Source organism: Fusobacteriaceae bacterium, from assembly GCA_031272775.1.
Lineage (GTDB): Bacteria > Fusobacteriota > Fusobacteriia > Fusobacteriales > Fusobacteriaceae > JAISST01.
In genome coordinates this window covers 1-42,158 of sequence record JAISTB010000003.1, presented here as the reverse complement: position 1 = coordinate 42,158, position 42,158 = coordinate 1, and the positions used below count along the sequence as shown (strand labels likewise).

Annotated in this window: 36 protein-coding genes and 5 tRNA genes; 12 read left to right on the top strand and 29 right to left on the bottom strand. The window is 55.6% G+C overall.

Annotated features, from left to right (window positions below; all coding sequences use genetic code 11):
* Both LBQ97_00590 and LBQ97_00585 read left to right on the top strand, forming a co-directional pair.
* Positions 1 to 339, top strand: a 339-nt coding sequence (locus LBQ97_00590; GenBank protein MDR1831215.1) for a hypothetical protein, incomplete at its 5' end; no start/stop codon positions are given.
* Between the two features lie 85 nt (positions 340 to 424).
* Positions 425 to 946 (top strand): hypothetical protein, encoded by a 522-nt coding sequence (locus tag LBQ97_00585; protein ID MDR1831214.1) that lies wholly within the window; start codon positions 425 to 427, stop codon positions 944 to 946.
* 11 nt (positions 947 to 957) lie between these two features.
* On the opposite strand, the gene LBQ97_00580 is transcribed toward LBQ97_00585, so the two are convergent.
* From LBQ97_00580 to LBQ97_00455, 26 genes are all read right to left on the bottom strand, one after another.
* Entirely contained in the window at positions 958 to 1,926 is a 969-nt protein-coding gene (locus LBQ97_00580) for a protein phosphatase 2C domain-containing protein (GenBank protein MDR1831213.1), read from the bottom strand.
* Positions 1,927 to 1,944: 18 nt separating this feature from the next.
* Positions 1,945 to 3,072, bottom strand: a complete 1,128-nt coding sequence (locus tag LBQ97_00575) for a hypothetical protein (GenBank protein MDR1831212.1) — start codon at positions 3,070 to 3,072, stop codon at positions 1,945 to 1,947.
* Positions 3,069 to 3,737, bottom strand: coding sequence for a VWA domain-containing protein (locus tag LBQ97_00570; protein MDR1831211.1), 669 nt, complete (start codon positions 3,735 to 3,737; stop codon positions 3,069 to 3,071). Before LBQ97_00570 ends, LBQ97_00575 begins: the two co-directional genes overlap by 4 nt.
* 198 nt (positions 3,738 to 3,935) lie before the next feature.
* Positions 3,936 to 4,021, bottom strand: a tRNA-Leu gene (locus LBQ97_00565).
* Positions 4,022 to 4,055: 34 nt separating this feature from the next.
* A tRNA-Thr gene (locus tag LBQ97_00560) sits at positions 4,056 to 4,131 on the bottom strand.
* Positions 4,132 to 4,137: 6 nt separating this feature from the next.
* Positions 4,138 to 4,215: transfer RNA gene (locus LBQ97_00555), tRNA-Asp, on the bottom strand.
* Between the two features lie 41 nt (positions 4,216 to 4,256).
* Positions 4,257 to 4,332, bottom strand: a tRNA-Val gene (locus tag LBQ97_00550).
* Positions 4,333 to 4,336: 4 nt separating this feature from the next.
* Positions 4,337 to 4,412, bottom strand: a tRNA-Lys gene (locus LBQ97_00545).
* Positions 4,413 to 4,515: 103 nt separating this feature from the next.
* Entirely contained in the window at positions 4,516 to 5,928 is a 1,413-nt protein-coding gene (locus tag LBQ97_00540; protein MDR1831210.1) for an FAD-binding protein, read from the bottom strand.
* Between the two features lie 8 nt (positions 5,929 to 5,936).
* On the bottom strand, positions 5,937 to 6,431 hold the full coding sequence (locus LBQ97_00535) for a hypothetical protein (protein MDR1831209.1): 495 nt from the start codon (positions 6,429 to 6,431) through the stop codon (positions 5,937 to 5,939).
* 16 nt (positions 6,432 to 6,447) lie between these two features.
* Complete coding sequence (locus LBQ97_00530; protein ID MDR1831208.1) at positions 6,448 to 7,563, bottom strand: 50S ribosome-binding GTPase; 1,116 nt, start codon at positions 7,561 to 7,563, stop codon at positions 6,448 to 6,450.
* Complete coding sequence (gene hslV, locus LBQ97_00525) at positions 7,564 to 8,112, bottom strand: ATP-dependent protease subunit HslV (protein ID MDR1831207.1); 549 nt, start codon at positions 8,110 to 8,112, stop codon at positions 7,564 to 7,566.
* A complete protein-coding gene (locus tag LBQ97_00520) occupies positions 8,109 to 8,984 on the bottom strand; it encodes a tyrosine-type recombinase/integrase (protein MDR1831206.1) in 876 nt (291 codons plus the stop codon). The genes hslV and LBQ97_00520 overlap by 4 nt, the downstream gene beginning before the upstream one ends.
* A 60-nt stretch (positions 8,985 to 9,044) precedes the next feature.
* The gene (locus tag LBQ97_00515) at positions 9,045 to 9,410 is read right to left on the bottom strand and encodes a hypothetical protein (GenBank protein MDR1831205.1); all 366 of its coding nucleotides are present in this window, start codon (positions 9,408 to 9,410) and stop codon (positions 9,045 to 9,047) included.
* Positions 9,411 to 9,492: 82 nt separating this feature from the next.
* Positions 9,493 to 10,746 carry a phosphoribosylamine--glycine ligase gene (purD, locus tag LBQ97_00510; GenBank protein MDR1831204.1) on the bottom strand — a complete coding sequence of 418 codons (1,254 nt, stop codon included), beginning with the start codon at positions 10,744 to 10,746 and terminating at the stop codon, positions 9,493 to 9,495.
* Between the two features lie 65 nt (positions 10,747 to 10,811).
* On the bottom strand, positions 10,812 to 12,314 hold the full coding sequence (purH, locus tag LBQ97_00505) for a bifunctional phosphoribosylaminoimidazolecarboxamide formyltransferase/IMP cyclohydrolase (GenBank protein ID MDR1831203.1): 1,503 nt from the start codon (positions 12,312 to 12,314) through the stop codon (positions 10,812 to 10,814).
* Positions 12,308 to 12,889, bottom strand: coding sequence for a phosphoribosylglycinamide formyltransferase (gene purN / locus LBQ97_00500; GenBank protein MDR1831202.1), 582 nt, complete (start codon positions 12,887 to 12,889; stop codon positions 12,308 to 12,310). The genes purH and purN overlap by 7 nt, the downstream gene beginning before the upstream one ends.
* On the bottom strand, positions 12,877 to 13,878 hold the full coding sequence (gene purM / locus LBQ97_00495) for a phosphoribosylformylglycinamidine cyclo-ligase (protein ID MDR1831201.1): 1,002 nt from the start codon (positions 13,876 to 13,878) through the stop codon (positions 12,877 to 12,879). Before purM ends, purN begins: the two co-directional genes overlap by 13 nt.
* 17 nt (positions 13,879 to 13,895) lie before the next feature.
* Positions 13,896 to 15,272: an amidophosphoribosyltransferase gene (gene purF / locus LBQ97_00490; protein ID MDR1831200.1), complete on the bottom strand. Its 1,377-nt coding sequence runs from the start codon at positions 15,270 to 15,272 to the stop codon at positions 13,896 to 13,898.
* Positions 15,273 to 15,989: a phosphoribosylaminoimidazolesuccinocarboxamide synthase gene (locus LBQ97_00485; GenBank protein ID MDR1831199.1), complete on the bottom strand. Its 717-nt coding sequence runs from the start codon at positions 15,987 to 15,989 to the stop codon at positions 15,273 to 15,275.
* A gap of 30 nt (positions 15,990 to 16,019) precedes the next feature.
* Positions 16,020 to 16,499: a 5-(carboxyamino)imidazole ribonucleotide mutase gene (purE, locus tag LBQ97_00480; GenBank protein ID MDR1831198.1), complete on the bottom strand. Its 480-nt coding sequence runs from the start codon at positions 16,497 to 16,499 to the stop codon at positions 16,020 to 16,022.
* Positions 16,500 to 16,529: 30 nt separating this feature from the next.
* Complete coding sequence (locus LBQ97_00475) at positions 16,530 to 20,261, bottom strand: phosphoribosylformylglycinamidine synthase (GenBank protein MDR1831197.1); 3,732 nt, start codon at positions 20,259 to 20,261, stop codon at positions 16,530 to 16,532.
* A 24-nt stretch (positions 20,262 to 20,285) separates the two neighbouring features.
* A complete protein-coding gene (locus LBQ97_00470) occupies positions 20,286 to 21,950 on the bottom strand; it encodes a formate--tetrahydrofolate ligase (protein ID MDR1831196.1) in 1,665 nt (554 codons plus the stop codon).
* A gap of 361 nt (positions 21,951 to 22,311) precedes the next feature.
* Positions 22,312 to 25,089: an SIR2 family protein gene (locus LBQ97_00465; protein ID MDR1831195.1), complete on the bottom strand. Its 2,778-nt coding sequence runs from the start codon at positions 25,087 to 25,089 to the stop codon at positions 22,312 to 22,314.
* A gap of 244 nt (positions 25,090 to 25,333) precedes the next feature.
* Complete coding sequence (locus LBQ97_00460; protein MDR1831194.1) at positions 25,334 to 26,602, bottom strand: DUF4143 domain-containing protein; 1,269 nt, start codon at positions 26,600 to 26,602, stop codon at positions 25,334 to 25,336.
* A gap of 121 nt (positions 26,603 to 26,723) precedes the next feature.
* Complete coding sequence (locus LBQ97_00455) at positions 26,724 to 26,906, bottom strand: hypothetical protein (protein ID MDR1831193.1); 183 nt, start codon at positions 26,904 to 26,906, stop codon at positions 26,724 to 26,726.
* Positions 26,907 to 27,194: 288 nt separating this feature from the next.
* Between LBQ97_00455 and LBQ97_00450 the strand changes: the two genes are divergently transcribed.
* The gene (locus LBQ97_00450) at positions 27,195 to 29,480 is read left to right on the top strand and encodes a hydratase (protein MDR1831192.1); all 2,286 of its coding nucleotides are present in this window, start codon (positions 27,195 to 27,197) and stop codon (positions 29,478 to 29,480) included.
* A gap of 65 nt (positions 29,481 to 29,545) precedes the next feature.
* Here LBQ97_00450 and LBQ97_00445 read toward each other — a convergent pair whose 3' ends face one another.
* Positions 29,546 to 30,253, bottom strand: coding sequence for a hypothetical protein (locus LBQ97_00445; GenBank protein ID MDR1831191.1), 708 nt, complete (start codon positions 30,251 to 30,253; stop codon positions 29,546 to 29,548).
* Positions 30,254 to 30,557: 304 nt separating this feature from the next.
* Between LBQ97_00445 and accD the strand changes: the two genes are divergently transcribed.
* The 4 genes from accD to recR all read left to right on the top strand — a co-directional run bounded on the left by accD (position 30,558) and on the right by recR (position 34,113).
* The gene (gene accD, locus LBQ97_00440; GenBank protein MDR1831190.1) at positions 30,558 to 31,487 is read left to right on the top strand and encodes an acetyl-CoA carboxylase, carboxyltransferase subunit beta; all 930 of its coding nucleotides are present in this window, start codon (positions 30,558 to 30,560) and stop codon (positions 31,485 to 31,487) included.
* Positions 31,477 to 32,439, top strand: coding sequence for an acetyl-CoA carboxylase carboxyltransferase subunit alpha (locus tag LBQ97_00435; protein MDR1831189.1), 963 nt, complete (start codon positions 31,477 to 31,479; stop codon positions 32,437 to 32,439). The genes accD and LBQ97_00435 overlap by 11 nt, the downstream gene beginning before the upstream one ends.
* Positions 32,440 to 32,532: 93 nt before the next feature.
* The gene (gene pfkA, locus LBQ97_00430; GenBank protein MDR1831188.1) at positions 32,533 to 33,498 is read left to right on the top strand and encodes a 6-phosphofructokinase; all 966 of its coding nucleotides are present in this window, start codon (positions 32,533 to 32,535) and stop codon (positions 33,496 to 33,498) included.
* 21 nt (positions 33,499 to 33,519) lie between these two features.
* Positions 33,520 to 34,113 carry a recombination mediator RecR gene (recR, locus tag LBQ97_00425; GenBank protein MDR1831187.1) on the top strand — a complete coding sequence of 198 codons (594 nt, stop codon included), beginning with the start codon at positions 33,520 to 33,522 and terminating at the stop codon, positions 34,111 to 34,113.
* Here the strand turns inward: recR and glpK are convergent.
* Positions 34,073 to 35,593: a glycerol kinase GlpK gene (gene glpK / locus LBQ97_00420; protein ID MDR1831186.1), complete on the bottom strand. Its 1,521-nt coding sequence runs from the start codon at positions 35,591 to 35,593 to the stop codon at positions 34,073 to 34,075. The genes recR and glpK overlap by 41 nt on opposite strands.
* A 58-nt stretch (positions 35,594 to 35,651) precedes the next feature.
* Complete coding sequence (locus LBQ97_00415) at positions 35,652 to 36,710, bottom strand: LacI family transcriptional regulator (protein MDR1831185.1); 1,059 nt, start codon at positions 36,708 to 36,710, stop codon at positions 35,652 to 35,654.
* A gap of 268 nt (positions 36,711 to 36,978) precedes the next feature.
* Here LBQ97_00415 and LBQ97_00410 point away from each other — a divergent pair, with 268 nt between their 5' ends.
* The 5 genes from LBQ97_00410 to LBQ97_00390 form a co-directional block, all read left to right on the top strand.
* On the top strand, positions 36,979 to 37,998 hold the full coding sequence (locus tag LBQ97_00410; protein MDR1831184.1) for a C4-dicarboxylate TRAP transporter substrate-binding protein: 1,020 nt from the start codon (positions 36,979 to 36,981) through the stop codon (positions 37,996 to 37,998).
* A 63-nt stretch (positions 37,999 to 38,061) separates the two neighbouring features.
* On the top strand, positions 38,062 to 38,568 hold the full coding sequence (locus LBQ97_00405; GenBank protein MDR1831183.1) for a TRAP transporter small permease: 507 nt from the start codon (positions 38,062 to 38,064) through the stop codon (positions 38,566 to 38,568).
* Entirely contained in the window at positions 38,565 to 39,851 is a 1,287-nt protein-coding gene (locus LBQ97_00400) for a TRAP transporter large permease (GenBank protein MDR1831182.1), read from the top strand. The genes LBQ97_00405 and LBQ97_00400 overlap by 4 nt, the downstream gene beginning before the upstream one ends.
* 27 nt (positions 39,852 to 39,878) lie before the next feature.
* On the top strand, positions 39,879 to 40,622 hold the full coding sequence (locus LBQ97_00395; protein MDR1831181.1) for a glycerophosphodiester phosphodiesterase: 744 nt from the start codon (positions 39,879 to 39,881) through the stop codon (positions 40,620 to 40,622).
* Positions 40,623 to 40,759: 137 nt separating this feature from the next.
* Positions 40,760 to 42,158: hypothetical protein (locus LBQ97_00390; GenBank protein ID MDR1831180.1), on the top strand; the 1,399-nt coding region annotated here is incomplete at its 3' end.

Here is a 42,158-nt window from a genome sequence, read left to right as displayed (position 1 = left end):
ATCGACCGTGAGCGCTGGCGCGAAAGATCCATTTTTTTCCAAATGGGGAATATCGGCTCTGAAGTCGAACGCGCCTTCAACGCGAAACGCAAGGGGGACAAAGCGAGAGAGGAAGCGGCTATGATCCGAGCGCTCGACCTGTTTGACGCGACCGCCGAAGCCTGGACAGGAAAAAAATCCCTGCGCCTCAAAGAAATTCTGCGCGCCAGGGAGAATTTTTTGGAGATTTTGCTGAACAATTTTTCCGAAGAAGAGGCAAACGGGCTGGAACAGTATTTTATGAATTTTGCCCTGGCGGAAAGACGAATGCACTACAGAAAAGCGGAAGAAAAGAACTGAAAATTCCCTATTTACTTTTTCCCCGTTTTCTGCTATCTTATAAAAGAAGCAAAAATACGAAAAACGAAAGGAAAACGATACCTCCATGACAAAAAAAACCTACATTCTCCCGAAAATGATGACGGTCTCCCTGACGCACTGGTTCCTCGTGAGCTTTGTGCTGTCGACGTCCGTATACGTCGCGATCATGATCATGGCCAAGGACAAGTTTGAGAAACCCTTTATTCCCCTCGTCTGCGCCTTCGCCCTGATTCTGACGGGTCTGCTGACGCTGCGAAACGCCTACCAGAAGGACGTCCGCATCGAAGTCCTCAACAACGAGACCCTGGCCGTCTATTTCGGCGATAAACTGAAGCTGAAGGAACCCATCGCGGAAATGACCCGCATCCTGACCATGGCCCGGGATTCCGTCAGAAACGACGTCCGTGCGGAGATCAATTTCCCCAAAAAAAAGATCAACATCTACGACAACCATATTTCGGAAAATAAAAAAGCCTTTGACGACTTTCTGCTTTATCTTGAAAAAAAACAGAAATTTGCCTTCGTCAAGGCCCCTTTTCTGAAAATGCTGTCAAAACAGGCCGTGATCTACTACCGGAAGGCTTAACTCCGGAAAACTCACGCCCTCGCGCCCAAGACGAGCGTCTTGTCGTCCTGGGTCGAGCCGGTCCAAATTTCGAGATCCGTAAAAAATTTGTACAGGTCTTCCCTCGGGAGCCTGTCTTTTTTTAATTCGGCAAAGTACGTCGAAAGACGCCCGGCGATCCGCTTGCCGTCATAGGAAACAAGGCGTTCCGCCGCGCCGTCCGTCATGAGCGCAATACCGCTCAGATCTTCCGTCTGAATAAGGCCATAGCGCGCCTTGGAAAAATCATATTTTTCATCGACAAAGACCGTCTCGTTGGAATATTCCCCCTTGACGGGCGCGCCGATCCGGAAAAGCCTGCCTTTTCTCTCGCCGACGATCTCGCCGTCCCCGACCCGGAACCAAAAACCGTAGCGAGTTCCGGTGGCAAACAGAAGAAGCGTTGTCTTGAAATCGGTCCCCGGGCGTTTCAGTTCCGCAGCCAGATCCCGGATCTGTCCGACGGCGTGCCGGTAGAGCGTCTCCGCCAGCAGAGCTTCGGGAAGCGTTTTTACCCCGAGGTCCAATAAAACCGACGCAAGAGGCTCCAGGGAACTCAGAAAACGCACGGCGGCGGCGCTGACCGTTTTCGCGCCGATCTCTGAAAGAGCGGCGCTCCCGGCCCCGTCGCAAACGGCCATAATCAGTCTCTTTTTGTGGATGACCGCGTGAGCGTCCTGACAGGGGACCGGCGTAACCCCGCGCCTGTGAGCAAGGCCCACCGCCGATTCCCCCACGGTCTTCCAGTTTGTATCCGGCGCGTTTTGAGCAGGTTTTGCGGTTTTGCGCGGGCCGCTTGTGGTCGCGAGGGCCTTCAGGATCGCGTCCAGCTTTTTTTCGGCGAGCCGCAGGCGCTTTTCTTCGCCGTCCGCCTCCGCTTTTGCCGCTTTTTTTCGGCCGCCGTCGGCCTTCAGGCCCAATCTTTTTTCAAGGCGCGTGATCCGCGCCAGCAATTTTTCCATACCTGACATCGTTCCCCCTCAATCCACGTAATTTTCCGTTTCGTCCTCTTCAATGCCTTTCGGTTCCGCCTTCGGCGTCACTTTTACAAGCTTTTTCAACGGGTTGATGTTTTTGTCGTATTTTCCGGCCCGCATATCGGCGTGGTAGATCTTGAGCTCGGCGAGCCAGGTCTCGGCGGAGACTCTTTTTTCCGGATCATTGACGCCTTCCGTAAACGTCTCGATAAACAGTTTGCGGATCCTGAGCGGCATATGGGTCCAGATGTTCCGCCACGGGCCTTTGGGGACCCCTGTATTGCCGCGCTTGTAGGGAAAATTGGCCCTGCGCAGATTCGTGACGGGATCGTCTCCGCCCACGACGTCGTAGGGATGCCTGCCCAGCATCAGGCACTCAAAGATAATGATCGCCAGGGAAAAGGCCTCGCTCTGCTTCGTGTGCGCCACCGTCCTAAAATCCTTGTCGTGGTGCTCAACCGGGGTCAGATCAGGACTCCCCACGGGGCAGGGGTAGCGTTTTCCTTCGATTTCGATCTGATAGCTGTCGCAATCGATCATGGTCACCTTGTCGCTTCGGGTGTCGCAGAGAAAATTCAGCATATTGTAATCGCCGATAAAAACTCCTTTTTCCTGCAAAAAAAGGATGTTTCGGACGAAGCTCACGAGATATTCCAGAAGCAGCGTCCTGTCCAAATAGGGAAAATGCTTGCGGTAAGCGACCGCGTGGGCCAGATAGCGCATGGGCGCGCCTATTCCTCGCTGCATGGCGTAGCCAATCCAGTTTTTTTCCTGGTCAAACACGGAAAGCAGCGGCCAGCATACCGGAAAATCCCGGAATTCGTCCTTGATTCCGATCATGGCCTCGATTTTTTCCCGGTATTCGGCCCTATGCCCTTCCAATTTGCGCGGATGGTAAATCTTGACGAGAATATCGGGCTTGTCTTTCAGGAAATAGACGCAGCCTTCCCCGCCCGGCTTCGCGATGGGGTCTCCGAGGATCTTCGGCTGCCCGAGCCGGTCAAAGACCTCGGTGACGCGCTTGAATCCGGCGGGATAAGCAGCCGCGGGCTTCCGTTCTTTTCTCGCGGTCTTTCCGATGAAAAAGGGATTGACCATCCGGGCGATGGTCTGGGAGAGCGTCGGTCTCATATGCTGTCCCAACCGTCCGTGGGCGGCAGATTGATCTGGGCCGTCGTCGAGGCGGAGCTGGACACCCGGGCCATGCTGGCCGAGAGCCATTCAAAGAATTCCCGGAATTTGAGTCCCGACAATCTTTTGGCGGGTCTGCTCGAAAAGCGGGACAATACGTCAAGGTCAGCCGAACTGACTCCGACGGGGAGCGAAACGAGCTTACGGGCGGCCGACATGTTCCGGGCCCGGGCGGCGGTCTCCTCCCAGTTGTCGTTGGGCTCGCCGTCGCTGATCAGCACAAGCCAGGGCTGGTAATAGGGAACCCCTGTGCGTTTGTATTCGGTCTTCCGGCGTTCAAGCATGTTGAGGGCCGTTTCCACCGCTTCGCCCAGGGGCGTATCGCCGCCGGCCTCAAAATAATTCACGGCCTCGATCAAGTGGATCGGCGTCAGGGGAAGCGCCTCCCGCACGCCGCCGCCTGCGGCGACAATGCCCAATTCCACCGAGTATTGGGCCAATTCGTCCTCCCGGACCTCCGACAGAAAGTTCATGAGCCCGTTGTTCAACTCCTCGATGGGGTCTCCCGCCATGGAGCCCGATGTGTCGAGGACCAGTATACAGGCGCATCTCGGCGTCGGATTCACGATGAGGTCGTCTTTTCGCTTTTTTTCCAGATAATCCATGTTTCCTCCAATTTTCAGGGTTTCACAATATATGTCAAGCAAGATTATACGCCGCGGTTTTGTGCAAAAGTCGGTATTTCACTCCAACTGCCCTACCTATATTATAATGCAGATCCGAAAGCTTTGTCAAAAAATCTTTCGGAAAAGGGCGGGGAAAATAAAAATCCCGACGGAAACGCCGGGCTTTCATGATCATTTTGGTGCCTGAGAAGAGACTCGAACTCTTATGCCGCAATCGGCACTAGTACCTGAAACTAGCGTGTATACCATTTCACCACTCAGGCGTATATTTCGAACTTTGCTTTTGGTTAATTGCTCTGGTGCCGCTCGTCGGACTCGAACCAACCACCTACTGATTACAAATCAGTTGCTCTACCGCATGAGCTAGAACGGCGTTTAATGGCGGGAGTGACGAGGCTCGAACTCGCGACCTCTTGCGTGACAGGCAAGCGCTCTCACCAAACTGAGCTACACCCCCATTATTTTTTTGCTATCCAAATCAACCGGTAAGATACTGAGTGGTGGTCGCTATAGGACTCGAACCTATGACCCTCTGCTTGTAAGGCAGACGCTCTCCCAACTGAGCTAAGCGACCACTTTGGTGCGTCATACAGGATTCGAACCTGTGACCACCTGATTAAGAGTCAGATGCTCTACCAGCTGAGCTAATGACGCAAATGCGTTTTTTGTACCTTCAAACTCACGTAGAATATTATAACACAAAAATATCATTCTGCAAAGATTTTTTTTAATTTTTTTCGGAAAATTTCTCCCCGCCTTATATTTTGCGCGGGCATAATCCGGTGTTTTCCGTCATGGCCCGCGCGGCCAGGATCCCCATGACGGCCGCGATATTGAGTCCGGACCCGTAGCCCGAGCTGTCTCCGGCCGCGTAGAGACCGGAGACGCCGGTTTCCATATGGGCCTTGACGCCGACCCGGGTCGAGCGGAACTTGATCTCGGGGAAATAGAGCAGCAAGTCCCCCGAGGCAAAGCCCGGGGTGATTTTGTCGTGCACCTCGATAAACTCGATGATGTTGTCGAGAATGCGCTTGGGGCACGCGAGCGCGATGTCCCCGGCCACATAGTCCGTCGTGGTCGGAACGATATTCAGGCGAGCCAGTTTCTCGTCGGTAGAACGCCGCCCGCTCTTGAGATCGGCGTAAGATTGCACCAGGAGCTTTCCTCCGGTCAGCATGGAGGCCATGCGGGCAATGGCCGTGGCGTACTCAAAGGGCTGTTTGAAGGGTTCCGTGAATGTCTTGGTGCACAGCAGCGCGAGATTGGTATTTTCGGATTTTCTGTCCCGAAAAGCGTGCCCGTTGGCGAGAATCACGTCGTCTTCATATTTTTCCGCCGCGATGAAACCGCCCGGGTTGCTGCAGAACGTCCGCATCTTGTCCTTGTAATTGCGGGAGTAATAGATCATTTTCGCTTCGTAAAAGTTCTCGTTGATCTCCTTCATGACGATATCGGGGATTTCGGCCCTGACGCCGATGTCCACGGCCCCCGTTTCGTAGGGAATATCGTATTTGCCGCAGAGCTCCATAACCTTTTTGGCCCCGCTCCGGCCCAGAGCCAGGAGAACTCTGTCGCTCCGGTAGGCTTCGCTCACGCCGCCGCGGGTCGCCACAACGCCCCGGACATGGCGGTCTTCGATGATCAGGTCCGTGAGTTCGCAGTCCGTACGGAACTCCACTCCGTTTTCCAGGAGAAAGTCGATCATTTTCGCGTAGAGTTGACGGGAACCGTCGGTCCCCAGGTGCATCGTCGGCGTATCCACCAGCTGCACGCCATTCTCGATACATTTGCGTTTGATTTCATACATGATGTCGTTGTAGCGGACGCCCACCGCTTCCCCGGCAAAGCCAAAGCGGCGGTAAATGCCTACCGCGTAGTTTATCGTCTCATTGACAAGGGCCTTTCCGGTCACGGTATGCACGTCGCCGCCGACCCGGTAATCCATATTGAACTTGGAATCGGAAAACGCCCCGGCCCCCGATACGCCGTGGATAATCGCGCAAACCGGGCAATTGACGCATACGCCGGTCTTTTCCTTGGGGCAGATCCGGGCATTCAGCATTTTTCCTTTGTCGAGCACGAGGATTTTCGCGCCGGGCTTGAGCGTCAGGGCTTCATAGGCCGCGAATATGCCCGCCTGTCCGCCGCCCGCGGCAATGATGTCGTACATGGTTCCTCCTAGTATTCTTCCCATTCGATGGATTCCGAATAGACGTCATGGGGCAAATTGGCGTGAATTTCCCCTGTTTTTTCCGGATAATTGTAGTTCCAGCCGCCGCTCATGGAGGCGTTTTTGAAATCCGTCACGTTGTGAACGGCGTTGCTCCCCTTGATTTTATTATTGCCCGGAGTCTCCGGCAATTGCGGTTTTCCGAACATTTCCGCAAAAGAGACCAAATGCCCGTTATTGTCGACGAAATCGAGGATTTTCAGGTCGCTGGCGGCGCCTTCTTTGGCGAGGTCGGGATAGGTTCCTGTCTGGCGGTAGTATTTTTCGAGGGCAATCCGGATGTCCCTGAGGCTCCGGAGCGTCTGTTCGGCCCGCTCCTGCTCCCTGACGTCCGTGATGTTGAGATAGCTCTGAACCGCGATAATGGCCAGCACAAGAGCGACCGCCACGCCGTAGAGCAGCGTGCGGATCACCGGTGAACCCTGTTCCCTTTGTCCGGTCATAAAATCCCTCCTCTCCTCACAGCAACGATTGCCGGATCACGACGTCCACATCGGCGGGCAGGCAGACTTCAAGCGCCACAGGCCCGCGCCGGACCGCGATCCAGCCCAAGCCCTTGATCACGAGGTCTTCCCCCGGATTGACTGTTTTTCGCAGCTTGGTAAATTTCCGTTTCCTATAGTCCGCGCCGCAATGCTCACAGGGAAGCGGCAGCAATTCCCTGCAGCCGGGCAAATCCCCCAGAAAGAGTTCCGGTCCCTTTTTGGCGCCGGTCTCATGGACATGAAGCGTATCGGCGCACCAGACCGTAAAAGCCGGTTTGATCTCCCCGACGCGGAAGGGGCGCAGCCACAGCAGACGCTCGATCAGGATCATCCGGTCTTCCGCCCCCTTGAACTCCGTGCCCTTCAGGCCCGAAGACGGGATCAACCGCTGGACGCATTGGGCGCAGAGGAGGTCCGTAAAGCCCCCCCGGGCAATGAGTCCCGGCGTATCCAAAATTGTCGCCTTGATATCGGTAATTGCGGTTTTGATTGCCTTTCTGGTCGTACCCGGATACTTCGAAACCGTAATGCGCTTTTGTCCGGTCAGCCGGTTGATGATGCTGGATTTGCCGGTATTGGTCACGCCCAGCACAGCCGCGGTGACGCCGTCGGGAAAACGGGTCTTGAGTCTTTTATAGATCCCGCTTACGCCGTAGCCGGTTTTTGTGCTCGTAAAGGCCATGTCCAGGGGGACGACGCCCTCTTCGGCAAGGCGTTTTCCGACCCAGGCCGAGAGCTTGGACGGATGCTTTTCCCGCGCCAAAAGATCGATTTTGTTGATGACGACTATGGCGTCCCGCTCCCGGAGAATGTCCAGAATCTCCGGCGCGAAACTCCCCTCAAAATCGGCGATATCAAAGATCGCCAGTACGACGCCGGCTTTTTTCAGGGCGGCGTCAACTTCTTCCCGGTATTGCTCCGGCGTCACTTCGAAAGGATGATATTCCCCGTAATGGGTGATTTTGAAGCAGCGGCGGCAGAACAGGGGCCCGCCTTCCGCCAGTTTTTCGGGTGGGACATAGCCCTCTATTCCGGGATCGACGTCCTGCAAGGGGACGCCGCAACCGGCGCAACATAAGCGGGCGCTCATTTACAGCACCTCGCAGATGATATTGGCGTTGGTGTAGATACACATTTCCGAAGCCACGGCCATGGCCTCGAGGGCGATTTTCTCCGCGGTCATGTTCGTGTGCTTCATGAGGGCGCGGCCCGCCGCGAAGGCGTAATTGCCGCCGGATCCGATGGCCGCCACGTCGCCGTCGGGCTCGATGACGTCGCCGTTTCCCGAGACGATAAGGATCGTCGTGGCGTCGGCCACGATCAGCATGGCTTCCAGAACCCGCAGGGCCTTGTCGGTCCGCCATTCCTTGGCCAATTCCACCGCGGCCTTTTTCAGGTTGCCGCCGTGCTCGTCAAGTTTGTTTTCAAATTTGTCGATGAGGGCGAAGGCGTCGGCCGCCGTGCCCGCGAAGCCCGCGAGGATATTGTAGTTTTCGATTTTCCGGATCTTCCGGGCGTTACCTTTGAACACCACTTCCCCGAAGGTCACCTGCCCGTCTCCGGCCAGGGCCACTTTGCCGTCTTTTTTGATGGCCACGATGGTCGTGGCGATAAATTGCTCTCTTTCGTTTGTTTTCATGCTTTCAACCCCTTTCTGATGACTAACTGCTCATAGGGCAGCGTACTTTCGATCGTCACATGGCCCATGAGGGCCTTGAGCCACGTCAGGCGCATGCCGTGGGACAGCATCACGACCGCGAAGGTATGGCGGAAGCTGTAGGGACTGATTTCCCGCGTAAATCCCGCCTTTACCGCGTAGCGGTCAATGAGCCGGCGCAGGGAACGGTCGCTGAGCCTTGTCCCCGAGCCGTTGACAAATACGATACTTCTGTTGTATTTTTCCTTAAAATGGGCCTGTTTGGCCTCGATATAACGAAGATAATATTGCTTTGCCCGCTCGCTGAAGAAGACCGTCCGGTCCGTCTTCCCGTTGTAGACCCGAAGCTCCCGTTTTTCCGGGGAAAACATATTTTCCGAAGTCAGCAGCATCTCCGTGGACGTAATGCCGCTGGAATACAGAAGCTCCACGATCAGCCGGTCCCTGATCCCGTGGACGTTGGATTCCTCGATGGCGTCCCGCAGGCCGTTGATCTCTTCCAGCGTCAGAATATCGGGCTCTTCGGCCTCAAAATCAAATGAGGAAATGGCCTCCATGGGATTTTGTTCCAGCAGTTTATTCTTGACCGCGTATTTGAAAAAGCCCCTGAGCGTCGAAAGTTTGCGGTTTATGGAACGGCGCGTCACCTGGTTTGCCTGCAGGTCGAGGACGAAACCCCGCAAGGTCACGGAATTGATCGCCCGGATGTCCGCGATTTTTTCTTTTTCCCTGAGATAGCGGTTGAACTGGGCCAGATCCTTTCGCATGGACCTCACCGTATTCAGTTTTTTGTTTTCCACGAGTTCCGCCGTATAGAGGAATTCGAGGATGATCTGCTCCATGCTTTCGTCCATGGCCCTCTCCCCGGCAAATCGGTCTTGATTTGCGACAGGGGCGGAAATCCGCCCCTGATTTTATTTCTTCGCTTGGGCGGCTGCTTTTTTCGCGGCCGTCCTGCCTTTGGGTTTCATCGTCTCCGGCTCTTTGCGGGGCCGTCCCCGCGTAACCCGGTCGATAATCAGCCTGTAACCGCCGGGACCGTATTTGAGGCAGCGGCTGACCCGGGAGAGCGTCGCCGAGGAAATGTCGATGGTCTTCAGGATCTCTTCGTAGGTGAAGCCCCGCGACAGGAGCTTTGCCGCCTCAAGACGCGTCGCCATGGCGTCGATTTCCTTGACCGTGCAGATATCCTCAAAAAACGCATAACATTCGTCAAGATTCTTCAGTTTCAAAAACGCCGTGAATAATTTGTCGTTTTCCTCACTTCGCAGATTGCTCATGGTCTTTTCCTCCCCTCAACTTTATCTACGGATTTAACACTCTAAATTATAAAGGCAATCGGGGAAATTTGCAATGTTTTTTTTATTTTTTCACGATTCCGATGTCTCTCCGGTAATATTTTCCCTGAAAATCAACCCGCTCCACATCGGCGTAGGCCTTTTGCCGGGCTTCTTCAAGGGTCTTCCCGGTGGCGACAAGATTGAGGACCCGTCCGCCTGATGTCATGAGCTTTCCGTCCTTTTCGGCGACCCCCGCCGCCAGCCAGTCATTTTGGACCGCGTCGAGACCGCTTATTTCATAGCCTTTCCCGTAGCTCCCGGGATATCCCCGGGACGCCAGGACCACGCAACAGGCGTGTTCGGGCTTCCAGCGCAATTCCGTTTTATCAAGGTCGCCCGCCAGGGCCTCTTGCAGGAGTTCCGTCAGATCATTTTCCAAAAGGGGCAGGACCACCTGGGTCTCGGGATCGCCCATGCGCATATTGTATTCGAGGAGCCAGACGCCCCGGGCGTTTATCATGAGGCCGAAGAAAATCACGCCGGCAAAGCGCATGCCTTCGGCTTTTATCCCCCTCAAGGTGGGCTCGAGAATATCCCGCTCGAATTGCGCGAAGACTTCTTCGGTCACGTAAGGGTTTGGGGCAATGGTCCCCATGCCGCCGGTATTTAGCCCCGTATCGCCTTCGCCGACCTTTTTGTGGTCTTTGGCGGAAACGAAAGGCAGGATGACGCGGGAGTCCGTAAGCGATAAAATGGAGGCTTCGACGCCCTCGAGGTATTCCTCAATGACGACTTCATCCCCCGCTTCTTGGAATGCGCGATTAACCATAATTTCGTCTATTGCGGCAATTGAGTCCGCCAAGGACGGACAGATCAGAACGCCTTTTCCGGCGGCCAGGCCGCTGGCCTTGACGACCAGAGGATGGGCGCAGGTCCCGGCCCAGGCCTTGGCTTCGGCCGGATCGGTGAAGACTCTGTACTTCGCGGTCTTGACGCCGTATTTTTCCATGAAGGTCTTGGCCCAAGCCTTGGATCCTTCCAAAAGGGCCGCTTTTCTGTCGGGTCCGAAGATCGCGAGGCCCTTTTCCCGGAACTTGTCAACAATCCCCGCCACCAGGAGCTCTTCGCTCCCCACCATGGTCAGATCTACGGCTTCCGCCTTGGCGAATTCCGCCAGGGCGTCGATTCCCGAGACGGAGACGTTTTCACAGCGGGGGGTCAGCTTTGTGCCGCCGTTTCCGGGCGCGACGTATATTTTCTCCACGGCCGGGTTTTCCAGAAATTTCCGGCAGAGGGCGTGTTCCCTGCCGCCGCTGCCGATTACCAAAATTTTTATCATAGGTCTACCTCATTTTTGCGCTGAAATGTATATTCCTGATATCGGCAAAGCCGGCCGAGAGGTCAGTGCTTGAAATGCCTGATCCCCGTAAAGATCATCGCGATGCCGTGCTCGTCGCAGGCGTCGATGGATTCCTGATCCCGCATGGAGCCTCCCGGCTGGATGATGGCCTTGATCCCCGCTGCAGCCGCGGCGTCCACAACGTCCCGGAAGGGGAAGAAAGCGTCGGAAGCCAACACATCGGCCCGGTATTTTGCCCGGGCCAGAGCCTGTTCCGTGGCCCAGATCCGGTTTGTCTCGCCGTTTCCGATGCCGATGGCCATTTTGTCCTTGACGGCCACGATGGCGTTGGACTTGGCGTATTTGACGACCTTCATGCCGAAGGTCAGATTTTCCAGTTCTTCGGCGGTCGGCGCCTTTTTCGTCACGACTTTGTATTCGCCGGCAAAGACCATGTCCTCGTCTTGCACGAGGATCCCGCCGTCCACCTTGACGAGGTTGATTCTGTCCGCGGGGGCGCTGTGACCTTTGATCACCCGCAGGTTTTTCTTTTTCCGCAGGATTTCGAGGGCGTCGGCGTCAAAATCGGGAGCGATCACAATCTCGAGAAAGATCTTGTTCATTTCCTCCGCCGTGGCCTTGTCCACCTTGCGGTTGACCGCTACGATCCCGCCGAAAATCGACGTGGGATCGCAATTGTAGGCCTTCATATAGGCCTCGTAGCCGTCTTTTCCCACGGCGACGCCGCAGGGCGTCGAGTGCTTGAGCCCGCAGGCGGCCGGTTCCTCAAATTCGCAGGCCACTTTCCAGGCGATATCCATATCCCGCATATTGTTGAAGGACAGTTCCTTGCCGTTCAAGATATCGAAGTCCTTCATGGCGCCCGGATCCGTCGTCGACACATAGTAGGCGGCGCTCTGATGGGCGTTTTCTCCGTAACGCAGGTCAAAGGCCTTTTTGTAGGAGAGACTCAAGTATTTGGGGTATTTTTCGCCGTCCAGGAGGAAATTGGCAATGGCCGCGTCATAGGCGGAGGTCAGGTTGAAGACCTTGCCGGCGAGGCGCTTTCGCGTCTCGAAGGAGACGTCGCCTCCCTGGAGTTCTTCCATCACGGGGGCGTAATCGGCCGTATCGGAGATCACGACGACGTCCCGGAAGGACTTGGCGGCGGAGCGAAGCATGGTGGGCCCGCCGATATCGATAAACTCCACTTTTTCGTCAAATTCCAGATTTTCCTGAACCTTGTCGAAAAATGGATAAAGATTGACGATCACGTAGTCAATGGGGGCGATGCCCCGTTCTTCAATGGTCTTCATGTGCGCGGGGTTCGAGCGGATCGCGAGGATGCCGCCGTGGATCACGGGATGCAGCGTCTTTACCCTGCCGTCCAACATTTCCGGCGCTTTGGTGATCTCCGCCACCTCGGTCACAGGGACGCCCGCTTCCTTCAGATATTTGTAAGTCCCGCCGGTGGAGACAAGCTCCGTATCCCGGGAGACGAGAAATTTCGCGAATTCCCATATACCTGTCTTGTCAAATACCGATATCAATGCGCGTTTCATGATTTTTCCTCCGTAATGATTTTTTTGATGGCCGCCGGCAGGAGCTTGTGTTCCTCGACGAGGATCCGCTGTTGCAGAATCTCCGGCGTGTCTCCGGGCAGGACGGGGACCTTCGCCCGCAGGATCGCTTCCCCGCTGTCGATGCCGCCGTCCACATAGTGGACCGTACAGCCCGATTCGCTTTCCCCCGCGGCCAGGACCGCCTCGTGCACTTTGAGGCCGTACATGCCTTTGCCGCCGAATTTCGGCAGTAGCGAAGGGTGAATATTGATGATTTTATTCTTCCATTTTTCCGTAAACTCAGGCGTCAGGATCGAGAGAAAGCCCGCCAATACCACGAGGTCCACTTTCTCTTCCGTAAAGATCCGCTCAGCTTCCGTGAAGAAGCCTCTTTTGTACAGCTTCCGGTCGAGAAGAATCCCTTTGATTCCGTGGTTTTCCGCCCGGACGAGGCCGTAACAGGGACGGTCGGCGATGACCGCGACGATCTCGCAGGGCAGTTCCCCCGCTTCCACATGGTCGATGACGGACTGGAGGTTTGTGCCTCCGCCCGAGACGAGAACCGCTAAACGAAACATAGTCCGCCCTCACCTTTTTCGACATGACCGATGACAAAAGCTTGTTCTCCCGCCGCGGCAAGATCGGCAATGACGCCCGCGGCGTCTTGGGGCCGGACCGTTAGCACAAAACCCACGCCCATGTTGAAGGTTCCGTACATCTCCGCTTCCGGGATGTCGCCGGTTTTTTGCAGCCAGCGGAAAATTTCCGGCGTCGGGATCCGCTTTTTTTCCACGACGGGCCGAAGCCCCCCGGGAATGGTCCGGGGCAGGTTTTCGGGGAGGCCGCCCCCCGTGATATGGGCGAGACCGCCGACGGCGTATTTCTCCAAAAGAGTCAGCACCGGCTTCACATAGATCTTCGTGGGCGTGAGGAGTGTTTCCCCCACGGTGCTTTCCCCGAAAGGCGCCGACCAGTCGGAGACGACGCGCCGGATCAGGGAAAAACCGTTGCTGTGCGCCCCAGAAGAGGCGAGGCCCACGAGGACGTCGCCTTCCCGTACGGCCGATCCGTTGATGATCTGATCTTTTTCGACGACGCCGACGCAAAAACCGCCGATATCGTAGTCGCCTTCCTTGTAAAAGCCCGGCATCTCGGCGGTTTCTCCGCCCACAAGGGCCGCGCCCGCCTGATAACAGCCTTCGGCGATACCCGAGACGAGCTCGGCGGCCCGCTCGGCCTCCAATTTGCCGCAGGCGAGATAATCAAGGAAAAAGATCGGTTTTGCCCCGTGGCAGAGCACGTCGTTGACGCACATGGCCACGGCGTCGATCCCGACCGTCGTGTAGGTCTTCAATTGAAAGGCCAGGACAAGCTTTGTCCCTACGCCGTCTGTCCCCGAAACGAGGACCGGCTGCCGGTAGCCCTTCAATTCGTACAGGGCCGCAAAACTCCCAAGTCCGTTGAGGACACTGGCGTTTTGCGTTTTGGCCACCGCTTTTTTCATGAGTTCCACGGCGCGGTAGCCTTCTTCTTTGTTGACTCCCGCGTCCTTATAACTGAGCGCCATCCTTCCCTCCTGTTCTTTCAGCCTTCGTTGGGCGAGCAAATGGGATACTCGCCGCAGAAGCAGGCCGTGCAGTATTCGGCGGCGGGGCCGATGGATTCCAGCATATTGTCGATCGTCAGATAATCCAGCGTGTCGGCGTTGATTTCCCTGCGAATTTCCTCGATGTCGTGCTTGCTGGCCATGAGTTCGTCCCGGCGGGCCGTGTCGATGCCGTAGAAGCAGGAAAAACGTACAGGCGGCGAGGCCAGACGGAAATGCACTTCCCTTGCGCCCGCGCCCCGGATGATTTCAATGAGTTTTTTGCTTGTCGTGCCCCGGACAAGGCTGTCGTCGATGACGACGACCCTTTTGCCGTCCAGCATAACCTTCAGCGGGTTCAATTTTACGGCTACGGCCTGTTCCCGCAGTTCCTGGCTCGGCGCGATAAATGTCCGGCCGATATATTTGTTCTTGATGAGCCCCATTCCATAGGGAATCCCGCTCTCATGGGCGTAGCCGATGGCCGCGGGGACGCCGGAATCGGGAACGCCGATCACGATGTCGGCTTCGATCTTCATTTGCCGCGCCAGGCGTTTTCCGGCCTCATAGCGGGTCTCGTAGACGTTGATGCCGTCGATGACGCTGTCGGGCCGCGCGAAATAAATATATTCAAAGGAGCAGGGATTGCTCTTGTGAATTTCCGAATAGATGATGGAACGAAGGCCGCTTTCGTCGATGATGACCATTTCCCCCGCGCCCACGTCCCGGATCAGCTCGCCGCCGATGGCGTCGATGGCGCAGGATTCCGAGGCGAGGAAATAATCCCCCTGCTTGTTTTTTCCGATCATCAGGGGACGGATCCCGTAGGGGTCCCGGACGCCGATCAGTTTGTTGTCGGCCAGAACGACGAGGGCAAAGGCCCCTTTGATGGCGCTGACCGCGCTTTTGATGGCCTCTTCAAAGCCCGCGTTGGCCTTTCTCGCGATGAGTTTGATGATGACTTCGGAGTCTATGGTCGTATAAAAGGTCGCGCCGCCGTCTTCAAGGAGTTCCCGGATAATTTTGCTGTTCGTGAGGTTCCCGTTGTGGGCGACGGCCACCTGTCCCAATTTCAGGCGGCTCTCCAGGGGCTGGGCGTTCTCGATGCGGCTTTCGCCCATGGTGGAATAGCGCACATGGCCGATGGCCGCGGTCCCGGTCAGGTGATCGAGGCTTTCGGTCGTAAAGACGTCCGCCGCGAGACCCATCCCTTTATAGGTCATGAGTTCGCCGTCGTTGGATACGGTGATGCCCGCGCTTTCCTGCCCCCTGTGCTGCAGGGCGTACAGCGCGTAATAGGTCAGTTTGCCCACTTCTTTGCGTCCCGTGGCGTAGACGCCGAAGACGCCGCAGGCTTCTTCCATCTTGTCTTTCATTTATTCAGCCCCCAGTCTGTGCAATACTTCGATGTACGCTTCCTCTATGCCGCCCAAATCCCGGCGGAATCTGTCCTTGTCGAGTTTTTTGCCGGTCTTCTTGTCCCAGAGCCGGCAGGTATCGGGCGTGATCTCGTCGGCCAGGAGAATTTCCCCTTTGGCGTTTTTGCCGAACTCGATCTTGAAATCCACGAGGACGATGCCGCTTTTGTCAAAGGCCACCTTCAGAAGCTCGTTGATCTGGGCCGTCGTCTTGTAGATGAAGTCCAGCTCCTCATAGGTCGCCAATCCCAGCGCCACCGCGTGATGATCGTTGATCAGGGGATCGCCCAGAGCGTCATTTTTGTAGCAGATCTCAAAGATGATGTTGGGCGGGATCGTCCCTTCCTCGATGCCGACGCGCTTGGCCATGGAACCCGCGATGATGTTGCGGACAATGACCTCCAGCGGAAAGATTTTCACTTTCTGGCACAATTGATCCCTTTCGTTCAATTTTTTGATGAAATGGGTCTTGACGCCGTGTTTTTCAAGCATTTCAAAGAGAATGGCCGTAATCGTGTTGTTCATGACGCCCTTGTCCTTGATCGTGCCCTTCTTCGCGCCGTTTCCCGCCGTCGCGTCGTCTTTGTAGTGGATGACGACGGAATTCTCGTCGGTGGTGTTGTATACCTGTTTTGCTTTGCCTTCATAGATAAAGTCTTTTTTTACGGGTTCCATGATATTCTCTCCTTAAACCAAAGGGTTCGTTTACAAGTCCGTGCTTTCGTTCTCTTTGATGAATTTTTCTTTCATTTCCTTCCGGTAGTCCAGCAGTTTCGTCTTGATTTCGGGATATTTGAGCGCCAGGATCTCCACGGCCAGCATACCGGCGTTGTAGGCGTTGTTGACGCCCACCGTGGCCACCGGGATGGATTTGGGCATCTGCACGATGGAAAAGAGCGCGTCGAGACCTTCAAGGGCGGCGTTTAGCGGCACGCCGATTACCGGCAACAGCGTCTTTGAGGCGATGACTCCCGGCAAATGGGCGGCCAAACCCGCGCCCGCGATGATGACCTCACAGCCCTCACTTTCGAGGCTTTTGAGCGTCTCTTCCAGTTTTTCCGGGACCCGGTGGGCCGAAAGGATAAAGGCTTTGTACGGGACGCCGAATTCCCTGAGACATTGGGCGGCTCCCTTCATTTTGTCCGTGTCGGATTTGCTTCCGAACAGGATGGCGACATTGGTCATAAATACCTCCCAGCGGCGGTCCGAAGACCCCTACAAGAAATAACGGATACCGTTTTGGAAAATGTTGAAATCTTTATTGCCTTCGATGTTTTTAAAGACGTTCTCTTCCCAGCGCTCGTTGTGGCCCATTTTGCCGTAGACGCGGCCGTCGGGGGACAGGATCCCCTCGATGCCCTGCTCCGAACCGTTGGGGTTGTAGCGGTATTCCGTCGTGACGTTTCCAGAAAGGTCCACATAGCACGTGGCGATCTGACCTTTTTTCATGAGTTCCTCGATGACTTCGGGACTCGCGTAAAATCTGCCCTCTCCGTGGGAAATGGGGACCGTGAACGTCGCGCCGGGCTCGATTCCCTGAAGCCAGGGCGAATTGGCCGAAACGACCTTGATACGTACCATCTGGCATACGTGGCGGCCGATTTTGTTGAAGGTCACCGTGGGCGAGGCGGGCGTAATGCCGCCGATGTCTCCGTAGGGGAGGAGGCCCGATTTGATCAGGGCCTGGAAACCGTTACAAATGCCTAAAATCAGCCCGTCCCGTTTCAGGAGATCCCGGATGGCGACGGCCACTTTTTCGTTGGTCAGGACCGTCGCGATGAATTTTCCCGAGCCGTCGGGCTCATCCCCGGCCGAGAATCCCCCGGGGACCATAAAGATTTGGGAATTGGCCAGGGCCTTGACGAAGCCTTCGATGGATTCGTCGATATGCCGCTGGGTCAGGTTCCGGAAAACGAAAATTTCCGATTCCCCGCCGTAGCGGCCAAATTTCCTGGCCGAGTCGTACTCGCTGTTCGTCCCCGGAAAGGCCCCGATCAAGACATGGGGCTTCGCGACTTTGTGTTTGCAGAGGAAAATCTCTTTTCGTGGATAGAGAACGACCGGGCGGACATCGGCTTTTTCTTCCGTCTTATAGGGAAAGACCGGATGCAGTTTCGCGAGCCAGAGTTCTTCGCCCCGCCCGAGGGAAATCCGCTCGTTTCCGACGAGAATTTCATATTCGCCGACGGTCTCCCCGATCAGCCGCGCCCGGTCTCCCGGGAGGGCTTCCGCCGCTTCCACGACGACGGATCCATAGTTTCGTCCGAAGAAATCAAGGTCGGCGTCGGTGATCCGGACGCCGGTCCGGTTGCCGAAGGCCATCTTGGACAGGGCTTCCGCGACGCCGCCGGATTTGACGGCCATGGCCGAAAGGATCTTCCCCTGTCCGATCTGCTCATAGAGGAAGCGGAAATTCTCTTTTACTGTGCTATAATCGGGCGTTTTGTCCTCTTTTGGTATATGCTGAATCAGGTAAACTTTGTGTCCCGCCCCTTTAAATTCCGGGGAGATGACCTTGCGCGCGTCGCAGGTCGTGACCGCGAAGGAAATCAGCGTCGGCGGCACATGGAGATCGTTGAAGGTCCCGCTCATGGAGTCCTTCCCGCCGATGGCGGGAACCCCCAAAGCCTTTTGGGCTTCGATGGCCCCCAGGAGGGCCGCTACGGGCTTTCCCCAATTGAGGGGGTCCGTCCCCATTTTCCGGAAATATTCCTGAAAAGAAAGTCGTACTTTACGGGTATCGCAACCGGCGGCGGCCAATTTCGCCAGACTTTCGACGACGGCCCAGGCGGCCCCGTGACTTGGCGACCAGGAGCTGATCTCCGGGTTGTAGCCCCAGGCGATGGCGCTGGCCGTATGGGTGTCTCCGGCGAGTACCGGCAGTTTCTGTATGCTGAGGTCCGTGGGCGTCAGCTGATATTTGCCGCCGAACGGCATAAATACGGAGCTTGCGCCGATCGTACTGTCGAAGATGTCCATGAGTCCTTTTTGCGAGGCGACGTTGAGGTCCTGCAGCATAGTGTACCAGCGCTCCGGGAGGGATTCCCCGGGGCGTCCCGCGGGATGGAAGATCTCCTCTCCCGAAGAAGCCGGGGCTTCGATCCTGACATCGGTCTTTTGCCGCACGCCGTTGGTATCGAGAAAGGCCCGGGCGATATCGACGATGACCCGCCCCTTGTGGTTCATCCGGAGTCGCGGGGTCTCCGTTACGACGGCGACCGGGGTCGCCTCAAGGTTTTCCGCGTCCGCTTGCCGGACAAAGGCTTCGACGTCCTCCCTGGATACGAGAACGGCCATGCGCTCCTGGGACTCGGAAATGGCGAGCTCCGTGCCCGAGAGGCCGCTGTATTTGACGGGGACGACGTCGAGGGTAATATCCAGGCCTTCGGCCAGCTCCCCGATGGCGACGGATACGCCGCCCGCCCCGAAATCATTGCATTTTTTGATGAGTTTGGTTACGTCGGGATTTCGGAAGAGCCGTTGGATCTTTCTTTCCTCGGGGGCGTTCCCCTTCTGGACTTCCGCGCCGCAAAGGGCCAGCGAATCGCCCGTGTGCTCCTTGGATGAGCCCGTCGCGCCGCCGCAGCCGTCCCGGCCGGTCTTCCCGCCCAGGAGAATCACGACGTCGCCGGGGACGGGTTTTTCCCGTCTGACCCAGGCCGCCGGCGCGGCGCCTACCACAGCCCCCACTTCCATACGCTTGGCCTTGTAGCCCTCGTGATAGATTTCCGTCACATGGCAGGTCGTGAGGCCGATTTGGTTCCCGTAAGCGGAATATCCGGCAGCCGCCCCCGTGGTGATCTTGCGCTGGGGGAGTTTGCCGGGAAGGGTGTCTTCCAGTTTTTCGAGAGGATTGCCCGAGCCCGTGACCCGTATGGCCTGATAGACATAGGCCCTCCCGGAGAGCGGATCCCGGATCGCGCCGCCGAGACAGGTGGACGCGCCGCCGTAGGGCTCGATCTCCGTGGGGTGATTGTGGGTCTCGTTCTTGAACATCAAAAGCCAGGGCTCGATTTTGCCGTCGACGTCCACGTCCACATAGACCGAACAGGCGTTGATCTCGTCGGAAAGTTCCAGATCCGGCAAAAGTCCTGCCTTGCGCATTTCCTTTGCCGGAAGGGTCGCCAAATCCATGAGACAGACGGCCTTTTCGGCTTCCCTGTCTCCGTATACGGCCTTTCTGCTCTGTAAATAGCGGTCCCAGCAGGCTTGCATGGTTTCGCCGAATTTTCCCGCCGGAAAGACGATATTTTCGATCTCCGTCAAAAATGTCGTATGCCGGCAATGATCGGACCAATAGGTATCGAGAACCCGGATTTCCGTCTCCGTAGGGTCTCGTTTTTCTTCGTTTTGAAAGTATTTTTGCACAAAGGCCAGGTCCTCTTCGCTCATGGCAAGGGCCCAATCTTCCCGCATGACCTTGAGGGCCGCGGGTTCCATCGCGACAAAGCCCTTAACCGTCGCAACCGGCGGGGCGCTTTCCCCTTCGGCGATGGCAAGGGTCGTCAGATCCTTTTCCCGGCTCTCTATGGGATTGATGTACCAGCGTTTCACGCGTTCGAGATCCCGATCGGAAATATCCCCGCCGAGGACAATTAATTTTCCGCTGGTGACCGTGACGCCCTGATTTTTCTCCGAAAGCAGGTTCAGGCACTGCATGGCGGAATCGGCCCGCTGGTCAAACTGCCCCGGGATGAATTCCACCGCGAAGGCTTTATTTCCCCCGATGGCGGGATCCCGCAGGATGTTATCGGTCACGATCTCCCCGAAAATCCCCTTGCAGGCGGCCGCCATTTCGGCTTCGCCGATCCCGAAGACGTCATAGATGTTTAAGATCCGCAAGTCCGTCAGTTTGTTGAGGTTGAGGCTCTCCCGGAGCTGGGCCGCGAGACGCTTGGCCTCGAGGTCAAAGCCCGGTTTTTTTTCCACAAAGATTCGGCAATCCACAGTATACTCCCCCCTTCCGCTCTCTTAAAAGAGACCGGAGATGACGCCGTTTTCGTCGATGTCGATCTGTTCCGCAGCCGGTTTTTTAGGCAGTCCCGGCATATCGATGATGTCTCCCGCCATGGCCACGATGAAGCCCGCCCCCGAGGCGATCCGGAGCTCGTTTATGGTCACCGTGAAATTCCGGGGTCGGCCCAGCAGGGCCGCGTTATCCGAAAGGGATTTCTGGGTCTTGGACACACAGACCGGATAATTGCCGTAGCCCAATTCATCGATGGTTTTGAGCATTCTTTTGGCGGCCGGGGAAAATTCCACGCCGTCGGCGCCGTAGATCTCCGTGGCGATCCTGACGATCTTGTCCTTGACCGGCAGATCGAGGGGATAAAGCGGCGCGTAGTGATCTGTCCCCGCTTCGATGGCCTTGAGAACCTCCTTCGCCAGGGCGAGGCCGCCCTCTCCGCCCTTTTCCCAGACTTCGGTCAAAGCCACGGGGACGCCCAATTTCGCGCAGAATTCTTCTATAAATTTTGTCTCCTTTTCCGTATCCGAGACAAAACGATTGATCGCGACTACGACCGGAAGGCCGTATTTTCTCATATTTTCCACATGTTTTTCCAGGTTTTCGCTGCCTTTGGCCAGGGCCTCCAAGTTTTCGACATTGAGTTCCTTTGCGCCGCCGTGGTGCTTCAAGGCCCGCACCGTGGCCACGAGGACAATGCAGTTGGGCGTAAAGCCCGCTTTCCTGCATTTGATGTCGAGGAATTTTTCCGCGCCCAAATCCGCGGCAAATCCCGCTTCGGTGACCGCGTAGTCCGAGGTTTTCAGCGCCAGTTTCGTGGCCAGAATGGAGTTGCAGCCGTGGGCGATGTTGGCAAAAGGACCGCCGTGAATGAAGGCAGGCGTATTTTCCAGCGTCTGGACGAGATTGGGCTTGACGGCTTCTTTCATCAGGGCCGCCGCCGCCCCTTCGATATGGAGATCTCCTACTTTAAGGGCCTTTCCGTCCCGGGAGTAGCCGAAGATGATGTTTTTGATCATTTCTTTGAGGTTGGCCAGGGAATCGGCCAGGCAGAGGACCGCCATGATCTCGGAGGCCACCGTGATCTGGAAGCTCGACTCCCGGGGGATGCCGTTGGCTTTTCCGCCGAGGCCGATCACGACGTCCCTGAGCGCCCGGTCGTTCATGTCGACGACCCGTTTCCAGGTGATTTTCGTCACGTCGATATCGAGGGCGTTGCCCGAGGCGATGTGGTTATCGATACAGGCCGCGATCAGGTTGTGGGTGACGCCGATGGCGTGCAAATCCCCGGTAAAATGGAGGTTGATGTCCTCCATGGGAACGACCTGGGCATAACCGCCGCCGGTGGCGCCGCCCTTGATCCCGAATACGGGTCCCAGAGAAGGCTCCCGCAGGGCCGCCACGGAGCGTTTGCCCAATTTGTTCAGGGCCTGGGAGAGACCCACGGTCACCGTGGATTTCCCTTCTCCGGCGGGGGTCGGCGTGATGGCCGTCACGAGGATCAGCTTCCCGTCTTTTTTATCTTTCAGCTTTTTCAATACGTCGAGACTGACTTTGGCCTTGTATTTGCCGTACTGCTCGATGTCGTCGGGAGAGATCCCGATTTTTTTGGCGATTTCAGCCACTTCCGTCAGTTTGCATTCCTGGGCGATTTGGATGTCCGTTTTCATGTTTCCTCCGTTGCGTGTAGAATTAAAAAGGTCTAAGCTGAACTTCATCCTGCAAAGTGTACACTTAGACCTCTTGTTTTTGTTTGAACCGGTACAAGTTCCCCTTTTTCTTGTTTCCCCAGGCACAGGCTATCTGATTGTCATTGACAGAAATGCTAAAAAACACGTCAACCCTCCGGGGAAACTGTTCAAAACGTTCGATATTCATGATCACATTCTCGTGAAAAAGGTTTTTGATACAACAACAGTAACATAAATCGCCCGATTTGTCAATGAAATTTGCAAAAAGTCCCCCGGCCCGCAATTGCCGCTTATGGGAAATAAATCCGGCCCCTCTCTGCAAGGGACCGGCGTTTTCGTGCTATTCGCTTTTGGCGGGCTTCATTTCCTGGGCTTTTTCGAGCTTCGCGAGGGAAATGCCGACTTTTCTGTCCCGACAGCTCAAGATGCCGTCGCTGATTTCCTCCGGGGCCACAGGTTCTTTCAGGGCGATCGTCTCCTTGAGGTCATAGCCGATCCCCTTGAAGCGGAGCGTGTGGATCTTTTCGAAGATCAGGCTATCTCCGGCTTCGATTTCCCCGTCTGTGGGGATCGTGAAGCTCACGGCGCCCGAGAAGGTCTTGCCCTCGCTGAGATTCTCGTGGATCGAGAGCAGCGACAGCGTGTAAAATGTATTTTGCATTTCCGACATGTTCTTTTCTTTGGTCAAATTGAGGTTTTCGGTGATCTTGCAGTAATTTCGCAGGAAATCCAGCAGCAGATCGAATTTGTACGTCTCGCTTTCCACGGCCCGGCTTGTGAAATCGCCCACATAATCCTGGATGTAGAACTGCACCCGGACGCCAGAGAAGAAGGTCTGGAGCTTTTTCAGGACATCTTCGAGACGGGTGTTCTTGATCCCGCTGAAGATCTGGTATTTGTAGAAATCTCCGCAGCGGGTGAGAAATCCTTCCCGCGCCTGGGTGACGCCGACGGAGAGCATGAATTCCCTCGTTTTGATCTCCAGCACGTCGTAGTTGCTCTGACGCAGATAGAGCCTGAGCTCGGCGCTGTTGATGATCCGGTCGCCCACCTGGATATCGGCCGTCCCGATCCGTTCGATTTTTTTGCTGTCGATGACCTGGGTCAGGTTGTCGCTTTCGATGCGGAAATCCACAAGCCCCATGGAGGCGTATTTTTTGCTGAGGTTCGTCTCGACGCCGCAACGGTCCCCGTCGAGGATATGGGTCCTGGGCTCCCGGTAGACAAGGGGTTCCGGCGGCGTTTCCTCCGCTTCCGGTCCGGCGGATTCTTCCGCCGAATACCGCTCCCTTTGGAAAGCCTCGATATTGATGATCTTTTTTTCCGCGGCCAGTTGCAGGATTTCCTCATAGGTCTTGGGGAGCTCCTTCGTCTCGGGCAGCAGATCGTCCACAGGGACGTCGGTCTTCGGCAGGGGCTCTTCCGTCTCCGCTGCGAGGGCCGCGGCTTCAGCCGCCGCGTGGGGAAGGTCTATGGTCTGGGGTTCGTCTGGACCTTCGCCGCCGTCATAGATTTCGAGATCGCTGAGCCGCGTGATCGGCGGATCACTTTCCGGCGCTTCTTCCGAAACGAGTGAAATCAGAGCGGTCTCCGCGGAAATCAGCGGTTCCGGTCCCGGATTTTCCGGCGCGAGGTCTGCGGGCGCGGGACTTCCGACCGCAAAGGCCTCCGCGCGCAATACCGGCGCGTCGGGGCGCCCTTCGATCACAACGATCTCTTCTTTGAAGACTTCGGGCGCCAAGACCTTGTTTTCGGTCTCATCGAGGTAACCGCCGATATGCTCGAGGGTCAGATCCGACTCGAGGGTCGGGGCCAGGAGATCCAGGGACAAAGGGGCGGGCACGGGTTCCTCCGGCGCGGTTTTTTCTTCTATGGTTATCTCTTCTTCCAAGATCTCTTCTTCCAAGATCTCTTCTTCAGTTACAGTCGCAAATCCTTCACTTGCCGCCTCTTCGGTCCCATCCGTCCCGGTTTCCTTGGCTGCAACCACAATTTCTTCGCTGGTCGCCTCTTCTGCCGCAGGCTCTTCGACAACGGCGCCGGCCGCCATTTCCGCGATTTCCTCAAGGGTGGCGTCTTCGGGAATAGCGGTGATATCCGTATTTACAGAGGTAATCAGGGGCTCGGCGGGGTCTTCATTCGCCCCTACGGTTATCGGTTCAGGGGAAGATTCATTGACGACGGGCTCGATCTGTTCTTCATGCGGTTCCTCTTTGAATTCGATTTGCTCCGGATATTGAATTACCGAGTCTCCAAGCTCCTTTTTGGGGCCGTAATACCAGGCGTAGGCCTCCGATTCCAAGCCCTCCAAGACGTAGAGCTCCCCTTCAAAGGGCGTAATTTTCCTCGTGTTGCGCGAAAGCCAGGCGCTGTCGAGGCCGTCGGGTCCCAAGTGCGCGAGGACGTCCGCGGCTTTGGCGTAGACCGGCGTCATGCTGTATTTGCCGATCAGCTTCAAGATGCTGCCGCTCACCAGCGGAACCGAGGGGACGAGGTAAATGGGCTGATTCAGCTCTTCCACGGGCCCCAGGAGAAAGTCCATCAGGTCCAGCATATCGGGATCGAGGAGATTGACGCCCCAGAATATTGTCGGACGCAGCTGCAATTCCTTGCGGGCGGCTTCATAGAAGGCCTTGTAAAAGCTCAGTTTTTTCATTTTTTTGATATCCTGATCGGTCACGATGATCTCGTACTCGGAGGAAATATCGCCCAAGAGTTTGTAATAACGGATCTTGTCGTTTTTGGCTTCCGCGAAACGGAAGGGATCCATGCGGTGAATGGTCTCGCCGCAATCCCGGATCTCTTCGATAAAACGGTCATAATGGGTCGTCAGGATAACGGAAAATTTGCCCGAAGAGATGATCCCGTCGAGCAGGGCTTTGTCTGTCAGGCGAACCCCGGCGTAGTCGCCGCGCAGAAGATCAAGGATATCGGCCCTGTGACCGAGAGCCTTGTCGAGCCAGGTCTGGCTGACTTCGGAAAGGGAATTTTTCAGGCGGACGGTTTCGGTATAATCGTCGCCCCGCTCTCTGCCGCCGGCCTTCAGCAAGTCGAGAAACCGCTCCGTCAACCGCGCGCGAACAGGCGCTCCGATCAGGTCGCAATAAAAATCCCCCAAAAACAAGTTGAACTTTTTTCGGTTTTCACTGTATTTGTTTTGCGGCAAAGAAATTCACCTCTTTTCATTGTATAGAATAATTATAGCGCATTTTGCCCGCATTCACAAGCAAAATTTTAAAATTCTTTGACTTTTTGAGAGAAAAGAGGTATAATATAGGGTTTTGGTTTTTTTCGATAGATAAAATCGGGAAAAATGGCGGGCCTGTGCGCCGGCTTTGGGGGTTGTTTCAGTTCTCCCCGGGTCAATTTCGAAGACAGCCGACGGGAACGATCCACACGCCGTTTTTCATTTGAAACGCGTATTGCGTGCCGGTCATCACCATCAAAAAAGAAGGAGGCGGCGTTTTGTTCGTATCGATATTATCTCTGAATTTCAAGAGATTTTCCGCCGCCTTTTCGATGGCGCCGGCGCCCATTTTGATTTCCACAGCGGCCCAGCGGGCGTCCCGCAGTTGTATAATCGCGTCCACTTCGAAATTGGTCTGGTCACGATAATGAAACACGGCCCCATCCAAAGCGTCCGTGTAGATTCGCAAATCCCGGATACACAAGGATTCGAACAACAATCCAAACAAGTTGAAATCCTGAAAAAGCATTTTGGCATCGGCGCCTAAAGCTGCGGTGGCAATGGACGGGTCTGTAAAATGCCGTTTCGCCGTGGTGCGGATCGCTCTTTTGGAACGAAGATGAGGACTCCATGCGGGCAGATCCTCCAAAACAAAAAGCTTTTTCAGCGCGTCGAGATAATCGTTGACGGTCTTGTCCGACAATCCTTCGTCATTTGCGATGAGGTCCTTCACCAGCGTGCTTGTATTGGCCTGCGTAGAGATATTTCTCGCGACGGATCGCATCAGGGCGTATACCCGGACAGGATTTCTTTCCACGCCGTCAATGTCGGACATATCTTGATTTGCCACGGCATCCAGGTAGTTATATGCAATTCGCCGCGCGTAAATTTCATTCTCTTCGCAAACCGCTTCCGGCCAACCTCCGCGGGTAAGAATATACGCGATTTTTTCGATGGTCAGCTTGTTCTCGTCGAACAGTTCCGTTTTTCCGTCAAACAGATCCCGCAAGGAGATTCCACCGGTGGATTCTCCGGTTTCAAAAAGTGACATGGTCCGCATGGTCATCCGGCTGATCCGGCCTGTGCCCGTGTGCATGTCCGGATAGTCCGGCGGGATAACGGATCCGGTCAGGATGAATTGACCTCGTTCCCGCCGTCTGTCAACGGCAAAACGGACGGCATTCCACAAAACGGGCGCCGTCTGCCATTCATCGAGAAGCCGGGGGACGTCTCCTTCCAACAATTTTGAAGGTTTTGTATCGGCAAGTTGCTTATAAGCCGCAGAATTATCCGGATCCTGCATATATAAAACGCTTTTGGCCATTTCTTCGGCAGTCCGGGTCTTCCCGCACCATTTGGGACCCACAATCAGCGTCGCCCCCGACGTGGCAAGCATCAACTTCAATTTTTCATCCGCAATGCGCGGCAGATAGCGGGTATTCATAGCGTTTCCTCCCTTGACTACGCCTATATTATACAGGTCACTTCCGATTTTGTCAAGGGTTTACTTCCGGATTTGTCAAGAGTTTACTTCCAACTTTGTCAAGAGTTTACTTCCGGATTTGTCAAGACTCGTCTGAAACCGTCAACTGATGCGGCTCATCAAAGATCCCGAACCGGTTGTTTTCCGCGGCGCGCAACCGTTTTTCCCGCAATCTGCCGATCAAAAGTCCGAGATCGTCACCCAGGGCTTCGATCTCCCTTTCTATGGTTTCCAACTCTCTGTCCAAATATTCTTCCGGCCTCATGCGGCCCTCCTCAATGATTTTACACCCCGCGGAAATTGTGTACGCGCTTCAGGGCGATTTTGTCCTGATATTTATTACAAATATGATACCATAATTTCTTTGTACTGTCTATTTTGTTTTTGAGTAAATTTCTCATGAATTATGGTCAAAAAAGATGCTGAACGGCTTTGATGTATAATCCCTTCCGCTCAAGCGGCCGGAAACCGCAAAAACACATTCCCCCATATACAAAACCCAAAAAATAATGTATAATAAAAGCAAAAGCAAAATCACGCGCAGGAGGAAAGAATGATCAAACTGACAAAAGGCGGCGCTTACCTCATCAACGGGAGGGAAATCGTCGAAGAGCATAACGAAAAAGAGCTTCAGGCCCGCCTTGGCCGGAAAATCTCCAGAGAAGAGGCGAAAAAGCAGACCATATCCTACGGGATCCTCGCGTCCCACAACACTTCGGGCGACATGGAAAAGCTCAAGATCAAATTCGATTCCATGACGTCCCACGACATCACTTTCGTAGCGATTATCCAGACCGCCAAGGCCTCGGGCATGGAAAAATTCCCGCTGCCCTATGTGCTGACCAACTGCCACAACAGCCTTTGCGCCGTAGGCGGGACCATCAACGAGGACGACCATCTCTTCGGGCTTTCGGCGGCGCGAAAATACGGCGGCGTTTACGTTCCCCCGCACATCGCGGTCCTCCATCAGTATATGCGGGAAATGATGGCTGGCGGCGGCCGCATGATCTTGGGCTCCGATTCCCATACCCGCTACGGGGCTCTGGGGACCATGGCTGTGGGCGAAGGGGGCGGCGAGCTTGTAAAACAGCTCCTTGGCGACACCTGGGATATCTCTTATCCCGGGGTTGTGGGCGTCTATCTCCAAGGGAAGCCCGCGCCCGGCGTGGGACCCCAGGACGTGGCGCTCGCCATCATCGGGGCCGTATTCAAAAACGGCTATGTGAACAATAAAATCATGGAATTCACGGGCCCGGGCGTATCGTCCATGACGACGGATTACCGAAATGGCATAGACGTCATGACGACGGAAACGACTTGTCTTTCCTCCATCTGGCGGACCGATGACGATACAAAAATGTATCTTGAAACCCATGGCAGGGGCGGCGATTATAAAGAGCTCAACCCCGGAGAAGTCGCCTGGTATGACGGGATGATCGTTGTGGATCTCGGGAAAATCAAGCCCATGATCGCGCTTCCTTTCCACCCCAGCAATGTCTATCCCATCGCTGAGTTCAACGCCAATGCCGGCGATATCCTGCGAAAGGTCGAGGAAGACGCGGCGCGGCTCATCGAAAATAAAGAAGTCAAAATCGATTTTACCGGAAAGCTCACGGGTGGAAAACTCCGGGTCGAGCAGGGCATCATCGGCGGCTGCGCCGGAGGAAATTATACCAACGTCATGGAAGCGGCTCACCTCCTCAAGGGAAAATCCTGCGGGAACGGCGCCTTTTCCCTTTCCATTTACCCCTCGTCCCAGCCGGTCTTTGTGGACTTGCTGAAAAAGCAGGCAATCACGGACCTGACCGAGGCCGGGGCCATTATCCGGACCGCTTTCTGCGGACCCTGTTTCGGGGCCGGGGACACCCCCGCCAACGGGTCGCTCAGCATCCGGCACAACACGCGGAATTTCCCCAATCGGGAAGGCTCCATCCCCACGAACGGACAACTGTCGGCGGTAGCCCTGATGGACGCCCGCTCCATCGCGGCCACAGCGGCCAATGGCGGGATCCTGACGGCGGCAAGCGATGTGGCCGAGGATTATGTCGTACCGGCTTATACCTTCGACGACGGCGTCTACCAAAAACGGGTGTATTTCGGCTTCGGAAAGGCGGAACCCGGAGCGGAGCTGATCTACGGGCCCAACATCAAGGACTGGCCCGAGCAGAGCGTTCTTACGGAGAATATCCTCCTCAAAGTTGTCTCAAAAATTCTCGATCCCGTAACGACCACCGATGAGTTGATCCCCTCGGGGGAGACGTCTTCCTACCGCTCCAACCCGCTGGGCTTGGCGGAATTTGCCCTTTTCCGCAGGGATCCCGGCTATGTGGGACGGGCCAAGGCCGTGGACGCCGTGGAGCGGGCGAGACGGGAAGGAAAATCTCCCCTCGATACCGATCCGGATTTGGCAGGAATCTTCGAAAAGATTGCGGCGCTGCCGGGGCAAAGCGGGATTGATCCGGCGCAGACGGAAATCGGCAGCGTCATCTACGCGAAAAAACCCGGAGACGGCTCTGCCCGGGAGCAGGCCGCCAGCTCTCAAAGAGTATTGGGAGGGCTCGCCAATATCGCTTCCGAATACGCGACGAAACGCTATCGCTCCAATCTCCTCAACTGGGGGATGATTCCCTTTCTGCTGGCGGGAGAGCCTGATTTCGCGGTGGGGGACTGGATCTATGTCCCCGGGATCAAAAGCGCCCTCAACGGAGACACGCGGGCGATCAAGGCCTGGGTTTTGAGCGGGACGCCGCGGGAAATCGCGCTTTCCATCGCGCCTCTGACCGACGCCGAAAAGCGTATTCTCAAGGCCGGTTCTCTGATCAACGACAATAAAAAATGAAAAAAATCCGCCGCTTATTCCGAAAGCGGCGGGTTTTTCATTCAATCTTCAAAATTCTCTGATATTCAGCACCCGGAGGACGACAACTCCAGTTCGAGATATTTGCGCTGGAGCCGCTTGCGAAACCACTGGTATTCTCCCGTATCGGGACAATCCGACTGGAGTTCCTGGATGGCGCACAGGATGATCCTCGTATCGGGGCGGTCTGTCTTTTTGTAGTGATCGGCGTAAATGCCGTACAACCTCGCGGTCTCGGCCGCCTCAATGTCATAGGGATCATTGTTCCTTATTCGCAGGATTCTGAAATCCTCCCGGGAAGATTGGGATTTTTCCCTGGCCAGGGCCTTGATTTGCCCGATCTGCACCGCGCAGGTCAACTCCCGGACAAACAGTCTCATCTCAATCGAAACATTTTCCGTATCAAAGCAGGCGTCTCCGTCGGAAAAATCAATGGGATCCCCCTCGACGGGCAGATAGAGCAGCCTGTCCTGGTCGTAGGAAGCCGCCGCCGATGTGAGCCCCGGCCGGCCGCGTCTCAGGGTGTTGTAGCGCTCGACGTCGCTCTCATTGCAAAAGCAGATCTCCGTCTGAGCCGTGAGATCTTCCAGTGTCCGCCCGAAGTAATCTTCACAGAAGTGTTCCAAAACTTCCAAATCCGACTGCTGTCTGCAGTGCATAAATTTTTTGAAAGCGACCGGGATGCCCTGCAGGAGGAAATCGCCGGGTTCTTTCTTGCTGCTCCGGATTATCCGGCTTCTCTTTGTGATCACCATATCTCAAGTTCTCCTGTTATACGTAACCCCAACGTGAATCATGACAACTTGCCGACAAGATTTTTCAATGTTATTTTACCATAAAAAATATGTTTTGTCTACAATATAATTTTAAATGCTCTTCAAAATTGAAGAGGGCGTGAAATTGTATTTTGCGGAGAGTTGGACGGAAAGGTCAAAAAAAAATGAAATTCCGTGGAATACGATAGATTTTTTTTTCGGAATATGCTACAATGTAGAGTAATGAAAGCACTCAAAACTCAGATCAAGGGATCAGAACGGGGAATTTGCCCCGGGAGGTAGTATGAAACTGTTCAAGAGCAATTTTTCACTGACGCGGGGGCGGAAAAAATACGTCACCCTGACCGTGGATTCCCAGGAAGAAAAACAAGTTCAGTTTGAGGAAAAGAAAAAAATAGAGAGCAAAAAGACCGATTTGTGGATCAAATGCCCCAGTTGTCAGGAAATCCTGTATCGGGTGGATCTGGAACGCAACCTTGAAAAATGCCCGCGTTGCGACTATTATTTCAACATGTCGGCCAGAGACCGCATTGCCCTTCTGATCGACGAAGGGACCTTCACGGAGACCCAAACGGCCATGGAGAGCGGCAACCCCCTCTCTTTCCCGGGCTACGGGGAAAAATACGCCGAAGCCAAGAGCGAGCTTGAAATGACGGACGGCGTCGTTACCGGGACCGGCAACATCGGCGGAATCCGGGTGTCCATCGCCGTCATGGACTTCCGCTTTTTCGGGGGCAGCATGGGTTCCGTGGTCGGAGAAAAGATTACGGACGCCATCGAGCTGGCCCTCGCGGAAAAAATCCCCGTGATCGTCGTGGCCTCCTCGGGCGGGGCGCGCATGCACGAAGGGATCCTTTCCCTGATGCAGATGGCCAAGACGTCGGCGGCGCTGGAGAAATTACGCATGGCCGGCATCCCCTTTATTTCCGTGCCGGTCAATCCCACGACTGGCGGCGTGACGGCTTCCTTTGCCATGCTGGGCGACATCATCATCAGCGAGCCCAAGGCCCTGATCGGCTTCGCGGGACGGCGCGTCATCGAGCAGACCATCAAGCAAAAGCTGCCCGAGGGTTTCCAGACCAGCGAATTTTTGCAGAAAGCGGGCATGATCGACGTTATCGCCAAGCGGGAAGACCTGAAGCAAACGCTGGCCGCCATTTTAAGCAATATTGTGGTTTCCGACGGCGAAGGAAGTGGGACATATGGAGTTTGAACACGACATTATCCAGATAGAGAACAAAATCCTCGAGCTCAAGAATTTCGCTAAAGAAATGCAAATTGACCTCACGGAAGAAATCGCTCGGCTGAATCGCGAAAAAGAGGAAAAACTCAAGGAAATCTACAGCAATCTGACGTCCTGGGACAAGGTTTTCATTTCCCGGCACCCCAAAAGACTCTATACGATGGACTATATCGAACAGATCACGACGAACTTTGTGGAACTCCACGGCGACAGGCTGTTCCGGGAAGATCCCGCCATAGTCGGGGGCTTTTGCAAGCTGGAGGGCCGCAGGATCATGGTCGTGGGCCATCAAAAGGGCCGGACCACCGACGAAAAGCTTTTCCGCAACTTCGGCATGGCCAATCCCGAAGGCTACCGGAAGGCGCTCAGGCTCTTCAAGCTGGCGGACCGCTTCCGGATCCCCATCGTGACCTTTATCGATACACCCGGGGCCTATCCCGGCATCGAGGCCGAAGAGCACGGGCAGGGCGAGGCCATCGCCCGGAATCTCATGGAAATGAGCGGCCTTAGGGTACCGATGATCTCCGTGGTCATCGGGGAAGGCGGCAGCGGCGGGGCTCTGGGTCTCGGCGTCACGAACCGGATCCTGATGCTGGAACACTCGGTCTATTCGGTCATTTCTCCCGAAGGCTGCGCGGCCATCCTGTACAAAGACGCCTCCAAAGCCTCGGAAGCGGCGGAAAATCTGAAAATATCCGCTCAGGATCTCCTGACTCTGGGCGTCATCGACCGGATCATTCCGGAACCTGTGGGGGGCGTTCACCGCAATCCTGAGGAAGCGGCGGAAAATGTAAAAAAGGCCCTGCTGGAGACCCTGGACGGGCTTTGCGCCCTGACGGAAGCGGAACTCATGGCCGACCGCTACCAAAAATTCAGAAACATCGGCTTTTTCCTCGAGGGACAAGCGAAAGAAGATCAATAATAAAAATAGTATACATTATCGTACAACGAAACGGAAAACAGAAGTATGTGTGTTAGGAGTAATGTTTTAAGCAGTAACAAGGGGTGAGTAGAGTTGGAAAAAATCGGAATCTTGACCAGCGGAGGCGATTCGCCGGGCATGAACGCGGCAATCCGGGCGGCCGGTAAAATCGCCATGTACAAGGGCTTCAAAGTCTTCGGAATCCAGCGGGGCTATCTCGGCATGCTGAACGACGAAGTGTTCCCGATCGATACCCGCTATCTCTCGGGCATCGTGGATAAAGGGGGGACGATCCTGCTGACGGCCCGCTGTGAGGAATTCAAAGACGCGAAATTCCGCGCCATAGCGGCGCAAAATTTGAAAAAGCGCGGTATCGACGGGGTTGTCGTGATCGGCGGAGACGGCTCCTACCGGGGCGCCGAAGCCCTGTGGCGCGAACACGGCATCAAGGTCGTGGGCCTTCCCGGCACCATAGACAACGACATCAAGGGGACCGATTACACCATCGGCTTCGACACCTGTCTCAACACGATTCTCGACGCCATGTCCAAAGTGCGGGATACGGCCACGTCCCATGAACGGACGATCCTGATCGAGGTCATGGGCCGTCACGCCGGGGATCTGGCCCTGCAGGCCTGTATCGCCGGCGGCGGCGACGGGGTCCTGATCCCGGAAATGGAAGATCCCATCGAGCTTCTGGCTTTTCAAATCAAGGAACGGCGCAAGCGCGGCAAATTGCACGACATCATCCTCGTGGCCGAAGGCGTCGGCAAGGTCGACGACATCGCCAACACGCTGAGAGAGCGGCTGGAGACGGAAATCCGTACCGTCGTGCTCGGCCATGTGCAAAGAGGCGGTACGCCCTCGGGCTTTGACCGGATCCTCGCCGCCCGCATGGCGGCAAAGGCCGTCGACGTCCTCGAAAAAGACGAGGGCGGCGTCATGGTCGGCATCGAAAACAACAAAATGGTCACCCATCCGCTGTCCTATTCCTGGGAAGGGGCGCGAAACTATGACATTGCGGAAGACCATGATCTGGCCTTCCTGCTTTCCAAATAACGAGAATCCGGAGGAATACGCGTGGCGACAAAATCGCTGGAGGTCTTGATCGAAGAATTCAACAAACTGCCGGGCATCGGGCGAAAGAACGCCGTCCGGCTCGCTTTTCACATCCTGGGGCTCTCCAATGAAGAGGTGGCCCGCTTTGCCGATTCCCTCAAAGCCGTGAAGGAAAGCATGCGGACTTGCGTAATCTGCGGCGATTACAGCGAAAAAGAGCGCTGCGACATTTGCGCCGACGAGGCCCGCGACGGCGGGACCATCTGCGTCGTCGAAGACGGCAGGGACATCATTTCCTTTGAAAAGACCGGCAAATACAAAGGCAAATACCATGTGCTGAACGGAAAACTGGCCCCCCTCTCGGGGATGACCGCCGACAAGCTCAACATCAAACCGCTCCTGGAGCGGATCGCCCGGGACGATGTCCGGGAAATCATTCTGGGGCTCAACCCCGATTTTGACGGCGACGTCACGTCAGCCTACCTGATCAAGCTCCTGAAACCCTTCGGGATCCGGATCACCAAGATCGCAAGCGGCATTCCCATCGGCGGCAACATCGAATTTGCCGATACGGCTACGATTTCACGGGCGCTTGATTCCCGGAGCGAAGTCTAGGCGAAAGGCAGCGGCTGACGGCTTCGGCCCAGCCCGCGGCAAGGGCTTCACGCCTTTCCGCGTCCATGGCGGGCTTGAAGACTTTGTCGACGGCCACATTTTGCAGAATATCCGCCCTGTCCCGATAGACCCCCACGGCGAGCCCGGCGAGGTAGACCGCGCCCAGGGCGGTGCTTTCGATGACCTTGGGGCGGATCACGTTTGTATTGAGGATATCCGCCTGAAACTGCATGAGAAAATTATTGGCGCAGGCCCCGCCGTCCGCCCGGAGTTCCTTGACAGGCATCCCGGCGTCGGCCTCCATGGCTTTCATGACGTCTCGGCTCTGCCAGGCCAGCGATTCCAGCGTGGCGCGAATGAAATGCTCCTTTTCCACGCCCCGCGTCAAGCCCGTGATGATCCCCCGGGCGTGCTGATCCCAATAGGGCGCGCCGAGCCCCACAAAGGCCGGCACCACATAGACCCCGTTGCTGTCGGGGACTTTTTTTGCGTAAGTTTCGGTAAAGGCGGCGTTATCGATCATGCGCAGCCCGTCCCGCAGCCATTGGATGGCGGCCCCGGCGATAAAGACGCTCCCTTCGAGGGCGTATTCCACCTTTCCTCCCTCTCCCCAGGCGATCGTCGTAATCAGGCCATTTTTAGAGCTTACCGGCGCTTCCCCTGTATTCATCAGGATAAAACAACCGGTTCCGTAGGTATTTTTGACTTTCCCCCGTTCAAAGCAGCACTGCCCGAAAAGAGCGGCCTGTTGATCCCCGGCGACGCCCGCCACAGGGACTTCTCCGCCCAGATATTCGTGATCCGTCAGGCCGAAGATCCCGCTGGAAGGCAGCGCTTCCGGCAGCATGGATCGGGGAATCCCCAGCTCTTTCAGGATTTCCTCGTCCCAGCGAAGCTTACGGATATCGAAGAGCATGGTCCGGGAGGCGTTGCTGTAATCGGTTACGTGACGCTTGCCCCGGGTCAGCTTCCAGATAAGCCAGGTATCGACGGTTCCGAAAAGCAGCTCCCCTTTCTCCGCCCTTTCCCGGGCGCCCGGGACATTTTCCAGAATCCAGCGGATTTTCGTCCCCGAAAAATAGGCGTCGATAATCAGCCCCGTCTTCTCTCTGACAGTCTTTTCAAAGCCCTTTTCCTTCAATTGATCGCAATAATCGGCGGTCCTCCGGCACTGCCACACGATGGCGTTATAGACGGGCGTCCCTGTTGTTTTGTCCCAGACAATGGTCGTCTCCCGCTGATTGGTAATGCCGATGGCGGCAATGTCCCCGTGGGTTATGCCCGCCCGGGCCATGGCCTCCACGAGGACGGACAGCTGGCTTGACCAGATCTCCAGGGGATCATGTTCCACCCACCCGTCCCGGGGAAAAATCTGTGTAAATTCCCGCTGGGCCTGGGCAATGACGCTCCCCTCTTTGTCGAAAACGATGCATCGGGAACTGCTTGTCCCCTGATCCAGCGCGACCAAGTATTTTTGCATATGACCTCCCGCGTTTCTTATTGGTTGAATTTTGGCAGAATTTCCTGGCTGGTTTCTTTCAAGATTTGGCCGGGCCCGTGGTTTTTCGGGCCACGAGCTGCACCATGTGCTCGACCCGGTTGATGCCCCCGGCGTGGGCCGGGTAATCGGGATTTTTCAAGCGCTCGCTGATGAGCCGGAAGGCGCTCCGGCCGCGGTCCTGGATCGAATGCTCCACGGTCGTCAACTGTATCCCCGAAAAGCGCGAGGGGAAAATATTGTCAAAGGCGCATACGCTGACGTCTTCCGGTATCCTTAAGCCCAAATCCGCCAAGCCGTCCAGGACTCCGTAGGCCACCATGTCGTTGACGACCACGAGGGCCGTGGCTTCCCCGTATTCGGCCATGCACTTGCGGGTCAGCTGATAGCCCGTGTCGTATTCGATACTCGTCGTATTGAGCTCGATATAGGAGGGAATCTCGGCGGAAAAGATCCGTACGGCCCCCTCCATGCCCCGGGCGTGATAAGCCGCCTGCAAGCCCTCGCAGCGTCTAACCCGGGCCGAGTGTTCTTCGTTCAGGGCCGTTGAAATATAGGCCACCCGCTTGTGACCGAGCTCGATCAAGTGGTTGCCAATGACCTCCCCGCCGTGAAAATTGTTGATTTCCACGGTGTCGAAGCCCAGATCGTCGAGGCGGTCTCCTACGGCCACCACGGGGATCTGCTTGCTGGCCTTTCGCGCCAGTTCGGGCTGTTGGGGGATCATGGCGAAGATGACGCCGAAGGTCTCCCGGGAGGCCACGGCCTCGTCGAGGAGGGCCTTTTCGATAGATTTGTCCCAGTACGTCGTGCAAATGGACGTGCGAAGTCCCCGTTCAATGGCCTCCTGCTCGATGCTCTGGATCAGCGTCGAATAGTAGGGATTCATGACCGAGGGGCAGATGATGCGCACAAAACCGCCTTCGGGCCGCAGGTGTTTCGGCTTGTACTGAACCGAGGCCGCCACCTGACGGACTTTTTTGACGGTCTCTTCCGAGAAGCGCTGTAAATTTCGTTTGTTGAGGATCATGGATACGCAGGCGGGAGATACGCCCGCCAATTTGGCCATTTCCCGTATAGTTGCTTTCTGAGCGGCCATATCGGCCTCCTTTTCCTGGTGAATTCTGCTGCGATAATAAAGTTTAACATAGTTCAACGGAAAAGTCAAGGGGTCGGCGCAGAATAGTTTTGTGGCGAACTGTCTGTTATATAGACTTAATGTTTTCTTTTAATATATATTGACAATATTTTAGCCATGTGGTATACTTGAATCAGGACAATAACAAGGTAAACATTTGTTGAACAAACCGGGTTTGTGACAAATGAACATTCACAAGGGGAAAACCCCCACTAAAAAAGGAGGATATATGAAAAAGAGAACTGCATGGTTATTCGGATTGGCAATACTGGTATCATTTGTAGTGACCGGCTTCGGCAGCGTGGTCAAAGCGGCGGCCCCCAAAGACTTCAAACTTGTGCTGAAGTGCTCCCACGTTTTCGCGCCCGGGGAACAACTGACAAAATCCATTGATAAAGCGGCGCAAAACATCAAAGCCCGCACCAACGGCGCCATCGACATCCAGACGTACCCTCAGGGCCAGCTGGCCGTGTACAAGGACGGCCTCGAACAAGTGGTCCGGGGCGCGGATTTCATTTCCGTGGAAGATCCTTCCTATCTGGGCGACTATGTGCCGGATTTCAACGCCCTCGTGGGCCCCATGATGTATACGAATTTTGACGAGTATATTTATCTGATTCAGACGGATCTCGTCAAAGCCATGATCAAGAAAGCCGAAGAAAAGGGCATCAAAATCCTGGCTCTCGACTACATTTTCGGTTTCCGGAGCCTCATGACCAATAAAGTCATCAAGACCCCCGCCGACCTCAAAGGCATGAAAATCAGAACGCCGGGCAGCCAGCTCTTTATCGACACGCTGACCGCCATGGGCGCGACCGTTACGCCGATGGCCTTCTCCGAAACGATCTCCGCCGTGCAGCAGGGCGTTGTGGACGGACTCGAAGGGACCATGGACGCCTACGCGACCAACGGCAGCGCGGAAGTCGCGAAAAATATGGCTTTCACGAACCATTTTCTCGGTACCTGCGGCGTTTATATCAGTACAAAAGTCTGGGACAAGATTCCCGCCGAATACCAGGCCATTATTCAGGAAGAATTTACCGCCAACGCCAAAGAGATGATCGAGATCATCACGAATAATTACGACGGCTACAAAGCGAAACTCGAAAAAGACGGCATCAAGTTTAACGACGTGGACAACGCCGCCTTTGGCGCAGCCGTAAAACCCGTTTACGAAAAGATGAAAGGGGTCACCCCCGGCATCTACGACATCCTGAAAGCGGAAATCGCCAAGAGACCGGCGAAATAACAAAACAGCGCAACTTGAACATCTCCATTTTTACGCCCCCGGGCGTTTCGGGAGGAACCGGATATGAAAATCACCAAGGAATTGATTTTGCGAAACCTTGAGGAGATCCTGGCGTCTTTCGCCATCATCGTGACCACGATCCTCGTCATCGTCAACGTCTTCCTCAGATATTTTGTGAAAACCGGGCTGTACTGGTCGGAGGAAGTGGCCACGGGCTGCTTCGTCTGGAGCGTCTTTTTGGGCGCCGCCGCCTTTTACAAACGCCGGGGCCATGTAGGCGTGGACATCATCGTGAATAAACTCGGCAGGTACGGGAGAAATTTCATGAAGCTGCTCGTCGACGTGATGCTGACTTGTATCACCGGCTACATGGGCTATGTGAGCATTGTCTATGTGAGCATGTCTTATCAAAAACCCACGCCGGTCCTGGGCATTTCCACAGTCTGGATCAGCTCGTCCCTCATGGTGAGTTTCGTCTTGATGTTCATTTACTCCGTAAAATTTTTGTATGAAGACGGGCTTCGGATCAAAAAAACCGGCAAGCTGGAAGACAAGGAGGGGACGCCGTGATTTCATATATACCGGTATTTCTGGTTTTCTTTCTGTATTTTTCGGGGATCCCGATCGCCTTCGGGCTCTTTGCGGCGTCCATGTTGTATTTCGGGGCCATCAACACCTCTTCGCCTGTGGATCTGATTTTCCAGAAATTCGTGACCAGCGCGCAGTCTTTCCCGCTTCTGGCGATCCCCTTTTTCGTCATGGCGGGCTCCATCATGAACTACGCGGGGATCAGCGAAAAATTGATGAGCTTCGCCGACGTGCTGACGGGGCACCTGCCCGGAGGTCTCGCCCAGTGCAACGTGCTCCTGAGTATGCTCATGGGCGGCGTTTCGGGCTCGGCCAACGCCGACGCCGCCATGGAATGCAAGATGCTCGTGCCGGAAATGGAAAAGCGGGGCTTTTCCAAGGGCTTTTCGGCCGCGATTACGGCGGCGTCTTCGGCGGTGACCCCGGTGATCCCGCCGGGCATCAACCTCATCGTCTACGGGCTCATTGCCCAAGTGTCCGTGGGGAAGATGTTCGCGGCCGGCTACGCGCCGGGGATTCTCATGTCCCTCTGTCTGATGGTGACGGTGCACATTATCTCAAAAAAGCGCAAATACGCGCCCACCAGGGCGCGGAAGGCCACGCTGAAGGAATTCCTCGCGCAATCCAAGGAATCCGTCTGGGCGTTGCTCTTTCCGCTGGGAATCGTCCTGGGTCTCAGAATAGGCATGTTCACCCCTTCGGAAGCGGGGGCCGTGGCCGTCCTTTATTGCACCCTTGTGGGCATATTCATTTACCGCACGCTCAAATGGGAGCACATCCCGAAGATCCTCTACGAGACCATACAGGGGACGAGTACCGTGGTCTTCATCATTGTGGCGGCGGGCGTTTTCGGATACTACCTGAACTGGGAGCGGATTCCCCAGTCCATCGCGGGATTTTTATTGAACATCACCCATAATAAGTGGATCATGCTCGTGATCATCGACGTGTTGCTCCTGATCATCGGGATGTTCCTCGAAGGCGGCGCGGCGCTCATTATCCTCGCGCCCCTGCTTGTCCCCGTCATCAAGAGCCTTGGCGTCGATCCGATCCATTTCGGTCTCGTTTGTATCGTCAATATCATGATCGGAGGCCTGACACCGCCCTTCGGCTCCATGATGTTCACCTGCATCGCCATCACGCGCTGCGAGCTGGGAGAATTTGTCCGGGAATGCATGCCTTTCATCTTCGCGCTCCTCATCGCGCTGGTCCTCGTGACCTTTATTCCCGCGGTGAGCCTCTTCATCCCGAATTTGATTTTTTAAGCATATCAAGGGTCAAAGGAGAATCCTATGAAAATTTTCGCCCATAGAGGGTATAGCGGGCGCTATCCCGAAAATACCATGCTCGCCTTTGAGAAGGCGGCGGATACGCGCTGCGACGGCATTGAGCTGGACGTCCAGCTCACAAAGGACGGGGAAGTGGTGATCATCCACGACGAGCGGGTGGACCGGACCACGGACGGCGCGGGATTCGTGCGCGATCTGACCTTGGCGGAAATCCAAAAGCTGAACGCGGCCAAGAGGGGCCTGAGCATGGAAAAACCGGCTGCCTACGCCTTCCAGTCCGTCCCCTCCTTTGAGGAATATTGCGCGTGGGCGGCGGGGCAGGCTCTCGTGACCAATATCGAGCTCAAAACCAGCGTGTACTATTATCGGGGCATCGAGGAAAAGACCCTGGCCTTAGTGACAAAATACGGCCTCGAAAACCGCGTGCTCTTCTCGTCCTTCAACCATTTGTCGGTGATGAAAATAAGGGAGCTGGCCCCCGGTATTCCCTGCGGCGCACTGACCGACGGCGAAGGGATCGGGCAGGCGGGCGCCTACTGCGACAATTTCGGCCTCGCGTACTATCATCCCGACGTCCGGAAGCTGACGGAAGAAGTCGTGGACGAGTGTCGCCGCTGGAAGATCGGCGTCAACGTCTGGACCGTAAACCGCAAAAAGCAGGTAGAAAAATTGTCGGCCTGGGGCTGTGAGGGCGTCATCACCAACTATCCGGCCGAGGTTATGGGGTGGGTGGCTTTAAAAGAATAAGCTGCAGGCAATGCGTTAAGGCAAAAAGCGCGATCGCCGAATCGCGCTTTTTGTGATAGGGGGAAATTGCATTTTTTCTTGTGATTCGAGCCGAAAACCGGTATAATATGGGCAGTAAAGGATAAAGGAGGATTCGGATGGCCGTTGTGAATTGGGAGGGCGTATTTGCCCGGGCGATTGCCTTTGCGGGCAAATGGAAGGACGCGAAGAACGAGGAGGCCGAGGCCCAGTCCTTCGAGAGGGATTTCCTGCAGGTCTTCGGAGTGAACGACCCCCTCGGGGTCGGCGATTTCGAGTACAAGGTTCCGCTTTCCGACGGCCGTACGGGCTATATCGATTACCTGTGGAAGGGGACCATCGCCATCGAGATGAAATCCCGGGGGAAGAACCTTGACGCGGCTTTTGAGCAGTTGGGGGAATACATGCGCCACTTGCCGCCCGAAGAGGTTCCCGATCTCTGGATGGTCTCGGATTTTGAAACGATCCAGCTCAAACGGCGCTCCGCCAGCGCCTTTGTTTCCTTCAAGACAAAGGACCTGAAAAAATATATCCGACATTTTTCCGATGTGGCGGGATTTTCGGAAACGGATAAAGAACCGGAGACCCAGCTCGACGTCAACGTCAAGGCCGCCGAAAAAATGGCGCGGCTCCACGACGCCTTGAAAACTCACGGCTACGAGGGACACGACCTCGAGGTCTATCTCGTGCGCCTGCTGTTCTGCCTCTTTGCCGACGATACGGGGATCTTTCCCGCCGGCGCCTTTTTGCAGTATCTGGAGAATTCCAAAAAAGACGGATCCGATCTCTCCGAACGGCTCGGGAAGCTCTTTGACGTCTTGAATCTCCCGCCGGAAACAAGGGAAAAGAGGACGCTGCTCTCGCCTGAACTCCTGCGCTTCCGCTACATCAACGGGGGGCTTTTCGAAAAAGTTCTGCCCCTGGCCGAATTCAACGACAAGATGCGGCAGACGCTGATCGACTGCGCGGGTTTCGACTGGAACAAGATCTCGCCGGCCATTTTCGGGGCCATGTTTCAGGGGGTTATGAACAAAGACCAGCGGCGGGAACTTGGGGCCCACTACACGAGCGAAGAAAACATCCTGAAGCTCATCAATCCGCTCTTTATGGATGATCTGCGGGAGGAATTCGAGCGGGTCAAGGTAAGCGCCAGGGCCCTCGACGCCTTTCACGAAAAAATCAGCCGTCTGAAGTTCCTCGATCCGGCGGCGGGTTGCGGGAATTTTTTGATCATCACGTATCGGGAATTGCGGCTCCTGGAGTTGGACATCCTCCGGATGAAGCGGGCTACCTTGCAGAATACGCTCTTTGTGGAGAATCTCCTGAAGGTCAACGTCGGACAGTTTTACGCGATCGAAATTGAGGATTTTCCCTGCCAGGTCGCGCAAGTCGGGATGTGGTTGATGGACCACCAGATGAATATGTTGGCGTCGGAAGAGTTCGGGCAGTATTATGTGCGCTTGCCGCTGACTGACGCGGCGACCATTGTGAATGCCAATGCGCTGCGAATTGAGTGGG

Coding starts and splice junctions, on each gene's coding strand:
- hslV (MDR1831207.1), bottom strand. CDS start 8,112: ATGAAAACAAACGAAAGAGAGCAATTTATCGCCACGACCATCGTGGCC.
- accD (MDR1831190.1), top strand. CDS start 30,558: ATGAAACTGTTCAAGAGCAATTTTTCACTGACGCGGGGGCGGAAAAAA.
- LBQ97_00470 (MDR1831196.1), bottom strand. CDS start 21,950: ATGAAAACGGACATCCAAATCGCCCAGGAATGCAAACTGACGGAAGTG.
- LBQ97_00395 (MDR1831181.1), top strand. CDS start 39,879: ATGAAAATTTTCGCCCATAGAGGGTATAGCGGGCGCTATCCCGAAAAT.
- LBQ97_00535 (MDR1831209.1), bottom strand. CDS start 6,431: ATGACCGGACAAAGGGAACAGGGTTCACCGGTGATCCGCACGCTGCTC.
- LBQ97_00415 (MDR1831185.1), bottom strand. CDS start 36,710: ATGGCCGCTCAGAAAGCAACTATACGGGAAATGGCCAAATTGGCGGGC.
- LBQ97_00405 (MDR1831183.1), top strand. CDS start 38,062: ATGAAAATCACCAAGGAATTGATTTTGCGAAACCTTGAGGAGATCCTG.
- LBQ97_00575 (MDR1831212.1), bottom strand. CDS start 3,072: ATGAGACCGACGCTCTCCCAGACCATCGCCCGGATGGTCAATCCCTTT.
- glpK (MDR1831186.1), bottom strand. CDS start 35,593: ATGCAAAAATACTTGGTCGCGCTGGATCAGGGGACAAGCAGTTCCCGA.
- LBQ97_00410 (MDR1831184.1), top strand. CDS start 36,979: ATGAAAAAGAGAACTGCATGGTTATTCGGATTGGCAATACTGGTATCA.
- LBQ97_00460 (MDR1831194.1), bottom strand. CDS start 26,602: ATGAATACCCGCTATCTGCCGCGCATTGCGGATGAAAAATTGAAGTTG.
- LBQ97_00580 (MDR1831213.1), bottom strand. CDS start 1,926: ATGGAAAAATTGCTGGCGCGGATCACGCGCCTTGAAAAAAGATTGGGC.
- purE (MDR1831198.1), bottom strand. CDS start 16,499: ATGACCAATGTCGCCATCCTGTTCGGAAGCAAATCCGACACGGACAAA.
- LBQ97_00530 (MDR1831208.1), bottom strand. CDS start 7,563: ATGAGCGCCCGCTTATGTTGCGCCGGTTGCGGCGTCCCCTTGCAGGAC.
- LBQ97_00515 (MDR1831205.1), bottom strand. CDS start 9,410: ATGAGCAATCTGCGAAGTGAGGAAAACGACAAATTATTCACGGCGTTT.
- purM (MDR1831201.1), bottom strand. CDS start 13,878: ATGGCGCTCAGTTATAAGGACGCGGGAGTCAACAAAGAAGAAGGCTAC.
- LBQ97_00570 (MDR1831211.1), bottom strand. CDS start 3,737: ATGGATTATCTGGAAAAAAAGCGAAAAGACGACCTCATCGTGAATCCG.
- LBQ97_00445 (MDR1831191.1), bottom strand. CDS start 30,253: ATGGTGATCACAAAGAGAAGCCGGATAATCCGGAGCAGCAAGAAAGAA.
- LBQ97_00520 (MDR1831206.1), bottom strand. CDS start 8,984: ATGGACGAAAGCATGGAGCAGATCATCCTCGAATTCCTCTATACGGCG.
- LBQ97_00585 (MDR1831214.1), top strand. CDS start 425: ATGACAAAAAAAACCTACATTCTCCCGAAAATGATGACGGTCTCCCTG.
- LBQ97_00455 (MDR1831193.1), bottom strand. CDS start 26,906: ATGAGGCCGGAAGAATATTTGGACAGAGAGTTGGAAACCATAGAAAGG.
- purF (MDR1831200.1), bottom strand. CDS start 15,272: ATGAAAGACAAGATGGAAGAAGCCTGCGGCGTCTTCGGCGTCTACGCC.
- LBQ97_00540 (MDR1831210.1), bottom strand. CDS start 5,928: ATGTACGACATCATTGCCGCGGGCGGCGGACAGGCGGGCATATTCGCG.
- purN (MDR1831202.1), bottom strand. CDS start 12,889: ATGTTTCGTTTAGCGGTTCTCGTCTCGGGCGGAGGCACAAACCTCCAG.
- LBQ97_00435 (MDR1831189.1), top strand. CDS start 31,477: ATGGAGTTTGAACACGACATTATCCAGATAGAGAACAAAATCCTCGAG.
- LBQ97_00450 (MDR1831192.1), top strand. CDS start 27,195: ATGATCAAACTGACAAAAGGCGGCGCTTACCTCATCAACGGGAGGGAA.
- LBQ97_00485 (MDR1831199.1), bottom strand. CDS start 15,989: ATGGAACCCGTAAAAAAAGACTTTATCTATGAAGGCAAAGCAAAACAG.